Origin of the sequence: Kitasatospora sp. NPDC058063, assembly GCF_042885395.1 — a bacterium.
Classification (GTDB): Bacteria; Actinomycetota; Actinomycetes; order Streptomycetales; family Streptomycetaceae; genus Kitasatospora; species Kitasatospora lactacystinica.
The window spans coordinates 1-49,143 of the sequence record NZ_JBHVSD010000044.1 but is presented as its reverse complement, the minus strand read 5'-3'; the positions used below and the strand labels follow the sequence as shown (position 1 = coordinate 49,143).

The window sequence follows — 49,143 nt, the reverse complement described above, 5'->3', positions numbered from 1 at the left end:
GGGGGGGGGGGGCGCCCGGCCGCCCCCGGCGGGGGGCGACCCCCAGGCGGGGGCATCGCACCCCCCGGGCCCCCCCGGGGGGCGGGGCGGGGCCCCCGCCGCCGCGCGCCGGCCCCGTTCGACCGTTCTCCCATCGGCGAGGAAAGAACCACGATGACGCACCCCGACGAGGTCCTCACCCGGATCGACCTTCGCAGCCCGATCCCCGAAGCGCTGGCCGCCGAGATCGAGCGCCGACTCCTCTTCGTGTCGCCCGAGATCACCGGCTTCGTGGTGCCCGTGGAGGGCGGCGAGGTGCGCTCCGTGACACTCCGCTCCGAGCAACCGCTCCCGCACGACGTCCTGACCGAGAAGGTCAACTCCATGGTGGACAACGACGTCCGGAGGCAGTGGGTGACGCCGGCCAAGGCCGTCTGGACCTCGCCGCACCAGCGCACCCCGCACCAGGATGTCTTCGAACTCCTCTCCGGGACCGGCGCGGTGACTGAGGTCGGTGAGGGTCAGGTCGCCGTCGGCGAGCCGCTGCTCTCCCTCCTCGCCTACTTCGACCGGGCCGTCTGCGACCTGCTGGCCGAGGACCACGAAGTCCGGGAGTACCGTTACCCGACTCTGATCAGAACGAAGGCGCTGGAGACGGCGGGCTACTTCAAGGCCTTCCCGCAGCACCTGATGTTCGTCACCAGGCTGCGCAACGACCTGGACGTCTACCGCGCCTTCCAGGAGCGGCAGGCCGTCACCGGCATCGACTCCGCGGTGCTGGACTCCTGCGGCAACGTCGACTACTGCCTGCCGCCCACGATGTGCTACCACACCTTCAGCCAGTACAGCGGCCGCACACTGGAGACGGGCCGGCTCCACGTGGTCACCTCGCGCGGCAAGTCGTTCCGCTTCGAGGCGGCATACGCCACCAGCCTGGAGCGGCTCTGGGACTTCACCATCCGGGAGATGGTCTTCCTGGGCTCCCGGGAAGACGTACTGGACTCCCGTGAGCGCTTCATGCGGAAGGTCTTCGCCTTCGTCGAGGAGCTCGGCCTGAGCGGCTTCTGCGAGGTGGGCAACGATCCGTTCTTCTGCGGCGCGGACACCTCCGAGCGGATCTGGTCCCAGCGGCTGATGGAGCTCAAGTACGAGCTGCGGCTCCACGTCGCGCCCGGGAAGACGATCGCCGTCGGCTCCTTCAACTTCCACGACGACCTCTTCGGCAAGGCTTTCGGCATCGACCACGGTGCGAACGGCCCGGCCCGGAGCGGCTGTGTCGGATTCGGCCTGGAGCGGCTCGTCTACGCCTTCCTCTGCCAGTACGGCCTCGACACCGCGGCGTGGCCCGCCCGGGTCCGCGCCGCCGTCGGCGGGAGCCGACCATGAGCGAGAGGAAGGGCCGCGCCCCGCGAGGCCAACGGGAGGAGATCCTCTGCGCGGTGTTCGCCCAGGTGCTCGGGCTCGACCGGATCACCATCGACGACTCCTTCTTCGAGTCGGGCGGCCACTCCCTGCTGGCCACCCGGCTCGCCAGTCGCATCCGGGCCGCCCTGGACGTGGAGGTCCCGGTCCGGACGATCTTCGAGGCCCCGACCGTCGCCCAACTCGCCGAGCACCTGGAGCAGGGCTCCGGCAGCCGGCGCCCGCCACTGCGCCCCCGGGGCCGTCCGGCGGAGATCCCGCTCTCGCAGACCCAGCGGCGCCTCTGGTTCCTGAACCGCCTGCACGGCGCGGCCGGACACTACAACATGCCGATGGCCTACCGGCTGCGCGGCGACCTCGACCTGTCCGCCCTGCGACTCGCCCTCGACGACCTGGTCACCTGGCACGAGAGTCTGCGCACCGCCTACCCCGACTGGGACGGCCGGCCCCAGCAGGTCGTCCTGGACCCGGACGAGGCTCCGGTCGAGCTGCCGGTCGACGGCGTCACCGAGGCAGGCCTGTCCGAAGCGCTGAGCGCTGCGGCCGCTCACGCCTTCGACCTCACCGCCGAGACGGCACTGCGGGCCCAGCTGTTCCGGCTCTCCGCGGACGAACACGTCCTGCTCCTGACCATTCACCACATCGCCTGCGACGGATGGTCACTGCTCCCCCTGAACCGCGATCTGGCACTCGCATACGCCGCTCGCCGCCTCGGGCAGGAGCCGGCCCGGCCCGAACTACCGGTCCAGTACGTCGACTACACGCTCTGGCAGGACGATCTCCTGGGCTCCCCGGAGGACCCCAACAGCCTGGCCAATCGCCAGCTCTCCTTCTGGGAGGGCGAGTTGGCGGGAATGCCCGACCGCCTGCGGATCGACGTGGCGGCCCCGCGTCCGGACACCCCCTCGCACCGGGGCGGCCGAGTCCCCTTCCACGTCACGCGGGCGACCCACCGGGCACTGCACCAGCTGGCGCGGGAGACCGGCACCAGCGTCTTCATGGTCGTGCAGGCCGCCCTCGCGACCCTGCTCACCAGGCGCGGAGCCGGCACCGACATCGCCATCGGCATCCCCACCGCCGGGCGCGCCGACGAGGGCCTCGACGACCTGATCGGATTCTTCGTCAATACGCTGGTGCTGCGCACCAGGACCGACGGCGACCCGACCTTCCGGGAGCTGCTGTTCCGGGTGCGCAGCACGGACCTGGCGGCCTTCGCCCACCAGGAGGTGCCGTTCGACCACGTGGTCCAGACCATCAACCCGCCGCGCTCCCCCGCGTGGCACCCGCTCATCCAGGTGATGCTCGCGTTCCAGAACAACGCGAGCGCCGAACTCCGCCTTCCCGGCCTGGAGGTCCGGACCGAGCCGGTGACGGAGGGGATCACCCGCTTCGACCTCCGCTTCGAGCTGTTCGAGGGCTTCACCGAACAGCGGAGACCGGACGGCATCGACGGCAGCCTCACCTACGCCCTCGACCTGTTCGTCCCCGCGGAGGCCGAGCGGCTGGCCCGGGAGTTCACCGAGCTGCTCGACGCCGTGGCCGCCGCTCCGGGTCTGCGGCTGAGCGAACTCGGCGGGGCAGCCGTCCATGAGCCGACCGGCGGCCCGTCCGCCGGGCCGGAGCTCGCCGCCGCGGACGGCCCCCGGATCGCCTTCGTCTGCTCCCCCTACGGCCAGCAGTGGGTCGGCATGGGGCGGACCCTGTTCCGCACCGAACCCGCCTTCCGCTCGGCCCTGGAGGAGTGCGACGGCGAGCTGGCCCGGCACACCGGCTGGTCCCTCGTCCACGAGCTCTTCCTCGACGAACCCGAAGCCAGGACGAACGACGTCGGCGTCATGCAACCCATCGTCTTCGCCGTCCAAGTGGGCATCGCCCGCTGGCTGGAGGAGGCGGGCGTCCGGCCGGCCGCTGTCACGGGTCACAGCGTCGGCGAGATCGCCGCCGGCGTCATCGCGGGCATCCTCGACCTGCCGGACGCGGTCCGGCTCGTCCACCACTACAGCGATCAGCAACGCCGCGTGGCCGGCCCCCACAGCGGCATGGCCGTGGTGGAACTCTCGGCCGTCGACCTCTCGAAGCACCTGCGAGGGCTTGAGGGGCGCGTGTCCGTCGCCGCGCGGAACGGCCCGCGGACCACCGTGCTGGCCGGTGACCGGTCCGAGCTGGAGGCCGTCGTCGCCGAGCTCCAGGCCGCGGACGTGCTGTGCGCGATGGTCCGAGTCGACCTGCCGGCCCACAGCCCGGCGATCGATCCGATCCTGGCGGACCTCGAACGGGCCGTGGGCGAGCTCACCCCCAGGCCCGGCCGGATCCCGATGATCTCCTCGGTCACGGGGCAGGCGCTCGACTGGCAGCAGGCCACCGCGGGCTACTTCGCCCAGAACCTGCGGCAGCCCGTCCTGCTGGCCGACTCCACCGCCGAGCTGCTGACGGGCCATGACGTACTGGTCGAGGTCAGCGCTCACCCGGTGCTCGCCCCGGCACTGTGGCAGAGCGTCGAGGAGTCCGGTACCGCCGCGACCGTCCTGACCACCATGCGCCGCGGCCAGGACGACCGGACGGGCCTCATCGAGGTACTCGACGCCCTCGAACAGCTAGGCCTGAAGGTGGACTCCCCGGGCCGGCGGACTCGGTCGGCGTAGATCCGATGAGCCGCGCGGCTGCCGGCCGCCGTCCGGCGCGGCACAGGGCGCTGCCGCGGTCCGCAGCGGGACCCCGAGGTGGACCCAGTGCGCGAAGGCCCTGGTGAGAGCCGTTTCGGAGCCGGCCTGGCGCTGGTCGTATGCGTCCCATCGGGGGCCGGCGCATCGCGTTTGTGCCGGGCGCGGTGTCCCGGCCATGATGTGCCCTCGCAAACAAAGGAACGAACGTGAACGTCCAGGTGGAGTACGACGCAGCACCTGAGGAGCTCGCCACCGCGGTGAGAGCCAACCTTCCCGCACCGGCAGTGCGCTGGGCGGTCGCCGGCGCCTGGTTGCTGCTCTCACTGCTCTGCCTCGCAGCGGGCGGTGTCCTCTTCGCGATCGCCGCGCTCATCGCCTGCCTGCTCCAGGTCCAGAACATCACCGTGGTCGCCAAGAAGGTCGCTTCTCGTGCCGCCCAGCGCCAGGCGGGTCCCACATCGGTCGCGTTGACCGATCAGGAGGCCGTCATCCGTACGGCGTCCGGGGAACTGAGGTTCCCGTGGACGTCGGTCACCCGAGCCACGGACACTCCCCTGGCCTGGTCGATCCTGGTGAAGAGGCCGGGCGGAGCGCCCGTGGCCGCGACCATCCTCAAGACGGCCTTCACCGACGCTCAGGCCGCCGACGTCACGGCCGCGCTCGCGCGGCTGACCAGGACCAAGGTCAAGGTACGCGGGTCGAATGCCCCCGGCGTCGTCTCCGGAGCCCCGGCCCGGTAGCGGGAGGGGCGGGCGGCACCGGCCCACGCGGAGCCGGCCGGGCGGACCCTTCCGGGTCCGCCCGCCGGTTCTTCCTACGGGCGGGGTGACGGGCAGTCGGCGTCGTGGGCGGGGAGGACGCCGTCGAGGAGGTAGCGGTCGACGGCGGCGTCCACGCAGGTGTCGCGGGGGGCGAACAGGCCCGCGTAGACGGTGTGGCGGAAGGCCCCGCGCAGGGTCACGAGCCGGGAGCCGGTCAGGGCGCGGTGGGCGGAGAGCTGGCCGGGGTAGGTGGCGGCCGGGTCGCCGTCGGCGCCGACCAGCAGGACCGGGACGGCGTTGCGCACCCGGGTGGGCGGTTCCGCGGGCTCGGCGGGCCAGAAGGTGCAGGGGGTGAGGTTGCGGGTGAGCGGGCCGAACAGCGGCTCGTCGGCGCGGTGGGCCTGGATGTCGCGGTAGTAGGCGAGCGGGTCGCGCGAGGCGGCGCGGTCCGCGCACATGATCGCGGTCTGCGCGGCGGCGTAGCCTCCCGTGTCGGGGGACGCCAGGCCGGTCAGCACCGCCTCCAGCAGCGCGGTCGGCCGGGCCGGCCGGCCCTCGGCGGCGTCGAGCAGCACGCGCGCCAGGGCGGAGAACTCCTCGTAGGCAGCGTCGTCGTCGCCGGCCGACACCGTCCACAGCACCTGCGGCAGCGCCCGGGCGTCGACCCGGTGGGTGCCGACCGCCAGCGGGGCGCGTTCGGCGGCCAGGCGCACCCGCTCGACCGAGGCCAGCACCTCGGCGGTGGTCGCGCCCAGGTGGTGGCGGTCGTCGTGGCCGGCCGCCCAGGCGGCCCAGGCGGTGAGCGCGGCCCCCATCGCGGGGCCCTGGGTGGCGGTCAGGTCGGGACCGAAGCGGTCCGGGTCCATGGCGGCGTCGAGCACCGCCCGCCCCACCCGGTCGGGGAACAGTTGGAGGTAGACCTCGCCGAGGTAGCTCCCGTAGGACGAGCCAAGGTAGGCGATCGTCGGCTCGCCGAGGACGGCGCGCACCAGGTCCAGGTCCCGGGCGGTGTTGCGGGTGGAGGCGTGCGGCAGCAGGGCGCGGTACGGGGCGCAGCGGGCCGCGAGGTCCTTGGCGAGCTCGGCGGCCCGGTCGAAGCCCAGCCGGTCGGGGCCGGCCGCGCCGGGGCCGGCCGTCGGCCAGCCGCAGTCGAGGGGGGTGCTGGCGCCGACGAAGCGCGGGTCCATGCCGACGATGTCGTAGCGGGCGCCGAGGGCGGGGGCGGCCTGCCGCAGGGCGAGGGCGAGCCCGCGGGCGGGGACGCCGGGGCCGCCGGGGTTGTAGAACAGGGTGCCCAGCCGGTGGGCGGGGTCGGTGGCGGGCAGCCGGGAGAGGGCGATGCTGAGCGTCCGTCCGTCGGGGCGGTGGTAGTCGAGGGGGACGGTGACCTCGGTGCAGCGGGCGCCGGCGGCGTCCAGGTCGGCGCCGGCGGCGTCGTCCGGGCCGCTCGCGCAGGGGTGCCAGAGCGGCTGCTGGCCGCGCAGCGCGGCGAGCGGGTCGGCGGTGGCGGCCGGCGCAGTGGCGCCGAGTGCCGGTGCGGCCGACGCGGTGAGGAGGGTCATGGCCAGCGCCGCCACAGCGGCGGCCGTCTTGGCGGCGCGGATCACGGTGTCTCTCCTGGGGTGCCTCGGCGGGCCGTCGGGGCGACCGTAGGCGCCCGCGACGGCCGGGCGCGTCCACCGCCGGTACCGGCCTCCCCCGCCGAAGTACCCCTCCGGATCTGCTACTTCAGGACCATCCGCGGCCGCGGATACGGTCGCGGTCACCGGCACCGGCACCGGCACCAGCACCAGCACCAGCACCAGCACCAGCACCAGCACCAGCACCAGCACCAGCGGATCCGACATCACCCGGGACCTCACGTCCGCGCGGTACCTCGCCGCCGACGGCGGGGCGACGGCGCGTTCCACGAGCTGCCCACGGCTGAACCGGCCGAAACCGGAAGGTGGCCGTGGCATCCGGCCACGGCCACCCCATCACTCGTGATCCGGAGCTGCGGTCAGGCCTGTACGGCGGTGAGCTGGAACTTCTCGTTCGGATCGCCGTTGCAGTCCCACAGGATGATCGGGGTGTTGTTGTTCCAGACCGGGCCGCCGCCGGCGACGTTCAGGCAGCGGTTGCTGGCGGGGTTGCGCAGCTGGCCCTCGGCGGTCCACTCGAACTTCTCGTTGCCGGAGGAGGCGCTGCAGTCGAAGAGGATGATCGAGTTGCCGTTGTTCCACGGCCCGGCACCGGCGACGTTCAGGCAGCGGTCGCTGGCGTAGTTGTAGAGCAGCCCGTCGGCGGTGAGCTGGAACAGCTCGTTGTTCTGGCCGTTGCAGTCGAACAGGACGATCGGCGTGCTGTTCGGCCAGGTCGGGCCGGCGCCCGAGATGTTGAGGCAACGGTCGCTGGCAGGGTTCTTGATCCGACCGACCGGGTGGGGGATCTCGTTGTCGGCGACGAGCTGGAACTTCTCGTTCGGGTCGCCGTTGCAGTCGAACAGGACGATCGGTGTGCCGTTGGCCCACGGGCCGGCGCCGAAGACGTTGAGGCAGCGGTTGCTGGCGGGGTTGCGCAGCTGGCCCTCGGCGGTCCACTCGAACTTCTCGTTGCCGGAGGAGGCGCTGCAGTCGAAGAGGATGATCGGGTTGCCGTTGTTCCACGGCCCGGCACCGGCGACGTTGAGGCAGCGTCCGCTGGCGGGGTTGCGCAGCAGCCCGTCCGGGGTGAGCTGGAACTTCTCGTTGCTGGCGCCGAGGGTGCAGTCAAAGGCGATGATCTCGGTGCTGTTCGGCCAGGTCGGCCCGGCGCCCTTGAGGTTGAGGCAGCGTCCGCTGGCGGGGTTGAGGATCTCGTACGACCGGCTCGTCCGCTCCGACACCCACGCGGCGAGGTCGTCGACGCGGGCGGCGTAGGCGCCGGTGCGGGTCTCGGTGGCGGGGGTGTCGAGGCAGCCGCCGCGCCAGGAACGGGAGGCGACGGCGACCAGCTCGGCCTTGCCGTTGACCTCGCGGACCACCGGGGCGCCGGTGTCGCCCTTGCAGACCGCCGCGCCGCCCGTACCCGTGATGCCTATGCCGGTCGGGTTAACGGTGTCGAGGCTGAACGAGCCGGTGTGGGCCTTGTCCGGGACCCACTCGGACTTGGTGCGCCCGAACCCGGTGACCGTCAGCGACTGCCCGGCGACCGGCGCCGAGGTGCCGACCGTCAGCGGCGTGACACCCTGGACGGGCGTGGCCAGGCGGGCCATCACCAGGTCGCGGCCCTGACCCGGCACCAGCTCGACGACCTGGGTCGACTTCGCTCCGACCGTGGCGGTGGTCTTCCACTTCGGCGCGCCGGCGGCCAGCGCCTGTGGCTGCGCCGGGTCGTCGGAGAAGCAGGACGCGGCGCTGATCACCCAGAATTGGTCGATCAGCGCGCCGGTGCAGCCGCGCAGGCTGTCACCGATCACCAGTCGCGCGGTGGTGGCGGAGGCGCCGGCCGCGGCCGCGTCGCCGACCACGGCGCCGGCCGGGGTCGTGCCGAGGGTGGACAGTGCACCGGCGGCGAGAACGGCAGTCAGCACACCCGCCCGTCGGGAACGAAACTGGGACTTGCGGGACATGGGACTTCCTGTCGTGGATCCACCGGAGCTGCGGGAGAGGCCGGACGCACGTCGACGCGTCTCCGCGAGGAAGCGCGCCTGCAGTGGAGCCTTCGTGGACCCTTCCGGTGGCGCGGGGTCGGCGGTCGGGACGGCGTCGGCCGAGGCGGTGAGGGCGGCCCCCGGTCCGGTGACGGCGATGGCCCTGCCCCCTGCGACGGGCCGGCGATGTTTCTCTGTGCGCATTTCCTTTTCCTGGGTAAGTTTGCGTCAAAGATGGCGCAAACTGGGACAGTCCATGGGTGATCGATATGAATTGACGTGATATCGGCGTCGATTCGACCTCGACCCGTCTGCCGAGCCCCCTCCATTTTCTGAGTGTCAGTCATGTATGGCGGCGAAGACTCTACATGACGCCATGACGGTTCTGTAGGTCACAAATGAGCCGCGCACCAGCAGATGGGTGGTACCTGATCCGATCGACAATTGGGGGTCGAAGCGGTGAAAAACGAAATACCGAAGGCGAACCGCAAGGGATATGCGCCTTGCCTCCCCGCGACGATTCTCGCGACACTCACTCGAAGGGCCCGCCCCCCGTTCGCGGGAGGCGGGCCCTGAACGCGTCAGACGGCCGGATGTACTGGCAGCAGTGGCAGGCGGTGTACCCAACGTTCATCAGCACCGGCGCCCCCACCGCTCCGCCTCCGCGAGCCCTCTTCACCCACAGGTCCCGTTCGGGGCGCACCGCGGTGGCGTGGTGGTCGCGGGCCGGTGGAGGCGAACCCGGGGTTGCTCGGCCTACCAGTACTCGTTGCTGTCGCAGTGCATGTCGTACTTGTCGTGCGCGTCGTGCTTGTGGTGCTTGATCCTGGTGGGATCGGTGGCGGTGTGGGGGGTGGTGTCGCCGCCCCCGGTGACAACCGCGACGTTGGTGACCTTGTCGTCGGCCCCGCAGGAGACGTCGACCTGCAGCGTGATGGGCGGGTAGCTGGTCCCGGCGGGAAGGACGTCGCTACGGGTGCAGGTGAGCGTGCCCTGGTCGCAGGTCCAGCCCGCACCGCTGATGCTGTCGGCCGTGAGCCCCGCGGGGAGGGTGTCCTGCATGGTGACCGTGGTGCCGTCGGTCGGGGCGGCCCCGGCGGCGTTGCCCACGGTGATGGTGTAGGTCCCGTCCCGCCCCTGGGTGAAGTGCCCGGTGTGGGTCTTGGTGATGGTCAAGGACGGGACCGTGTAGGAGATGATCACCTGGCCGTTGTGGTTCGCCGTCCCGATCGTCGACAGCGCATAGCTCGTGCCGGTACCCGTGGGAGTGGCGAAGCTGCTGCCCCCGCCACCACCGCCACCACCCGCCGAGGTGCCCGAGCCGTTGACGGAGCCGCTGCCGCCGCCCCCGCCGCCGAAGTACCCGCCCCCACCGCCGCCACCAGTGGCGATGCGACTGGCGGCGCAGCCGCCGTCGAAAGTTCCCCCGGTGCCGCCGGTACCGACCGCGGCGCCGAGGAACCCGCTCCCCGGAGCGCCGCTCATGGCCGCACAGGGTGGAGCGGTGCCGGCGCTCCCGCCGGTGCCCCCGGTGCTGGTGCTGGTGCTGCCACCGCCCGCGCCCTGCCCCGGCGAAGCCCCGGGGCCGGTGGCAGTTCCCGCGGTACCGCCGGTGGCATCCGGCGTTGTCCCGCCGTTGCCCCCGTTGCCTCCCGTGGAGCCCGCTCCGGTGCCGCCGGAGGCACCGCCGCCGCCGGCGACCAGCAGCAGGGAGGCGCCCGTGCTGACGCTGGAGGCCCCGCCCCCGCCCGGGCCTTCGAACTGGAAGCCAGTGAGCGGGAAGCTCCCCCCGGGGGCACCGCCGTTGAACCCTCCGGCCCCCGACGTCCCGGTGCCGTTGCAGCCCTTGCCTCCGGTGCCGCCGACGTTGACGGTGAAGGTCGTCGGTGCGACGGTCTGCGGCAGCGTGGTCACCACCCGCGCCCCTGTCCCGCCGGCCCCCGTGACGGAACAGGAGGTGCCGGTGTTGTCGGCGCCACCCGCGCCGTCCGCGATGATCGTCACCACCGCCGCCGCCGGAACCGTCAAGGTCTGCGAAGCGCCGGTGAAGGTGAAGGTCTGCGACGGATCAGCCTGCTGCGCGCGCACCGGCACGGCCCCGACCGGCGCGGCGGAAACCGGTGGAGCCGTGGCCGCCAGCAGCGCCATACCGGACAGCAGCGCGCCCCCCGCCGACACCACCCCCACACCGCGCCCCCCACGCCGTCCACCCGAGCCGACCGGGTCGGACGCACCGACGGCACCGACCGGGGTCACCCCACCGGCCGGGGCCCTGTTGAACACGGCCACGGGCCGCTGACGGCCGACCCGGTACCACGGCAGGTCGCCCTGTCCACGCGTACGAGCACTCATCCGCGGGTTCACCTCTCCTCACAACAAAGCGCCCCGCACCCCCAAGCGACAAGTCACAGGCATGACAGGACACCTGACGGAAAAAATCATGACAAACCACAATTAGATACCCCGATCAGATCACTTCGAGGTAGCGAGGCCAGGAGAAATCTCGCGTGTCGCAACACCCCGCGCGAGCCGGCGAGGAACCGGCATCCGACCAGGTCACTGGCCAGGACGGCGATGGCCAGCACCATGCCGGTGGAACTGGCCGACGACACCCTCGACACCCTCGGCGCCCCCACCGAGGCCGAACTGCGAGTGAGTCCGGCCGTCGAGCAGGTACGCGGCCGCCCGCCGCGCCCCTTCGCCGACTGGGCCACCCGCAACGCCGCCGCCTTCCGCTGAGCACGGCGCGCAGGGGTCCTCGCGCGGTGGGCCGGTGAGACGGGGATGCAGGGACGCCTGAACGGCGGTGTGCCGTTGGGCCGGGCTTCGCGCCGGCGCGCGGTGTCGCCGGGGCCGGCTGCCCGAGCGGCCCCGGCGACACCTGCGCGGGTGACCGGCGTCCGGGGCCGTGGCCCGGCTGCCGGTGGGGGTTCCGTCCGGTCCTGGCCGGTCGCGGGGCCGGTGCGGCGGTGCCCGGGCAGGGGGTGGTCGCCGGGCACCGCCGTCCTGCGACCGGCAGGTACCCGGGCAAACGAGCGTGCACCCGATCCGTCACCCTGGCGTCGTGGCCAGGAGGGAGGGCAGCCGGGCAGCCGGGGTGGTTCGGCCCCGGTCAGCCCGTCGCGCCGGCTGCCGCCCGGGCCCGGAGGGCGTCGACGGCGAGGCGGGCGGTGGTTCCGATGACGGCGTCGGCGGCGGGCAGGGTGATGGTGGTGGCGGCGGCGCGGGTGAAGACGGCGAGGGCGTAGCGGCCGCCGTCGGGGTATTCGACGACGCCGACCTCGTGGCGCAGCGTGGGGAGGGTGCCGGTCTTGCCGTGGACGCGGACGTCGTCGTAGGGGAAGCCGGAGGCCAGGCGGTGCGGCCAGACCTGGAGGCCGAGGAGGCGTCGCAGGGCGGCGCCGTGGTCGCCGGGGCAGGCGTCGCCGTGCCAGAGGGCGGCGAGCAGGGTGGTCATGTCGCGGGGGGTGCTGTGGTTGGTGAACGCGGGGTCGAGGACCCTGAGGCGGGCGACGACGGCGGGGTCGACCGGGGAGTCGGGGCCGGTGTCCTCGGCGAGGGCGGCGATGAGGTCGCGGAGCTTGTGGACGGCGACGGTGCGGCTCAGGCCGAGGTCGGCCATGGTGCGGTTGACGGTGTCGAGGCCGATCTGGTCCCACAGGGTGTCGGCGGCGGTGTTGTCGCTGACGGCCGCGGTGAGGTAGGCGAGGTCGCGCAGGGAGAGGCGGGCGGTGTCGAGCATGGCGGCGAGGCCGGTCGGCCCGGGGGTGCGGCCGGCGGCGGGGATCTCGACCTGCCGGGTCAGGTCGATCCGTCCGGCGGCGGCCTCGCGGTACAGCGTCACGAGCAGGCAGACCTTGTGGACGCTGGCGGTGCTGACGGCGGTGTCGGCGCCGAGGCCGATCTCGGCGCCGGTGTCGAGGTCGCGCGCGTGCAGCCGGCCGGTGACGCCCGCGTCGGCGAAGGCCGCGGCGATGCGGGTGCGCGCGGCCCGGCTGTGCGGGGTGCGGTCGGCTGTGGTGCGGTCGGCTGTGGTGCGGTCGGCAGCCGTGCGGTCGGCTGTGGTGCGGTCGGCAGCCGTCCGGTCGGCTGTGGTGCGGTCGCTGGTCACAGCGGGAACTCCATTGCGGGCCGGGGGTGGAGCGGGCGGTTGGGCGGCTGGGGCAGCAGGCCGCCGGGTCCGGTCAGCGCCTCGTGGGCGGTCCGGGCGAACAGCCGGACGGCGGGCCCGCCCCGCCCGGCCGGCCAGGCCGTGGAGGTCCGCCAGGCCAGCGGGGTGCCGGTGAGCGGGCGCCAGACCGTACCCGGTGGGGGTGTGGTGCGCGGCACCAGGGCGATGGCACTGCCGGTGAGCACGAGCGCGCCCGCGACGTCCGGTCCCGGCGGGTCGACGACGGCCTCGGGGGTGCAGCCGTGCCTGGTCAGCGTGGTGAGGACCTCGTCGTACAGGGCCGGGGCCCTGGCGCGCGGGAAGAGGACCAGGCGCAGGCCGGTCAGTTCGGCCACCGCGAGCTCCGGGCGGTCGGCGTACGGACCGCGGGCGGCGAGCAGGGCGCCGAGCGGCTGGTGCAGGACGGGGCCGAAGGCCAGCCCGTCGGCCGGGCAGGGGTGACGGACGACGGCGACGTCGACGGTGTGCTGGGCGAGTTCGCGCACCACGGCCGCGACCGGCAGTTCCCGCAGTTCGAGCCGGGTGCCCGGGGAGGCGGTCTCGAAGCCGGTGAGCAGCGCGGCCAGGGCGGCCGGCCCGAGTTCGGGCGGGACGGCCGCGCGCAGGGTGCCGGCCCGTCCGCTGCGCAGGTCGGCGGCGGTGGCGAGGAGGCGGGCGGCGCTGTCCAGCGTCTCCTCGGCCTCGGCGAGCAGCAGCCGGCCCGCCGGGGTGAGGTCGACGCCGCGCGGGCCGCGGTCGAACAGGGTCACGCCGAGTTCGCGTTCGAGGCGCTGGATCCGCTGGGAGAGCGAGGGCTGGGCGATCCGCAGGCGCTCGGCGGCGCGGCCGAAGTGCCGTTCCTCGGCGACGGCGCGGAAGTGGCGGAGGTGCCCCAGCAGGTCCATGGCCAGTAATCATAGGTGTTTTCTTATCGTCCACTTCATGATTGCGGTCTTGGACTGGGTGGTCGGCGGCCTGTTTAGCTGAGCGTGATCGCGCGGATCGCGGCGGTGTGGACCACTACCGCGGGGCGCGACCGCGACCGTGACCGTGACGGCACGAACCACCTGGGGAGACCACCGATGACGCCCGACCTCCGCCGTACCCGCCCCCGCACCGCGCTGCCCGCGGTGGCCCTGCTCGTGGCCGCGCTGATCGGCGGGTGCGGCCAAGCGGGCGGCGCCTCGACGGCGGCGGCCCCCGGCGCGGTGGCCACTGGCGCGACCGCGACCGCGACGGCGGCGGGGGCGGGGGCGGCCTCGGCCGATGCGGCGGACGCCTCCTTCACGGCGCTCGAGCAGCAGTTCGGCGCCCGGCTCGGCGTGTTCGCCGTGGACACCGGCAGCGGGCGGGAGGTCACCCACCGGGCCGACGAGCGGTTCGCGTTCGCGTCCACGATCAAGTCGCTCGCCGCCGGGGCCCTGCTGCGGAAGGCGTCCGACGCGGACCTGGACAAGGTCGTCCCCTACCGCCAGGAGGACGTGCTGGAGTGGGCACCGATCACCTCGCAGCACGTGGCGACCGGCATGAAGCTGCGCGACCTGGCCGCCGCCTCCATCCAGTACAGCGACAACACCGCGGCCAACCTGGTCATCGCCGAGCTCGGCGGCCCGGCGGCCGTCCAGCGGTCCCTGCGCGACCTGGGCGACTCGACCACCAGCGTCGACCGCACCGAACCCACCCTCAACGAGGCGACCCCGGGCGACACCCGCGACACCAGCACGCCGCACGCCCTCGCCGCCGACCTGCGCCGCTACGTGCTCGGCGACGTCCTCACGGAGGGCCGGCGCGGGCTGCTGACGGACTGGCTGGTCGGCAACACGACCGGCGGCCCGTACGTCCGCGCTGGGGTGCCCGCCGACTGGAGGATCGGCGACAAGACCGGCAACGCGGGCTACGGCACCCGCAACGACGTCGCCGTGGCGTGGCCGTCGGGCGGGCGCAGCCCGATCGTGATCGTCGTCCTGTCCGATCGCGGCAAGGCGGGCGCCACCTCCGACGACGCCCTGATCGCCCAGGCGACGAAGACCGTCGTCAGCACCCTCGGCTGACCCTCCCCGACCGATCCGCTGCTCGGCAGGTTCGGCGGCGATGGGTTCGGCCGCGGCGGGTTCAGCGGCGGTGGGATCAGCGGCGGTGGGTGGCTGCCGCGATGCGGACGAACGAAGGGATCAGCGGGTTCGGGTCGCCCTCGTTCCACGCCACCACCACGCGGCTGGGCGCCATGTCGGCCAGCGGTACCGCGGTCAGTCCCTCGGGCATGCCGTGTCCGAGGGGGGTGATGCCGACCGTGCCGTTCCAGAGCACGGCCTGCCGGCATTCCTGGACGGCCCTCACCGCCGGTCCCCCGCGCGGCCGGCCGCCGGTCCAGTACGCCCCCCACAGCGGGTCGGTGCCGTCCGGGAACCGGAACCAGCACCGGTCGGCCAGGTCGGCCAGCTCCAGGTGCGTGCGGCCGGCCAGGGGGTCGTCGGTGCGCAGCACCGCGCCGACCGGGTCGGTGCGCAGCTCGTGCACGGTCAGGCCGGTCTCGTCGAAGGGGGCGCGGGTGAGGGCGATGTCGACCCGTCCGGTGCGCAGTCCGCAGGTGGGGTCGGTCAGGTCGGTCTCGCGGATGCGGACCTCGATGTCCGGGTGTCGCTTGCGGTAGGCGTTGGCCAGGCGCAGGGCGCCGAGGTCGGTGCCGTCGCCGAGCAGGCCGACGGTGATGGCCGTGGGGCCGGCTTCGGCGGCGACGCGTGCGCGGATCCGGTCGGCGCGGTCGAGGAGGGTGCGGGCCTCGTCGAGCAGGACGGTTCCGGCCGGGGTGAGGGCGACGCCCTGGGAGGAGCGGTGCAGCAGGGTGGCGCCGAGGTCGGTTTCCAGCTGCTTGATCGCCCGGCTGAGCGGGGGCTGGCTCATGTGCAGCCGAGCGGCGGCCCTGCCGAAGTGGAGTTCCTCGGCGACCGCGACGAAATAGCGCAACGTCCGCAGCTCCATGCTGCGACGATACCCGTGCGGTATCGGGCACGTGCGAATCGGTCTTGGACGGCCCGGGTGCCGGGGCGGTGGAATCGAGGCATGAACGACGCATCGCTTTCCGACCCCGCCGTCCACGTGGCCGGCGTCCAGGAGATCGCCCCCGAGCTGCTGGTGGTCCCGGACCGCGGGATCCCGCTGGTTCCCAACATCGGCATCATCGGCGGCACCGAGGCCGTCCTCGTCGTCGACACCGGCATGGGCACCGCCAACGCCGAACAGGTCCTCTCCCTGGCGTCCGAGGTGGCCGAGGGGCGCCGCCTGTACCTGACCACCACGCACTTCCACCCCGAGCACGCCTTCGGCGCGCACGTCTTCCACGGCCGGGCCACCTACCTCGCCAACCGCGCCCAGGCCGAGGACCTGGAGGTGAGGGGAGCGGGCTACCTGGAGATGTTCCGCGGGTTCGGCCCGCCGGTCGCCGACCGCCTCGACGGCGACGTCCACGTGGTCGCCCCCGACGTGGTCTACGACGACGGGTACGACCTGGACCTCGGCGGCCGCCGCGTACGGCTGCGGGCCACCGGCCGGGGCCACACCAAGGGCGACCAGGTGATCGAAGTGCCCGACGCCGGCGTCCTGTTCACCGGCGACCTGGCCGAGACCGGGCAGTTCGCGATCTTTCCCTGGTTCCCGCCGTACGACACCGACGTCTCCGGGATCGGCTGGCTGGCGGTGATGGAGCGGCTGGCGGCCGACGGGCACCGTACGGTCGTCCCCGGCCACGGCGCCGTCGGCGGCCCGCAGGTCCTCGGCGACGTCCGCGACTACCTGCGCGAACTGCGGGACGAGACCTGGCGGCGACGCGACTCCGCCATGGGCGGGAGCGAGATTGTCGCCGAGGTCCGGGCCCTGCTGATCGAACGGCACCCCGAGTGGACCGGACAGGAGTGGATCGAGAAGGGCGTCGGCTGCCTGTGCACCGAACACCCCACCGTCACGGACCTGGGCCCCACGGGCTGAGGCCGGTGGGGCGCAGTCCCGCGGTGCCGGGGCACCGCCCACATCCGCCGGGCGCCCCTGGCCCACCCGACGCCAGCGCCGCGTATCGGCCCTGAGGGTGCGGAAAACCTGTCGTCCGGCAGCCCGACGGGCGGTTGACTGGCACCGGCACACCGACCGACCGTCGAAGGAGCGGCCTGTGGAGGTCCCGGATTTCACCGTCGTGCTGACCGGCGGGCAGGGCGGCGGTGCGGAGGCCCTCAAAGCCGTGCGCGCGGCCACCGGGCTGAGCCTGTGGCGCAGCAGGCAGTTGCTGGACAGCGCGCCCGTCACCGTCGTCTCGGACGTCCCGTTCGACATCGCCGCGCCCATGGCGCGGGACCTGCGAGCGGCCGGCGTGCCGACCGCCCTCCGGTGCGGCTGGTGCCGACGCACCCTGCCCGGCGACGACACCTCCCCTGTCGATCCCGGCCCCTGCGCGTCCCGGTACTGGCCCACCGCCCACTGCGAGGCCAATTCCATGACCAGCTGCGACTGCGGTTTCTGCACCGCCTACGGCCCCCTGCCCGGATACACCACCCCCTGACCCGCCCACCACGGCACGGCCCGCTGCCACCCGACGGCCAACCGGAACGACGGCGCGGCGGCCGAGCCGGCGGCCGCCGTCGCGGTCCGGCTCGGCCCGCTCATGGTGGTGGTTCGGGGCCCTGGGCCGGTCGGTGGTCGAGTCGGGGGCGGGGAGCCGCCTGCGGCGATGCGCGTCCGTTTCTGGTGCCCGGCGGTGTTGTTCGACAGGATGTTCCGGTGGCGAACTTGACCCGGATCTGGACGATGACCCGTACCAACTTCCGCGCGGCCGACCCGGTCGAGCGGTGGACCGCGCGCGCGGCCTGGGTGGTGCTGACCGCGACGGCCTGGCTGGCGGTGATGTTCACGACCGTCTGGGGGGCCATGGTCGCCGGGGTTCCCACCGGTACCGTGGGGTGGTTGGCGGTCGTCCTCTCGCTGGCGGTTCCCGCCGTATCGCTGGTCGCCGTCACCTCCGAGCCCGGCGGGCGCCTCGGTGCGCCGGCGTTGACGGTTGTCCTCCTGCTGGCGGCCGCCGTGCTCGTCGTCGCCTTCGTCTGAGTCGGGGCGCACGGCTCCCGGACGGCCTCTGCGGGTGCTTCCTGTCAGGGAGTTCGCGCCGGGGACGCCCTGAACCCGGTTGCTCGCCCCCGGCCGCCCGGTCGTCGGCGCGAAGGCGGCCTTTGATCAGCATCACGCCGGCGACCGGGCGCAGGTCAGCAGTTCACGATGGTCGAGACGGTCGCGGTCGATTGCGGCCAGCCGGGCTGGTCCACGCTGAACTGGGCGGTCACGGTGCGGCCGCAGGGCACGGTGCCCGTGATGCCGCCGACGTCGCTCCCGCCGGTCGGGATCAGGACGGTCGGGGTGATGGTGCCGAGCGGTGGGCTGGTGACGCCGATGCTGGTCAGCCGGAAGGAGACCTGCTGGTCCTGCCAGGTCGGGCTGGTCGGAGTGGCGCGCCCGAACACGTACACCTGGCCTCCGTTGTTGTTGATGCAGGCCCTGATCGTGAGGTAGTTCGGCGCGCCCGGGTCCCCGCAGACGGTGGTGCCCGTCATGCCGGCGACGGATGCGGTGGCGGCGGAGGCGGTCTGGGTGCCGGTCAGCGCCGCCAGAGCGGCGGTACCGGCGAGAACGGCAGCAAGGCGTTTCAAGGGGCCCTCCTTCGTCCGGTGCTCTCGGCGGGCGCCGACAGCACTGTGACATGTCACATGGCTCTTACGGCATTGTGGCAGCCCCCCGCGAACGGTGCGCCGAGTTCGCTCAAAGACAGCCGTCCTGACGGACCATCGGTCCGAACGGGAAGCTGGGCTGCCGGGCCGGCCTCCGGCCGAGGCGGGCACGCGGATCGGCTGCGTCAGGCGCGGGAGGGATCCGGGGGCTGATCGGATGAGGCGGGCCGGAGGATCCGCGCAGGGCGCGTGGACGGCGGGCGCCGAAGTGATTCTCCGCGACGGGGCGGCCGGGTGACGGCCCGTCGTTGCGTGCTAGAACCATCGACGGCCGTGAACGCCCAGCCGCGATCACCGCCCCCTGCACCGCTGCACTGCCGTACCGCCGTACCGCTGCACCGCCGCACCGCGCACCTTCCGGCCGCATTTCCACCGAAGGAGAAAACATGTCCGTCGCACGAACCATACGGACCGCGCGAACCGCGCTGCTCGCCGCCTTCGCCGCGCTCACCCTGCTGCTCACCGGCGCCGCCACCGCGACGCCGGCCTCCGCCACCGCCACGGGGCTGGACGACACCTGGGCCTGCTCCGTCCCGTCCGGCTACGTCTACGAAGGGGTCGTCTTCAGCCAGACGTGCAGTGGCGGCGGCAGCTGGAAGTCGCCGCAGTACCACCTGCGCACGCCCGTCGACGGCCTCACCTCCTGCTCGACCGCCCCGGGTTTCACCTACGACTCCGCCGGCTCGTCCACCACGTGCAGCCTGACGCAGGGCGTCCCGTCCACCACCTTCCACCTCCGCACGCCGGTCAGCGGCATGTGGGCGTGCAGCGTCCCGAGCGGTTTCACCTACAGCGCCACCACCTCGAACCTGGACTGCGCCACCGTCCGGAACGTGCCGACCACCAAGTTCCTTCTGTCCCGCTGACCGGCTGACCGGCCGAGCCGGAACACGGGAACGAGTGGGCCGCCCCGCAGCGGCCGGGTGGCCCACTCGTCGGCCGTGATCGGGTGGCGGGCTTCTCCGCCGGGCCGGCGATGACGCACGACTCCGCTCTCCGGCCGGAGCCCCACCCCCTGGCAGTCGCCCGGTCGGGGGCGGGGCTCCGAACAACGTACGGTTCGTGGTTATCCGAAGCCGCGGGCGTCCTGCTTCAGCGCGGTGTCCACGGTCAGCGCGGTCGCCACGACCAGGCTGAGCAGCGGGTCGGCGAGCGGGCGGTGGATCTGGAGCACGTAGTTGTCGGCCGTGGTGAACATCGTCTTCGCCAGGCCTTCCCAGGTCTTGGTGATCCGGGCGACCTCGGTGTCCGTCGCGTCGACGATGGAGAAGTTCCAGGCCCGCCAGTTCTCCGCCTTGATGGCGCCGATCTTCTGACCGCCGACCTCCAGCGAGAAATTGATCTTCCCGATGGCGTTCTGCTGGATGATCTGGCCGACCTCCTGGCCGTCCGGACGCTGCACGATCACCCGCGACTTGATGAACTTCGCCGGGCGGGTCAGCAGCAGCACCGGGGTGCCCTGCGCGTCACGGATCTCCAGCTTGTGGGTCAGGTACTGGTCGAGGGAGGAGACCAGCCGCAGCACCTTGCGCAGAGCGCTCTGGCCGACCTGGACCACCGAGCCCAGCGTGGCGCCCTGCTGGTCGAAGACGGAGTACTCGTTGGTCAGCTCGATCAGCTTGGCCTTCTGGTTCACCACCAGGACCGGCTCGGAGAAGAGGGTGCCGCCGCCACCGTAGACCGGTCCGACGCCCGCCTGCTGCTGCACCTGGCGCTGCACCTTGGCGGAGTCGCCGGCCGGAGCGGCCGGCTGCCCGGGGAAACCGGGGGTGTTCGTGTTCTGGGACATGGCGGGCAGGCTAGGCCCATTCCTCTGTGGGGAGCTAGATCGTTTTGAACGGCTCCCGGGCTCGTCGGGGACTTCGCGTTGCGAAGTTGACCTGCGGGTTTGGGTGTTGCGGACGACAGTCGGCCGGCACCCGGCGCAGTGGATGTGTCCGATGTCACATCCTCTGACGGTGTGTGGGCGGCGGTCCGTCCCTCGGTCCCACCGTCTGCACACCGCCCTCACCACCTGGGCACCACCGGCGGCACGACGGCGGCCGGGGTGCGCGGCGCGGTGACGGACCTGCGGCCGGCCGTCGAGGAGGGAGCCCTTGCCTCGGGTCCGATCGGGTCGATGCCGAGTCTTTGCCGAGTCATTGATGGTTGGCGAGGGGCGGGATAGCTTCACTCCTGCACCACCCGTCCTGTTCCTGCCCGGCCGGCGCGCTGTCCTCGGCCGGGTCCTGCACCCGGATGATGTGGAGATCACATGGCTCGACTGCCTTCCTTACCGCGGCTCGGCCTGGCCGTGCCGATCGCGCTGTCACTGACCGCCTCGCTCGGGTTCCTCCCCGCGCCGGCCTCGGCGACGCCCCGGGCGCAGTACGCCGCGCAGGCCGAGGACGCGCACCCCCTGGCGTACGTCGTCAACACCAGGACCGACCGTCGCACGATCGCCGAGGTGCAGCGGGCCGTCGCCGCGGCCGGCGGCACCGTCGTCGTCACGTACGACGGGATCGGCGTCATCGTCGCCCACTCGGCGAACCCCGACTTCGGCAGGCGGATGCGCGCGGTGCGCGGAGTGCAGTCGGCGGGCGCCACGCGGACCGCGCCGCTGAGCGCGGCGGGGGCCACCGACGAGAGTGGGGTGCGGCGCCTCTCCGAGGCCGAGGCGGCGAGGATCGCGAAGGCGTCCGGCAGCGGCACCGAACCCCTCGAAGCCGAGCAGTGGGCCCTGCGGGCGATCGGCGCGGACAAGGCCGCGGAGATCGACCCGGGCAGCAGGGACGTCACGGTCGCCGTCATCGACACCGGCGTCGACGACACCCACCCGGACCTCGCCGCGAACTTCTCCCCCTCGCAGTCCGCGAACTGCGCCAGTGGCAAGGCCGACACCGCGTACGGCTCCTGGCGGCCGGTGGACGCGAACTACTTCCACGGCACGCACGTGGCGGGCACGATAGCCGCGGCCCGCAACGGCGTCGGCGTCGCGGGCGTGGCACCCGGGGTGAAGGTCTCCGGCATAACGGTCTCCCAGCCCACCCCGCGCCAGCTGATCTACGCCGAAAGCGTCGTCTGCGCCTTCGTGTTCGCCGCCGACCACGGTGTGCAGATCACCAACAACAGCTACTACGTGGACCCGTGGCAGTACAACTGCCTGGACGACCCCGACCAGAAGGCCATCGTCGACGCGGTCGACCGCGCCCAGCTCTACGCGCAGCGGAAGGGCACCCTCAACGTCGCCGGGGCCGGCAACGCCAACCACGACCTGGCCTCCGACGGCTTCACCGACGGTGGCAGCCCCAACGACTCCACCCCGGCGAGCCGGACGGTCGACCCGCACAGGTGCTGGGACCTGCCCGCACAACTGCCGGGCGTCGTCACGGTCGGCGCGACCGGCGCCAGGAACGCGAAGGCGTACTACTCCAACTACGGCCTCGGCGTGATCGACGTCGCGGCGCCGGGCGGTGACCGCTACCAGGCCTCGGACACACCGTCCGGGGAAGGCGGCATCCTGTCGACGCTGCCGAACAACCAGTACGGCTACGAGCAGGGCACGTCCATGGCCACGCCCCACGCCTCCGGTGTGGCCGCGCTGCTGAAGTCCGCCCACCCGGAAGCGACCCCGGCCCAGTTGCAGGCACTGCTCAAGGCCCGGGCGGACAACCCGGGATGCCCGGCCGGCCCGGCCGACCCGCACGGCGGGAACGGCGGGAACAGCGGGAACGGCGGCGGTTCCGGGGACGCCGTCTGTACGGGCGGCAAGCGCATCAACGGCTTCTACGGCTTCGGCATCGTCAACGCACTGCGCGCGGTCGAGTAGTCGGCACCGCACCGGCCCCGCCGCCGTGGACGTCCTCGCGCTCGCCGGTTCCGTCCCTGAACCGGCGAGCGCCGGACGTCGCCGCGCTGCCAGCGGCCCTTGGATAGGGTGCCGGGATGGCCCTCGACTCCCCCCGACTGCTGCGTGCCGACGCCGCCCGCAACGCGGAAAAGATCATCCGGGCTGCCCGGGAGGTCTTCGCCGAGCAGGGCCCCGACGCCCACCTCGACGACGTGGCGCGCCGGGCCGGCGTCGGGTCCGCCACGCTCTTCCGCCGCTTTCCCGACAAGGCCGCGCTGCTGCGGGCCGTACTGGACCAGCGTTTCGGCGAGCACGTCCGTCCCGTCATCGAGGCTGCCGCGCACGAGGCCGATCCCGCGTCCGGGCTGGTCCGTGTGCTGGAGGCGGCCCTGGAATCGGTGGCCGGCGACTACAACGTGCTGGCCGCCGCCCGCGCCGCCGGCGTGCTGACCCCGGCGACCGGGGAGGAGTTCTTCGCCGCGCTCGACGCTCTCCTGACGCGCGGTCAGGACGCGGGCGTGATCCGCGCCGACCTCGTGCCCGACGATCTGCACCGCATCGTCGTCATGCTGGTCTCGGTGCTGTGGACGATGGAGGCCCGGGAGGACGGCTGGCGCCGGTACCTGGCCCTGGTCCTCGACGGCCTGTCCCCCGCCGGGGCCCGCCCGCTGCCCTGCCCCGCCCCCGCGCTGCACACCCGTACGCGCTGACGCCCTGACGTCTGACGTCCTGACGTCCTGACGTCCTGACGTCCTGACGTCCTGACGTCCTGACGTCCTGACGTCCTGACGTCCTGACGTCCTGACGTCCTGACGCCTGACGCCTGACGCCTGACGCCGAGGCAGGTGCCGGCCGCCACGCCGGGCGGCCGGCACCCCCGGCACCGCCGTCCGTCAGCGCGCCGGGCGCAGCCGGATCGCCGAGGCCGGGCACATGGCGGCCGCCTCGCGGGCCTGTTCCGCCGCCGGGCCGCCGGGGTCGGCGGCGAGCACGACGACCCGCCCGGCCTCGTCCTGGTCGAACACCGACGGCGCGGTCATCGCGCACTGCCCCGACGACACGCACCGTGAGGTGTCCACCTCCACCCGTACGGTGGGCCGCTCGGGCCGATGGTCCCCGTTCACCACAGGACCGGGACCTCGCCGATGCCGCCCGCCAGCCGTTCGGAGTGGTCGCGCAGGCTGCGCGCGTCCACCGCCAGCCGCAGGCCGGGGAAGCGCCGGAACAGCGCGGTCAGCGCGATCCGCATCTCGGTGCGGGCGAGCGCGTTGCCGATGCAGTAGTGACCGCCGTGTCCGAAGGCCAGGTGCGCGTTGGGGGAACGCGACGGGTCGAAGGCGTCCGGTTCCTCGAAGGCCCGCGCGTCCCGGTTCGCGGCGTTGATGGCCACCAGTACCGCCTCGCCCCGCGCGATCGCCGTCCCGGCGACGGTGACGTCCTCGCGGGCGTAGCGGGTCAGGCCCAGGGCGCCGGGGGCGGCCATCCGCAGGACCTCCTCCACGGTGGCGCGGGCGGACCCCTCGGGGTCGGCGGTGAAGCGGTCGCGCCGGGCGGTGTCGCTCAGCAGGAACAGGACCCCCAGGTCGATCCGGGTCGACGTCGTCTCGTGGCCCGCGAACAGCAGCCCCACCGCCAGGCGGGTCATCTCCTCCTCGGTGAACGAGGGGTCCTGCGCCTGTACGGCCAGGATGTCGCTGATCACGTCCTGCCCCGGCCGCTTGCGCTTCTCCTCGGCGACGGCGGCCACATACGCCTCGAACTCGGCCATGGCCGCGGCCCCGTCGGCGCCGCCGTACAGCGCGGCGATCCGTTCCGACCAGCCGCGCAGCAGGTCCCGGTCCGCGACCGGCACGCCCAGCAGCTCGCAGATCACCATCACCGGCAGCGGGAACGACAGGTGGTCGTGCAGGTTGACGGCACGTCGCGGATCCCGCGAACGGTCCTCGTCCATCGCGTCCAGGCAGGACGCGGCGAGTTCCCCGATCCGCTCGCCCATCCGGCGCATCCGCGGCGCGCTGAACGCGGGCGCCAGCATCCGGCGCATCCGGGTGTGTTCGCGGTCCTCCTCCTCGGGCGTGACGGCGGGGCGTGTGTGCAGCGCCGAGGCCGAGATCCTCGGGGCGTCCTCGGTGTCGGGGCGCAGCCGGGAGAACCGGGTGTCGCTCAGGATCACCCGGGTTTCCTCGTAGCGGGTGACCAGCCAGGCCGGGTCGCCGGCGGGTGTCGTCACCCGGGTGATCGGGCCTTCCTCGCGCAGGCGTGCGAGCAGTGGCGCCAGGTCCAGGGCGTTGGGGCGTTCGAAGGGTAACTGCGGTGCGGGCGCGGTCATGGTCTCTCCTCACCGGCCGAAGGGCCACAAGAGCAGGGAACGCTCGGCGGAGCCGCTCTCTCCCGCACGGCCGGGCCAGGACCGACGAGTGGCCTTCCGGGCCGGCAAGTGAGAGTCAGCTCTCTCTTCTCTCGGGAGAGTAACACCGTCGGCACGCACAGTCAGCCACTGCTGGAGCGCACGCGGTGAAAGGGCGGCAGGCCCCGGAAGCCCGGGCGGTGGGATCACATGCCGGGGGTACGGGCGAGGAGCTGGTGGTGGAGGTCGTCGAGGCGGCCAGCAGGGTGGTGCCGTCGTCGCGGTCGAGTCCGCCGATCGCCACGTCCGCCAGGAACTCGAAGACCGTGGTGTCGTCGCCGCGCTCGATGGCGGCCCGCAGGGGGTGCAGGTCCACCGGCCGATCATGCCCGCCGCCCGAAGGCCGGGGCGAAACGGTTTTCCGTCCCACGCCCCCGGCCCCACGCCCCCGGCCCCACGACCCCTTTGAGCCGGGGGTTGCCTTCCCGGATCACGGTGCCGTGGTCGGGGACGTGCGCGGCCCCGGGTGCGCTCCGGGTCGTGGGTGACGAGGGCCGCCCGCCCCGGGCCCACGGGGAGTCCGCGCGGCGCCGGTCAGCCCGTCGCCGCGGATGTGACGAGTCGGTGGATCTGGGTGGTCACCAGGTCGGTGCGCAGGGCGGGATCGTGCGCGGTGTCGTCGCCGGTGAGGAACAGGACGCGGTTGTCCCCGACGGCGGCGTAGAGGTAGACGCGGGTGAAGCCGCCCTGCGAGGTCACCGCTCCGGTCGGCGAGACGACGCGGAAGCCGACCGCCGGTGCCTCCGGCACAGCGGAGGGCACCGGCTCGACCCTCAGGTCCGCCCCACTGCCGCCGTTGTCCAGACGGAACCCGGTGCAGCCGCCCCCGTGCACAGCGGCCTCCAGCGCGTCGAAGCGCTCCTTCGACCGTCCGTCCGTGAAGCTGCCGACATCCACCAGCGTGCGGTTGCCGAGGACGTTGTTCCCGGTGACGTACCAGCGCCGGGCGGAGGCCGCGGGCCGCTCGGACATGACGGTGAGAACCGGTGCGCACGCCGGATACCGCTGCGCCGCCACAGCCGTCGGGTCCGACCCGGCGGCGGGCGCGTCCTTGGCGGGCTCGGTGGTACTGCCGGGCGGCAGGTCCGCGACCGACAGCAGAACGTCCGTCAACTGCTCCCCGGACAGCGGCCCGAGGGCACGCCACGCGGGTGCGGGCCCGGCCGGCGCGGCAGTGGACGGCGGCGCGGCGGGGACGCCGGTGGGACTGCTGCCGCCGGCGCCTGCCGGACCGGGTGGCGCGGCCGAACAGCCGGCCATGAGGGCGATCAGCGCCGGTATCAGCGATGCCATTCGTATGACGGGCCGTGCCAAGGTCTCTCCTGCTTTCTCTTCCCGCTCGACCGCACCATCTGCGGTGCGGGCCCATTCTGCCCGCGGGACGGCGCCCGGCCGGCCCGCCTCGTCGGACGGGTGGTGCGCCAGGGGTGAACACCCGCCCCCACGTGCGACGTCCGAGTGCCGGGCACGGCGGGTGCGGAAACCGGGTAGCGGGAATCGGGCACCGGCGCGGCGATGAGTCTTCCGGCCCCGGAAGGTCTACATCTCGACGGGGACGACCAACTCATCGGGAGTGCAGACATGGGCCTCATCCACATCGAACTGTTCGCGACCCTCGACCTCGTCGGTCAGGCGCCCGGCGGCCCCGACGAGGACCCGGTGGGGTTCCCGTTCGGCGGCTGGCAGGCGCCCCTGATCGACGAGGGCACCGGGGCGCAAATCCTCGCCGCGTACGAGGGCACGGACGCCCTGCTGCTCGGCCGGCGGACGTACGACATCTTCGCCGCCTACTGGCCGCACCAGAAGGACGGCGAGATCGCCGAGCTCTTCAACCGCGTCCCGAAGTACGTGGCCTCGCGCGGCACGCCCGGCCTCCCGTGGGCCGGATCCACGCTGCTGGGCCCGGACCTGGCCGGCGCGGTGCGCGAGGTCCGTGACCGGCACGGGCACGTGAAGGTCGTCGGGAGCCTGGACCTGGTGCAGACCCTCCTGCGCGAGAAGCTCTTCGACCGTCTCGACCTGTGGGTGCACCCGATCGTGCTCGGCGTCGGGAAGAAGGTGTTCGACGGTGGCGCGGTGCCCACGAACCTGACGCTCCTCGAACCGCCGGCGGCCGGTGCGCAGGGCACGGTGTTCCTGCGCTACGGGCTCGCCGACGGCACGCCCCGGACGGGCGACATGAGCGCGCCCGACCGCGGTCTCGGGCACGACGACGTCCGGTGATCCGGAAGGCCGGGCGGCCCGGCGGGCACACCGCCCGGCGGCGGCTCACCGCCGGGGCCGGCCACCGATGACCGGCCCGTCGCTGCCGGCCGGCAGCCGGGCCAGTTCCTCCATCGCCTCGCGCTCGATCCGCGCCAGCTCGCCCAGCAGCCCGCCGGCCCGCTCCAGCGGCGCCGCGTCCCCCGACTCCCCGGCCGCGCCGACCAGTCGGGCCACCTCGCTCCAGCCCGCCGCGGCCTCGGCGTAGCGGTCGCGGGCGGTGCGCACCCGGGGGTCGTCGAGCAGCTCGGCGCACTCGGCGAGGAAGTCCCGGTAGAGGTTGCGGAACAGTGCGCCGCCCGTCCCGGCCAGCTCCATCATCCGTGCGGCCTGCGGCAGTCGGAGCTCCGGCCGGTCGGCCCTGGCCTGCCAGCCCGGCACCAGGGCGGCGGCCCTGGCGATGCCGCGGTGGCCGAGGTTGGCGATCGGCGGGTGCAGGAAGGCCGCCGCGCAGTCGGCCATCGCCGGAGCCAGCAGGTCACGCACGTCCGGCGGTTCGCCGTGCAGGGCGAGCGTGAAGGAGCGGTGGCGGGCGGTCATCGGGCCGCGTTCGGCGCGCGCCGCCGCCAGCGAGGCCAGGCTGGTGGTGACCGCGCCGCCCTGCTGCGCGGTGTCCACCAGGTGGGCGTCGGTCGCGTCGTAGCCGCGCATCGCGACCACGTGCCCGCCAAAGTGCACCCGCGAGGTGAAGTACTCCAGGTGGTAGCAGTCCAGTTGGAGCCCGACCGGGCGTCCGGCGTCCAGCTCGGCGGCCACGTTGCGCCAGGCCCGGCCGGCGGAGGCGGTCTCCCGGACGTCCAGCTCCAGACCGAGCCGGGCGGCCAGGGCGCGGGTCAGCTCGAAGGGCTTGACCCGGCCGCCGAGGAACGGGAAGTCCATCCCCTTGCCGTCCCAGTAGACGAACGACAGCCCGGCCCCGAGCCCGAACAGCATCGGCTCGGACAGCACGACGCCCTCGTGGCGCAGCAGCACGTCCAGCGCCGTCGTCTCGCAGTGCTTCCCGCCGAGCGGCTCCGTCATGCCGCTTCCTCCGTCCGCTCCTCGACCCGGACCACCAGGCGGGTCGTCCACTCCTGCTCCGGGGCCTCCTCCGGTCCGACCAGGTACGCCTCCCGCACCGGTGCCAGCGGCCGCAGTCCGCGCTCGTGCACGGCGGCCAGCAACGCGTGGTAGGCGAGCGGCAGTTGGGAGTACGGGCCGTGGTGGACCGTCTCCACCACCGGGCCGCCGGGCAGCAGCTCGCGCTCCAGACCGGCGGGCAGCCTGCGGGGTCCGCCCGCCTCGACCGCCGTGTCCACCGCATCCGCCTCCACCGGCACCACCGGCTCGACCTCCTCGAGCTCCTCGACCGGCTCGGCGCCGACCGCGATGCGCATGCCCTCGGCGAGGTCCAGCGGGAACAGCCCCCACAGCGGGAGCCGCCAGGGCGTGCCCTGCAGTCCCGCCAGCAGCCGGCGGACGCACCCGCCGGTCCGCTCCGCCAACTCGCCCGGCCCGGCCACCGCCCGTACGACGACGAGCCGCCGCTCCGGCTCCCGCCCGAGGACGATCTCGTACCCGGGCAGTCCGCCGCCGGCCGCGAGTCGCTCCAGCAGCTCCAGGCGGGCCCGGTCGCGGGTGATCCGCTCCGCGACCCGGTCGCGTTCGGCGCGCAGCAGGCCGGCCCGCTCCGGCTCGGCGGCCGCCAGGGTCGCGGCGATCACCGCGAGCGGCACGTCGAGGTCGCGCAGCAGCGCGACGGTGAGCGCGTCGCGGGCCTGCCCGGGGGCGTAGTAGCGGTACCCGGTGGCGGGGTCGACCCTGGCCGGGGGCAGCAGGCCGGTGTCGTCGTAGTGGCGGAGCTGTTTCACGCTCAGCCGGCAGAGGCGGGCGAAGCGCCCGATGGTGAGGAAGTCGTCCTGGTCTCGCACGGGCCCATCGTGGACCCTCCCGCTGTGGGAGGGTCCATCCCGCGCGCCCGGCCGGACCGCCGGCGGGAGGCCGCCGTCGGTCCTGCGGCGAGCACGGAAGCCGCCGCCGGGATCCCGGCTCTCCGGCGGCCGCACGTACCGCTGCCCCGTACGGACGGCAGGGCGGGTCGTCCACTGCGTGATCGCGAGCGCGGCGGAAAACGGTGCGACACCGAACGAATCCGCCCCTACACTCCCGGCATGATCCGTTCTGCAGTGCTGGAGGACGCGTCGACGCTCGGCGATCTGAAGGTGAGGTCGTGGCGGGCGGCGTACGCGGGATTCATGAGCGCCGTACACCTCGACGGGCTGGACCCGGTCGAGGAGTCCGCGGAGTGGGCCGAGTACCTGGCCGATCTCCCGGACCGTCACCGGCTGTGGGTCGCGGAGCGGGACGGCGCCGTGATCGGCTTCTGCCGTACCGGGCCCGCCGACGGGGACCCGGACCTCGGCGGCGACGCGGCGGAGGTCTACGGCCTGTACATCGAGCCGGGCCTCATCGGCACGGGGCTGGGCGCGAGCCTGTTCGGCCGTGCCGTGGCCGACCTCGAAGCGCGGGCCCACCGGCCGCTGTGCGTGTACGCCTACGTGCCCAACACCTCCGCCATCCGCTTCTACGAGCGGGCCGGGTTCGTGCGGGACGGCACCGTCCGGCTCGACGAGGAGGAGGACGGGACGGCGATCGCCGAGGCACGACTGGTCAAGCACCCGTAGGGCGGGAACAGGCCGGGGGCGGTGTGAGGAGGCCGCGCCGCGGGGACAGCACCAACGTGGCGGGCAGCGCGGAGACGGTGTTGGTGGTGGTGCGGGGGCCCAGTGGCGCCGGGAAGTCGAGCGTCGCCGCGCGGCTGCGCGCCGCCTACGGCCGGGGCATCGCCGTCGTCGCGCAGGACGTGCTGCGGCGCGACGTGCTGCGCGAGCGGGACGTCCCGGGCGGGGCGAACATCGGCCTGATCGACCTGGTGGCCCGGCACGCCCTGGATCACGGCTTCCACGTCGTCGTCGAGGGCATCCTCGCCGCGGACCGCTACGGACCGATGCTGGCCCGGCTCGCCGCCGACCACCGGGGGCGCAGCTTCCTGTACTACCTGGACGTCGACTTCGACGAGACCGTGCGCCGGCACGCCACCCGCCCGCTGGCCGCCGAGGTCTCCCCGGAGCAGATGGCCGGCTGGTACCAGGCGCACGACGTCCTGCCCGACGGCCTCGAACACGTCGTCGGCCGGCACAGCACCCTCGACAGCACCGTGACGAGGATCCTCACCGACACCGCCCTCACCCCACCCGGCTGGACGCCGAGGCCCTGAACCCGGAGGCCTCGGCGCGCGGTTCCCGGTCCGCGCGGCGGGCCGCAACCGGAGGCCGCGCGGCAGCGTCCACCCGGATACGAACGGTCGTCCGACCGCCGTACTCCTGGGGGGATTTCCGCACATGCCGATCAACGACGCCGTCCCTGCGCCACCACCGCACGGCTCCCTGACGCCCTGCCCGGGCTGCGCGCTGACCGACCAGGTCCGCAGTGTGCCGGCGGTCCACCTGGGCGAGCGGCGGAACGTCACCGTGCGCTCCTCCGGCGGCGACGGCCGCACCGAGACCCGCGAGGAGGTGTCCGCCCTCGGCCGGGCCCTGGCACCCGCGCCGCCCACGACCAGCACGGCGGTCCAGACGCTGGCGGCCCTGGGCTTCGTGACGCTGATCGGGGCGGTCTTCACCCTCGTCCAGGGCACCATGGCGCGCGACGCGCCCGTCGGCCGGAAGCTCGACCTCTCGCCGCCGGACTGGGTGACCAAGCACCCGGGGTTCCCCAACGACTTCCCCACCGACCTCCTCCCGGGCGGCCTTCCGAAGGCCGCTCCGGCCTCCCCGGCCGCGCAGGCGGCGGCCCCGCTCGCCGACGCGGACGACGCGCTGGTCCCGCTCTGGGGGTCGTATCTGATCCTGGCCGTCGCGATCGCCCTGCTGGCGGGCGCGACCGCGCTGTTCCTCGCCAGGCGGCGGCGCCTGGCGGGCCGGCCCCGGGCCGAACGGCTCTGGAACCAGGCCTGGTACTGCGCCCGTTGCGGCACCGCGCACTTCCCGCCCACCGCCGGACAGGGCAGCGGGTCGCTCGGCCTCGCGGAGTTCCGCAAGGCGGTCTGGACGGCGGGCGGCTACGGCGACCTCGCCGAGCGGTACCGGCCGTAGGCGCGGGACGGGTCCCGCCGGGTCGAGGACCGCCTTCGTTCGCATCGGCCGCGGCCGCTGACGGGTGAGATCCGTGAGACGGCGAGTGGAGCGCGGAGGGGCTGAGCCGCGCCGCCCCGGCAAGCCCCGGCGCAGCCGACATCCGGCGGGCGGCGGCCCGGACGGGGGCCACGACGGGGCGCCGGGGCAGCCGTAGCGGGCGCGCCGGACGGGCCCCGCGCAGGTGGATACGCTGGCGGAATGACCGGAGTACTGGAATTCGGCGCGCTGCTGGCGCACCTGATGGACCGTCGGGTGCTCGACAGCGCTGCGCTCTCGGCGGCGGCCGGCGCCGACCCGACGGAGTTGCGGGCCGTACTGGACGGGCGGGTGCCGACCGGACAGCTGCTCAGGGGCCTGGCGCCGGTGCTCGGGCTGCACGCCGCCGACCTGTTCGTCCTTGCCCGGCAGCCGGTGCCCGACGACCTGACGCCGGTCACCCGCAATCCGCACTGGTCGGTCAGCCCCGTCGTCCACAACACGATGGTCATGCCCGCCGAGAACCGGCGTCCGCTGCTGGACGCGATCGGGGCGCAGCCCCTGGTGCGGCGGGAGGGACGGGGCGGGATCGACCGGCCGCACCACCGGTACGAACCGGGATTCGGGGCAGTGCTCCTGGAGCTCGCACACAGTCGGAACCTCAGGTGGACGTGCACGGCGAAGGCCCTGTACGCGGTGACCGACGGGCGGGTCTACCGGGCGGCGTCCATGATCGGCGGGGTGGGCCGCGGCGCCGTCGAAGCCACCCCGGAGCTGGTGGCCGGCTTCGCGGGAGTGCTCGGCATCCCCGCGCCCGACCTGGCGGCGGTCGGCGGCATGCGCCTGCCGGACGACCTGCCGCCGCTCCACTCCCGGGCCGCGGACGTGGCCGCGGTCATCTGGGAAGCCCGGCGCCTGACCACCGCCCAACTGGAGGAGGTCGATCTCACCTCCCAGCACCTGGCAGGCCGCTGACCCGCACTCCCCCGCTGCTCATCGCAGGAGCCGGCCGGCCGGGGCTGCGGCGACGCAGAACTCGTTGCCCTCCGGGTCGGCCATCACGACGTGGTGCCCGTCGAACTCCTGCAGGACGGACCCGCCCGCCTTCACCAGCCGCTCGGACTCCGCCTTGATCCGCGCCCACCGCTCACCGGGGCTGCCGTGTCCGGGCACCCGGACGTCGAGGTGGAGCCGGTTCTTCGCCGTCTTCGGTTCGGGGACCTTGAGGATGGAGAGGCGGGGGCCGGTGCCGTCGGGATCGCAGAGCCACGCCCCGTCGTCCGCGGAGTCGTCCTCCGGCAGGTCGAACTGCGCGAGCCACTCCTCGCGGGTTGTGAAGGGTGCGGGCGGCGGCTCGTCGACATAGCCCAGTGCCGTCTTCCAGAACGCGGCGAGGAGCGGTGCGTTCGCGCAGTCGAGGGTCAGATCGATTCTGGCTGCCATGACAGGACCGTACTGCGCACCTCCGACAGCCGCGCCACGAGTCGCGGGCCTGCGGGCCTGCTGGCCCGCGGGCTACGGCTCGGTGAGGGAGCCGCCGTCGAGGGCCTGGACGGCGGCGCCCAACCGCCACGCCTCGATGTCGCGGTAGTGGATCGGCCCGGGGCCGCGGCCGATGTTGCTGCCGACGAGGTGGAGGCATTCGGTCCGCCACGGCCGGCCCACGAACCCCGCGAGCCCGGCCGCGGCCTGCGGCACGCTGACGGGGTCGTCACGGCGGGCGCGTGCCAGGGTCAGGTGGGGGCGCAGCGGCCGGTCCCTGAATTCGATTCCGCAGGACCCGACCAGGTCCCGGACGTCGGTGGCGAGCCGGTGCAGTCCTTCCAGGTCCCCGTCGATGCCGGTCCACAGGAGTCGCTGGTCGAAGTGGCCGCCACCGCGCAGGCCCAGGTGCAGGGCGGGGTGCGACGCGGCCGCGTCGGCCAGTGCCGATCGCAGCAGCGGCACCGCCGTGGACGGCTGTTCGCCGAGGAAGGCCAGGGTGATGTGCCAGTCCTCGATCCGGTTCCACCGCAGCCGCGGGTACCCGGCATATGCGGGTCGCAGGGCCCGGGCCAGTTCGTCCTTGGCGTCGTCGGGCGGGGCGAGCGCCACGAAGACGCGCAGGGTCGGGGGTGCGGGGTGATCGTCCACGAGGGGGGAGGGTAGCCGAGGGTCGGCGGCGCCCTCGACTCCACCGTACGAAACCGTACGGAACCGTGCTGAGACGTGCTGAACCACACAGAACCGCGCCGAGCCGGCCGCTCGACGAGCGGCCGGCTCCACTACCGCGCTGCCGGTCCGGTCAGGACGGCAGCGTCTTGCTCGCCAGTACCTTCCCCTGGGCGTCGTACGCGGCGAGCCTGATGCCCTCCAGCGGGTGTGCCCCCGGGCCGTCGGCGGCCTTCTGGCTGGGCCCCCAGACGTAGCCGGTGGCGTAGCCCGGGTCGCCGGGGAGCGAGGCGACGGTGGCCCAGTACGCCTGGCCGTCCACCTCGATGGCCATCCGGGCGACCTGCCCGGGACCGTGGTAGACGAGGTTGTACAGGCCCTCCTGGTGCTGCGGGGGGTTCCCGTAGTACTGCATGGTGATCTCGGTCGTGCCCCCCGCCCAGGAGTATCCGGCGCATCCCGGGCCGCTCTTGTAAGCAGGAGCGTCGTGGATGCAGATCTCCTGGTCCTTCAGCTGCATCCACCAGTCCGGGCGGCCCAGCGCCAGCTGCTGGCCGGGTTCCACCACCAGGGCCTCGGGAGCCGGCCCCGCCGGTGCCGGCGGGGCCTGCGAGGCGGGCCCGACGGCCCGGCTCCCGCCCTGCGCGGACAGGACGGCACCCGTACCGGCCACCAGCGCGAGCGCGGCCACCGCGGCCGACGCGCCCACCGCCATCCGGCGCCCCCGCCGCTGCCGGCGCACGTGGACCTGCACGGGCCCGGCGGACCAGTCCGCCACCGCGACCCGGGCCGCCTCGTCCCGCAGGGCGCCGCGCACCATGTCCTCGGTGTCCATCACCTGTTGCCTCCGTCCGTGCCGTCGATCGTCGAAGCGGTGCCCGCCGCGTACGGGGCCAGCACCGGGTGGTTGCGCAGTTTCGCCAGGCCTCGGCTGGCCTGGCTCTTCACGTTGCCGAGCGAGCAGCCGAGCACTTCGGCGACCTGGTACTCGCTCATGTCCTCCCAGTAGCGCAGGACGACCACGGCCCGCTGGCGCTGCGGCAGCTCGGCCAGTGCCTGGAGGAGCACGGAGCGCTCCTCGACGTCGCGGTGGCCGCCGCCGGCGGTGTGCGCCCGATCGGGGAGGACGGGCACGAGCAGCTGCCTGACCCGGCGCCGCCGGTGGCGGCTCAGGTTGTTGTTCACCAGGGCCCGGTGGACGTAGGCGTCCGGCTCCTCCAGGCGGCTGATCCGGGACCAGTTCCTGAAGACCTTCGCGAACGTCGCCTGCACCACGTCCTCGGCCTCGTGGTAGTCGCCCGTGAGCAGGTAGGCGGTGCGTACCAGGCGCCGCCAGCGGGTGGCGGCGAACCCCTCGAAGTCGAGCTCCCGCGGGCCGGGGCCGCCCGCGGAAGCCGGTGCCGTGCCGGGCCTGGGCCGGTCCTCCACCGGGATGTGCAATGCGCTCGCGGTCATCCGATTCCTCTTCGTCCACGCGACGACCCGACCGGACCGTCGCTCTGCCCTACTCACCGCCGCGCCGCCGCAAGGGTTGCACGCCGGCGCCGAATCATCCGGGCGTCGAGCACGGCAGGGGGCTCACGAAGGGTCGGGCCGGTCGGGTTGCCGGCGCCGACGACGACCGACAGCCGATGATCGACGGCCGACGGCAGGGCACCGACGGCAGGACGCCCCGGTGCGGCGGCCTCGTCCGGCCGCCGCACCGGGGCGCCGTCGGGTCAGAGCACGACCTCCTTGAGGAGGCCGGTCGCGACGTCGAGGACGAAGCCGCGCACGGCGCCCGTGTGCGGGACGAAGGGGCTGGTGCGGATCCGGGCGGCCGACTGGCGGACGTCCGTCTCCAGGTCGGCGAAGGCCTCGGCGGCCCACGGGGGCTTGACGCCGGTCTCCTCCCGGATCGACTCGCGGAAGGCGTCGTCGCCGAAGGTGAGCATGCCGCAGTCGGTGTGGTGGATGAGGATGATCTCCCGCGTCCCGAGCAGCCGCTGGCTGATCGCCAGCGAGCGGATGGCGTCGTCGGTCGCCACCCCGCCGGCGTTGCGGATCACGTGCGAGTCGCCCTCGGCGAGGCCGAGCGCGCCGTAGACGTTGAGCCGGGCGTCCATGCAGGCCAGGACGGCCGTGCGGCGGGCCGGCGGGAGCGGGAGCGGCCCGTCGAAGGCCGCGGCGTAGTCGGCGTTGTTGCGCAGGTAGTGGTCGGTGACGGTTTCGGTCATGGTGGACGGCTGTCCCTTCGGTGCGGTCGGATCGTGGTCGGCCGGGACGTGCGGGGCCCTCCGTCCTGCACGCGCGGGTGCGGGCCGCGTACGCCGAGGGGCGGGCAGCGGGCGGCAGGCAGCGGGCAGCACGGAGCGGCGGCGGTGCCGTTCGAAACGGAACGGAACGGAGCGGAACGGCGCGGCCGGGTGGAGCGGGCGATCAGACGATGACCGGACAGCCTGTGGAGTGGATGCGGCCGAAGTCGATGTGACGACGGCGGACGAGCACGGTCATGCGGGCACCGTACTGCCCGGCGGAGCGACCCCGCCCGGGATTCGCCCGTTCTCCACTCCCCCGGGTGACCGCCCCCGTGGACGCCGGCACCCCGGGCCGGGTGGCCGTCCGGCCGTCCGGCCCGGTGGATGACGGGGCATGGGCCTCCGGCCCTACGTCGGCGCGGCGGCGTACGCCGCAGGTTGGATCATGAACCCATCCTCGCGCCGTACGGGGTGCGGGGCGGCGGAACGGAGACTGGAAGCAATTCCGAGGCACCGATTCTGCACAGAGGACTGGCATGGTTCTGCGAGACGGACGGACGATTTCCGCGCTGACGGTCGGCGCGGTGACGACCGCGCTGGCGGCGCTCACCCCCGTGACGGCGTTCGCGGCGGGCGATCCGCTCCAGCGGTACGCGCAGCAGCAACTCCGTTGGGAGCGTTGCGATGCGGACCGCCCGGCGGCTTTCGAGTGCGCGAAGGTCGAGGTGCCGCTGGACTACGCCGACCCCGGCGGCCGGACGATCGACATCGCGATATCGCGGGTCAGGGCGGGCAGCGCGAAGCAGCGGCACGGCGTGCTGCTGATGAATCCCGGGGGCCCAGGCGGCCCGGGGCTGACCATGCCCGTGGAGATGGAGCCGCTGCTGCCGACGGAGGTACGGGACCGGTTCGACCTGATCGGGTTCGACCCGCGCGGTGCCGGGCAGAGCTCGCCGATCGGCTGCGACCTGAAGGCCGACGAGCGGACCTTCCAACACCCGTACTCGGCAGGGACGTTCGCGAAGGACGTGGCCTGGGCCCGGACGGTGGCCGACAAGTGCTGGGCCAAGGCGGGGGACGTGCTGCCGCACATCACCACCCGCAACACGGCACGGGACATGGACGTCGTCCGGGCGGCACTGGGCGAGCGGAGGATCTCCTACTTCGGGCATTCGTACGGCACCTACCTGGGCGCCGTCTACACCCAGATGTTCCCCCAGCGCTCGGACCGCTTCGTGCTCGACAGCGCGCTCGACCCGGCGCTCGTGTGGCGCGAGGGGTTCCGGGAGGCGTCCGCGGGGGCCGAACTCGCCTTCACCCGCTGGACCGAGTGGGCCGCCGCCCGCAACGCGGCGTACGGACTGGGTGCGACGGCGGCGGAGGTCCGCAGGACGTACTGGGACCTGGTCGCCCACGCCGACCGCACGCCCGTCCCGACCGAGGACGGGTCGCTCGACGGCGACGCCATCCGGTCCGGCTACGCGGCGTTCGTCCACGTCGGGGCCGTCACCCCCTGGATCGTCGCGCTGAAGGCCGCCGCCGCGGGCGGGCCGGCCGCACCGGCGGTGCCGTCGGTCGTTCCGGCGGACAACACGGTCTCCGTCGCGTGGGCCGTCCTCTGCGGCGACACCCGCAGCTGGCCGCGCGACCCCGAGCAGTACCGCCGGGACGCGGTCCGCGACCGGGCCCGGTACCCGCTGGCCGGCGACCTGGGGGCCAACATCCTGCCGTGCGCGTTCTGGAAGCCGGCGGGCGGCGAGCCGGCCACCGTGGCGAACAACGACGTCAAGGCGCTGATCGTGCAGAACCAGTGGGATCCGCAGGCGACACCGGCCATGGCCCAGGGCATGCGGCGGGCGCTGCACGGTGCCCGGATGGTCACGGTGGCCGGCGGCGAGGGCCACGGCGTGGTGGTGGCCGGCCCCTCCTGCGCGGACGGCGGCGTCACCCGCTACCTGACCACGGGCCGGCTGCCCGCGAAGGACCTGACCTGCGGCGGTTAGGGCGTTCCTCCGCCTCCGGGCGCGACCCCCGGGCGCGGCACCGGCTAGGACAGCAGCTGCGCGGGGACGTCGGTGGCCCGGGTGAACACCGAGACCGGGTACTGGGTGTCGCAGTACTTGTTGCCGGTGGAGACCACGCCGATCACCACGCCGCCTGCCACCAGCGGCCCGCCCGAGTCCCCCTTGCAGACGCTGTCCGTCGTGCCGGCCCGCGGCAGGCCGCAGACCTTGAGCAGCGGCGAATCGCCGGGCGAGGTGTACGGGTCGCAGGAGGCCGGCGGAGCCAGCGTCAGCTCCGCCTGCTTGAGGTGGGTGCCGGGCCGCCCGTCCGAGCCGGTGCGCCCGAACCCCAGCAGCGTGGCCGGGCGGCCGTACCGGTACAGCGCCTCGTCCCCCTGCCGCGCCACCCGGACCGGTGCCTGCGGCAGCGGACGGTCCAGGGTGAGGACGGCGGAGTCGTGGTCCAGGCCGGGGGTGTAGCGCGGGTCCACCCGGTAGCCCTTCACCCGGCGGACCTGGCCGCCGGAGCCGGTCAGGTCGGTCCGCCCGGCGATCACCCGCAGTGAGGTCGGGTCGGCCGCCTCGGCGACGCAGTGGCCCGCGGTGAGCACCTTGGTCGGCGCGATCAGCGCGCCGGTGCACCACTGCTCGCCCGTGGCGGTCTCCAGGGCCACGACGAACGGGTGGGACCTGGTCGTGGTGTCCGATCCGCCGTGGACGGCGGCGGCCGGGACGGCCCCGGCGGCCAGCAGCCCGGCGGTGGCCAGCAGGACGGCGATCGGGCGGCGGTTCGAGGTGCGCATGGCAGGGCTTCCTTCTGGGTCGGGTGGTGCGTGGCGGGAGGCGTTCGGCGTGCTGGGGGCGTTCGGCCCGGCGGCGGGCGGACGGCGCAGGCCGTCGTGGCCGTCGCCTCCGCGGAGGCCCGGCGGGTCGGGCGGGTCGGGCGGCCCCTCGGGCTCGGTGCCGGTCGCCGCCGGACCACAGACTGCCCCGGGATCCGTCCCGCCCGCCACCACCGCCCGGCGGTTCGGGACGCTGGAACGGTGGAACCCCCCGTGACCTGCGCTTTTGTCGCCCCCTGGAACGCCGCGGCGGGACGAGGGAGCCCCCTGGAACAGGCCTGGGGAACGGCGAGGCGCACCGGCGCCGGTTCGCCGTCCCTCCGTCACCGCGGCCGGGTGGCCACCCAAGTGACGGGACGGGACGACCCGGGCTTCGATCCGGCTGAAATGTGGTCATTCCGGTGGCGGAGTGCGGCCGTCGTCGGCTTGCGCGAAGGGGCCGCGCCGGTTTGTCTGACATCACGTCACCCGGCATGTCCATCCACGGACGGCTACTTCAGGAGTTGTTGTACGCATGCGAATCCTGCCCGCCGCGGCCGCGTCCGTCGCCCTCGTTCTGGTCCAGCCGGGTCTCGCCGGCGCGGCGGCCGACCCCAGCACCACGGTCACGTTCACCGTCACGTCCGGCGCCCTGTCGATGTCGGTGCCGGCCAGCACCGCCCTCGGCTCGGGAGCGCCCGGCACTCAGATCAGCTCCCCGATCGGCCCCGTGACCGTCACCGACGACCGCGCCCTCCTCTCGGCCTCCTGGACGGTGACCGCGTCGGAGACGGACTTCACCAACGGTTCGTCGACGGTGCCCGCCACCAGAGCCACCTACACGGTCGGGACGGTGACGACGACCGGCACCATCACCGTCACTCCGACGAACGTGACGCTGAGCAACTCCCCGCAGGTGGTGGTCACCGGGAGCGCCGGTGTCGGGGACAACACCGCGAGCTGGGACCCGACGGTCGGCGTCTCCGTGCCGGCCTCCGCCATCGGCGGGACCTACACCGGAACGCTGACCCACTCCGTTGCCTGAGCGCATGAGGCGCGCGCGCCGCTACTGGGTCCTGCTGGCGCTGCTGGCCGTCGTCCAGGCGATCGGTATGCTGCCGGCGACGGCGGACGGGATGCCCGGGCCCGAGGTCACCGGGGCGTCCGGGCGGCCCGGGGTCGCCGAGTCGTCCGGGATGCCCGAGGCCACCGGGACGTCCGGGCAGCCCTCCCACCAGCCGACCCCCGCGAAGAAGACCATCGGCATCAGGCTGCTCGACGCCCCGGAGAACCGCCGTGACGACCCCCGGGCGCAGGCCTACATCGTCGACCACGTCGCCCCGGGCACGACCATCGAGCGGCGGGTGGAGGTCACCAACGAGTCGTCCACGCCGATGCACGTCAGCGTGTACGCCGCGGCGGCCACCGTCACGAGGGGACAGTTCGTCTTCGCGGCGGACCGCACACCCAACGAGCTGACCGGCTGGACGTCGCTGGACACGACCGAGCTCGACCTCGCGCCCTCCGGGACGGCGCAGGTGCGCACCACCGTCCGAGTGCCCGGGAACGCCTCCGCCGGCGAGCGCTACGGCGTCGTCTGGGCCCAGACGGGCAACCCGGCGGACCGCTCGCACAACCTGGCGTTCCTGGGCCGGGTCGGGGTCCGGATGTACATCGACGTCGGCCCCGGCGGTGAGCCGCCCTCCGACTTCACGATCGAACAGGTCACTCCGACCAAAGCCCGCGACGGGCGGAAGGAGGTGCACGCCCGGATCCGCAACACGGGCGGCCGCGCCCTGGACATCGGCGGGTCGCTCTCCCTCACCGACGGACCCGGCGGGCTGCGCGCCGGCCCCTTCCCGGCCAGGTCGGGCACCACCGTGGCTCCGGGAAGCCTCGCGGAGGCGGTCGTCCCGCTCGACGGACAGCTGCCGGACGGCCGGTGGAACGCGGAGCTCACGCTCAGGAGCGGCCTGGTCGAGCGCGGCACGCGCGTCACCGTCACCTTCCCGACGACTCCCGGCAGCGCCGGGGCGGCCGAGGCGTCGACCGTCCAGCCGGGGTACTTCCCCACCCCCGTGGTCGCCGTGCTGTCGACCCTCGCCTTCGCCGTCCTGGGCCTGCTGCTCCCCCGGTTCCGCCGGCGCCGCCGGTGACCGCCCCCGCGGCGGGAACCGCGGCCCGGTGAGGGGCCGGGGACGGTGCGGGAGCCGTCCCCGGCCCCTCGCGTTCGGGTTCCGCGTTCAGCGCAGGACGGCGAGTTCGGCCACCACGGCGCGGTGGTCGCTGCGCGGCAGGGAGTGCTCGGAGACGTCGACGGCGGTCAGCGCGGGCCCGTGCAGGACGTGGTCGATCTGGATCGCGGCCGGGACCGGGTAGTCGGGATGGTCCTGGGGCCAGGTCGGGAGGAGGCCCGCGCCGAGTTCCTCGTGGGTGTCGGTCAGGCCGGTGCCGATCAGGTCGCGCATCGGCTTGTGGTCGAGGGTGGCGTTGAAGTCGCCCAGCAGGACCGCGTTGCGGGTGCGTCCGGGCGCGGCGGCGCGCAGGTCGTGCAGTCCCTCGGCCCAGCGGCGGGCGTCGCCGAGCGGGTAGTAGGTGTGCACGGCGACCAGCTGCACCGGACGGCCGCCGACGTCGACGGTCAGGTTGGTGGTCGGCCAGGCCGGGTCGGCGGCGGAGCCGACGGGCAGCCGGGTGTAGAGCGCGGTGTCGGTGCCAGCCGGCCGCTCGCGGTGCGGCAGCAGGGCGCGGATGCCGGCCGCGTCCAGCGCGTCGGCGGCGGAGTCGCTCTGCTCCTCGACCGCGAGCACGTCGATCCGCTGGTCGCGCACCAGGTCGACCAGGGACTTCGGCGAGACCTGCCCCATGAAGTTGTTACTGGTCGCCACCCGCAGCCGGGGCGCGTCGGCCGGCGCGTCGGCCCCGCCCGGGACGAGCCGGGGTATCAGCCACCACAGTTGCAGCACCACCAGCGCCGCCGCGACCCCGGTCAGCCACCGCCCGCGCAGCACCGCCACCGCCACCAGCAGCAGCACACTGAGCAGCGCCGCGTACGGCAGCCCGGCCATCGGCAGGGCCCACACCGTGCCGTCGTCCCACCCGAGGACCCGCACCGCCGCGAGCACGGCCGGGCCCAGCAGCAGCACCCCGCACCCGACCAGCGCGGCGCGACGCCAAGGGCCCCTGCCGGCGGGCGACGCGCTCTTCCGCGTGCCCTTCGCCGCGCCCTTCCCTGCGCTCTTCGTCGCGCTCTTCGCCGCGCTCTTCCGCGTGCTCTTCGCCGTACGGTCCGTCACGGTGCTCCTTCCGGGGGACGGCCGACAGCCTTGATCATCGGCCACCGTCGAGAAGGACGGACGCCCGCGCCCGGGGCCCGGTTCCGCGCCACCGGCCGGGGCCGGGAGCGGGACGTCGGTGCCCGGCGGGGGCCGCGTCCTCTTCCTCACGGGACGGAACGCCTAGCTCATCCGGAAGACCGGCCCGCGCGGGGTGAACGGGAGTGCGGCGCCGCGCGGGACGAGGAAGGCGTGCTCGCGGCGCAGCCGCAGGACGTCGCACTCGCCGTCGGTGATGACCAGGACGGGTGCCCCGGGCGGGAAGTCCTCGGCCCGTTCCAGCAGGTCGACGCCCGGCTGGAGGACGGTGCCGCCGCGCCCGTGCACCCGCAGGCGCCCGGCGATCTCCTCGACCGGGAGGTACCCGGCGTCGTGCGGGGCGGCGTCGCAGTGCACCACCCGGGCGGCCGGGACGTCCCGGGCGGCGGCGTAGGAGGCGATCGCGCCGAGCGCCTTGCCGAGCAGCGCCCGGTCCATCGAGCCGGAGGTGTCCAGGACGACTCCGAAGGTGCAGCGCGGCACCTCCTCCTCGGGGCGGTAGCGGCCGGCCCGGGGGATGTCCGGGGTGGCGGACTGCCGGCGGGCGGGGCGGGAGTAGCTGCGCACCGGTTCCGGGCTCGGCACGAACTCGTCGAACCAGCGGGCCAGTCGGGCGTCCCAGGGCAGTGGGGGGTGGGCGAGTGCGCGGATCTCCTCGACCAGCCCGGCCGGGAGCAGGCCGCGTTCGCGCCGGTGCAGTTCGAGGCCCTGCTGGAGTCCGCGGCGGTAGAAGTCGTCGAGGTCGACGTAGTCCCGGGGCGTTCCCAGCGGTTCGCCGAGGACGTCCGGGCGGTTCTTCCCGGCCAGGGTGGCGAGGCGGCGGATGCGGCGCTGGTCGCGGGCGATCCGGTCGTACACCTCCTCGGCCGACAGGCCGTTCAGCTGCGGATCGTGCAGCAGCCCGTCGGGCATCTCGCCGACGCCCATCTCCAGCAGCCAGCCGTTGATGACGTAGTCCGCGGCGACGTTGAACAGGAACGGGTCGCGTCCGCCGCGGCGCTCGCCGTGCCGCAGGGCGGCGTGCAGGATCTCGTGGCCGAGGATGAACCGCCATTCCTCGTCGCTGTGGTGGCGCAGCGGGTTGACGTAGATCTCGCCGGCCTCGGCGTTGACGGCGGCGACGGCGATGTCGTGGGCGCGGGCGAGTTCGGCGTCGGCCACGACGGTGAGGCCGGCCGCGATGCCGCCGAGCAGGGGGTAGGAGGAGACGAACCAGTTGAGTGCCCTGTTCCAGGGCCGTTCGGGCAGGCGTTCGCCGGTCTCGGTGTCGATCCGGCCGCCGGCCCGGTCCATCGCGGCGGACATGGTGCGGGTGAGGGCGGCGGCGAAGGCCGTGGGCCAGTCCTCGCGGGCCCGGCCGTGGCCGCGCCATTCGACCAGCAGTTGGTCGCGTTCGGCGGTGCCGGCCATCCCGGCGGTGTCGGGCGCGGGCAGGCCGTCGCGGCGCCAGCGGTCGGCCAGTTCCTCCTCGTCGCCGCCCGGGTACTCCTGCGGGAGGACGACCGGGGCGCGGCCGACCGGGAAGGTGGCGAGGAAGCGGTTGACCACCGCGCAGCGGGCGGCGGCCTGGTGGGTGTCGGGCTGGGTCCGGGTGCCGCGGGCGCCCGGGAGGTGGCCGAAGCCGAGGTGCAGCAGGCAGTGCGCCAGCACCCAGGCCCATTCCTCGGGTTCGGCCCGGCGGCGCGGGTTGACGTGCAGGGTGCCGTTGGAGTCGGCCACTGCCCAGCCGTTCGGCGGCGCGGTGGTGCAGGTGTCGGTGCGGCAGACGTCGGCGCGCAGGGCGGCGAGGGCCGGGTTGCGGCGGAGCAGTTGGAGGCCCTCGGCGAAGGCCTCGGCGCCCGGGTCCGGCTTCTTCCGGTCGGCCGGGGCGTGCTTCACCGGCGGGCCTCGACCAGGCGGGGCATGTCCCGGGCGGCCTCGATCAGGAACCAGGCGGGCAGCACCGGGTTGCCGTCCGAGCCGTCGGCGATCACCGTCTGGGCGACCTCCACCGAGATCTCGGCCAATTGCACCAGCAGCGACTTGGCCCGGAAGGCGGTCTGCCGTTGCGCCCCGGAGGCGTGCTCCTTGCGGGCGGGCAGTTCCTTGACCAGCCGGCCGCGGAAGGCGTCGGCCAGGTAGTAGAGCAGGTCGCGGTCCTCCAGCCGGTGCGGCCAGCGGGCGTCGCCCTTGAGGATCGCCTCCAGGCCGTAGGAGTTGCGGACGATCTTCGCGTAGCCGCAGAAGGCGACCGCGTGCTGCGCGGTGAGCAGCCCGTGGGCGACGACCTTGAGGGTCGTCTCGTCCAGGGTGGGGCCGAAGGAGTGCAGCGCGTCGGAGAGCATGTGCCAGGCGCGCGGGGTGGAGAACGGCTCCTCGGTCTTGGGCGGGGCGGACCACAGGTGGTCGGGCCGGTCGGTGAGGTGGTCGACGATCCAGGGGTGGATGCCGGCGCCGGCCGCCCAGCGCAGCCAGTCCTCGGCGCTGGCCCGCAGATGGACGTGGACCATGCGGTTGACCAGCGCGGATGCCATCGGGCGGGCGAGCGCGCCGTCGGTGGCGCGGTTCCCGGCGCCGATCACGATCGAGCCGGGCGGCAGCTCGTACGAGCCGATCCTGCGGTCCAGGATCAGCGAGTAGAAGGCCTTCTGGACGTCCGGCGAGGCCGCGTTGAGTTCGTCCAGGAACAGGCAGTACGGCTGGTCGCGGGCGATCTGCTCGGGCGGGCAGAACCGGGAGCGGCCCTCGGGGGTGAGCTGCGGGACGCCGATCAGGTCCTCCGGGGCGAGCTGGGTGCCGACCAGGCTCACGCACTCCAGGCCGAGCGACTCGGCGAACGCCCTGACCAGGGAGGACTTTCCGATCCCGGGGGCGCCCCAGAGGAACACCGGGCGGACGGTGGCCAGGCCGAGCAGCAGCTCGGGGATCTGGGCGGGCGAGACGCTGACTGCTCCCTGCACGGGGCTCCTTCGCGACAACGGTGCGTGACCGGCCCAGTGTGCGGGGGGAGTCGGCCGGGCGCACCTGGATTTTCGGCGGGCCCGGGCGGACCGTACGGGCCGCGGGCCGTACGGCCCGGGGCGTGGACGCGGGGTGCGCGGTGGGTGACCGGTGCCGGGCCCGGTCGTTGCACACCCGGGGTCGTCCTCGCCGCTCGGGCGACCAGGAGGGTGGAGGTGTGCGCGTCGTGGGGTTGGGCGAGGGTTCGCGGGAGGGTGCGATGGAAGGGCGGACGAGGCGTCAGTTCCTGGCCGGTGCGGCCTCGTTGGGCGGTTCTCTGGCCGTCGGGCCGGTGGCGGGCGCGGCCGCGCTCCCGCGGGGCGCGGGCGCCGGTGCCCGCGGTGGCCCGGGGCGGACCGTGGCGGTCCTCGGCGGCGGGGTCTCCGGGCTGAGCGCGGCGCACGAACTGGCCGAGCGCGGCTACCGGGTGACGGTGTACGAGTACTACGACGCGCTCGGCGGCAAGGCCCGCAGCATGGACGTGCCGGGCAGCGCGGCCGGTGGCCGTCGGGCGCTGCCGGGCGAGCACGGCTTCCGGTTCTTCCCCGGCTTCTACCGCAACCTGCCGGACACCCTGCGCCGCATCCCGTACGCCGGCAACCCCGGTGGCGTCCACGACAACCTGCGCGACGCCACCCAGGCGCTGCTGGCCTTCGACGCCCCGCGCCCGGGACTGCTCCTCCCGTTCCGGTCCGTCACCCGCCCGCTCGACCTGGGCGACCTCGCCCCGGACGCCCTGCGGCGGACCCTGGCCGGCGCGCTGGACGAGGTGCTGCACCTGCCCGCGGGCGAGCTCGCCTACTTCGTGGACCGGCTCCTGGTCCACCTGACCAGCTGCGACGTGCGCCGCGAGGAGCAGTGGGAGCGGGTGCCGTGGTGGGATTTCATCAGGGCGGGGCGGATGTCCCACGACTACCAGCGCCTCCTCGGGGTCGGCCTGACCCGGGACCTGGTCGCGACCCGGGCCGAGCGGGCCAGCACCCGTACGGTGGCCCGCACGGTCGTCGAGGCCTTCCTGCTGAACGGGCTGCTCGGGCGCGGCGGCGACGGGCAGCCCGACCGGGTGCTCAACGGCCCCACCAGCGAGGCCTGGATCGACCCGTGGACGGCCCATCTGGCCTCGCTGGGCGTCGAGTTCCGCACCGGGACCGAGGTCCGGGAGGTGCTGTACGCCGAGGGCCGGATCACCGGGGTCCGGGTGGCGCCGGCCGGCGGCGGCGCCGCCGGGACGGTGCGGGCGGACTACTACCTGAGCGCGCTGCCGGTCGAGCACGCCCGCGCCACCTGGGGCCCGGGGCTGCGCGCCGCCGATCCCCGGCTGGCGCGCTGCGACGCGATCGGCACGGACTGGATGACGGGCATCCAGTTCTACCTGCGCCGCCCGGTGCGGCTGGTGCACGGCCACGCCGTCTGCCTGGACTCCCCGTGGTCGCTCACCGCGGTCGGCCAGGCGCAGTTCTGGGACCGGGACTTCGCGGCCGCGTACGGCGACGGTACGGTGCGCGACTGCCTCTCGGTCTGCGTCTCGGAGTGGGACCGGCCCGGGATCCTGTACGGCCGGACGGCCAAGGAGTGCACCCGCGAGGAGGTGGCCCGCGAGGTCTGGGCGCAGTGCCGGCGGGCCTTCGAGCGGCCGGGCGGCGGGTGGCCGGCGGACGCGGACGTGCACGGGTGGTTCCTCGACCCGGCCGTCACCGGTCTGGGCGGGCCGGCGCCGGCCAACCGCGAGCAGCTGCTGGTCCACCCGGCCGGAACGCTCTACGACCGGCCCTCCGCCGCGACCGCGGTGGGCAACTTCTTCCTGGCCGGCGACTACGTCCGCACCGACGTCGACCTGGCGACCATGGAGGGCGCCAACGAGTCCGCGCGGCGCGCCGTCAACGCCCTGCTGGACGCGGACGGTTCGAGCGCCGGTCGCTGCCGGGTCCGGGGGCTCTTCCGGCCCCCGGAGCTGGAGCCGCTCAAGCTGGTCGACGAGGCCCGCTACCGCCTCGGCCTGCCGAACACCTTCGACCTCGGGTGACCCGCCGCACTCCCCCGGCGACACGACCCCGCCGCCTCGGGTCGCATGCGAACTCACGGAGCGGTATCAGAACTTGATGCGATTTCCGGCCCGTTCCGCGTCACACGCACCGGTGAACGCGCCCCGAAACGGGGACGTACACGACCGGTTGCGGCTCTCCTGGGGGCCCTGTCGGGATCGGGCGTCTGCCCGCCGATCATGAGAGTGGGGCCCAGGTGGGGACGAGAGGACGAAGGACGTGGGTCGCGCGGGCCGCGGTGCTCGCCGTCGCGCTGACCGGCAGCGGGCTGCTGACGGCACCGCCGGCGTTCCCGCAGGGCGCGGACGGGGCGGTGACGGTCCGGGTGGTCCGGGCCGTGGACGCCTCGGGCGCGTGGACGCCCGCGCTGGAGCCGGGGCTGGCGGGCGTGCGGGTGACGCTCACCGGCGGGGACCGGGTTCGTGTCGAGGGCACCACGGCGGCCGACGGGACGGTGACGCTGGCACCGCCGCCGCGCCGGGACCACGGTGGCAAGTACCGGGTGCGGGTGGTGAATCCGAAGCCGGGCGTGCTGTTCCCCGCCTTCGCCTCGCGGCAGGGGCTGGACGGCGCGCCGAACCTGCTGAGCTCCAACGAGGAGTTCGTCGACCTCTCCGACGGCGGGAACGTCTCGTACACCACCGGGCTGTGGAGCCCCGGCGACTACTGCCAGAGGAACGCCCCCCTGGTGACGACCTGCCAGAACACCACGTGGGGAGGCGGTGCGCAGCGCACGCTGGTGTCGTTCCCGTACGGTGCGCGCGGCCAGGACGGCGTGGACGTGAACGTCACGGACATCGCCACCGACGCGCAGACCGGCACCCTGTTCGGCATCGCGTGGAACCGGGCCGACCGGCGGGTGTTCTCCTCGGCGGCGGCCAAGCGCACCACGGGCTACGGCCGGGGCGGCCCCGGCGGGATCTACGTGACCGACCTGGCGCGGAACAGCACCACGCTGTTCACCACCGTCCCGGACGCCGGGGGCACCGCGCACGGGCCGGACGCGGACGACGCGTTCCTGGCGGTGCCGGGCAAGGAGAGCCTCGGCGGGCTCAAGGTGACGGACGACGGCAGGGATCTGTTCGTCGTCAACCTCAACGACCGTCGGCTGTACCGCTACGACGCCACCTCGGCGACCGCGGCGGCGCCGAAGGCCGTCTACCCCGTCCCGGAACCGGGCTGTGCCTCGGCGGCGGACTGGCGCCCCTTCGGTCTGGGCCTGCAGGACGGGACCGGCTACCTCGGCGGCGTCTGCTCGGGCGAGTCGACGGGCGCGGTGTCGGACCTGCGGGCGGTCGTGCTGCCCTTCGACCCGGCCACCGGCCGGTTCGGGCCGGCCGTGCTGGACCAGCCGCTGGACTACCCGCGCCAGTCGACCGTCGGCGCGGGCCCGTGCGACGGCGCGGGCTGGTTCCCGTGGACGGACACCTACCCGACCACGCAGAACGGCCAGGCCTGCTCCGGCTACCGCGCCCAGCCGGAGCCGGAGCTGGGCGAGGTCGGCTTCGAGGCGGACGGCTCGATGCTGCTGGCCTTTCGCGACCGCCTCGCCGACCGGGCGACGGGCCAGGCGGCGGCGGGCGCCGCCGTCGGCGAGGTGCTGTCGGGCGGCGACCTGAACAAGGCCTGCCCGGCGAACGGCACCTACGTGCTGGACACCAACAACGGCTGCGGTCTCTCACCCCGGGGCACCCGCTTCTTCGACACCAGCCGGATGGGCTTCCACCACAACGCGGCCTACGCCGGCATGGCGCTGTCCAAGGTCGAGACCACCATCGGGACCTCCGGGTTCGACCCCAACGACACGGCCTTCGGCTACGGCACGGCCTTCGTCCAGCGGGCGGACGGCCGGCAGGACCCGAGGGTCGGGCTGCGGCTCAACCCGGCGAACGTCCCCGCACCGTTCGGCAAGGGCGCCTCGATGGGCGACCTGGAGGTGCTCTGCGACCGGGCACCGCTGCAGATCGGCAACCGGGTCTGGTACGACCCCGAGCGCACGGGCCTCCAGGAACCGGGCCGGCTCCCCGCGGCGGGCGTCACCGTCCACCTGTACGACGGGGCGGACCGGCTGGTCGGCACGGCGGGGACGACGGCGCGCGGCGAGTACTACTTCGACGACTCGAACGTGGACGGCGGCCTCCGGCCGCACACCAGGTACACGATCCGGCTGGACAACCCGTCCGACTACGCCGAGGGCGGTCCGCTGCACCGGTGGGTGCCCACCAGGCACGACGTCGGCGAGGACCCCTTCGTCAACTCCAAGGGCGTCGTCCCGCCAGGGGGAAGGTATCCCGAGCGGGCGCTGACCACCGGCGGGCCGGGCGAGAACGACCACACCCTCGACTTCGGTTTCCGGCGCTGCGGGTGCGGCCACTGACGCGGGTCGGGCACGACCGGGGCAGTTGGGGGCCGGTTCTTCCGGTCGGTGTGTGCGGGGGGTCGTGAAACGGGCACGAGGGCCTGCGTCCGCGCGGGAGGCGCGGGCGCAGGCCCTCGTGGGTCACTCCGGTGGTCCCTGTCCGGCCCCCGGGGTGAGGGGG

At 74.0% G+C, this 49,143-nt stretch carries 44 protein-coding genes; 21 read left to right on the top strand and 23 right to left on the bottom strand.

Annotated elements, in window-relative coordinates; all coding sequences use genetic code 11:
- The first annotated feature begins 153 nt into the window (after positions 1-153).
- The 3 genes from ACFVUY_RS41340 to ACFVUY_RS41330 all read left to right on the top strand — a co-directional run bounded on the left by ACFVUY_RS41340 (position 154) and on the right by ACFVUY_RS41330 (position 4,804).
- Positions 154-1,365, top strand: a complete 1,212-nt coding sequence (locus ACFVUY_RS41340; RefSeq protein ID WP_387737128.1) for a hypothetical protein — start codon at positions 154-156, stop codon at positions 1,363-1,365.
- Positions 1,362-4,043 carry a condensation domain-containing protein gene (locus ACFVUY_RS41335; protein WP_387737127.1) on the top strand — a complete coding sequence of 894 codons (2,682 nt, stop codon included), beginning with the start codon at positions 1,362-1,364 and terminating at the stop codon, positions 4,041-4,043. Before ACFVUY_RS41340 ends, ACFVUY_RS41335 begins: the two co-directional genes overlap by 4 nt.
- Positions 4,044-4,270: 227 nt before the next feature.
- Complete coding sequence (locus ACFVUY_RS41330; protein ID WP_387737126.1) at positions 4,271-4,804, top strand: hypothetical protein; 534 nt, start codon at positions 4,271-4,273, stop codon at positions 4,802-4,804.
- A gap of 74 nt (positions 4,805-4,878) precedes the next feature.
- Here ACFVUY_RS41330 and ACFVUY_RS41325 read toward each other — a convergent pair whose 3' ends face one another.
- The 3 genes from ACFVUY_RS41325 to ACFVUY_RS41315 all read right to left on the bottom strand — a co-directional run bounded on the left by ACFVUY_RS41325 (position 4,879) and on the right by ACFVUY_RS41315 (position 10,787).
- The gene (locus ACFVUY_RS41325; protein WP_387737125.1) at positions 4,879-6,672 is read right to left on the bottom strand and encodes an alpha/beta hydrolase; all 1,794 of its coding nucleotides are present in this window, start codon (positions 6,670-6,672) and stop codon (positions 4,879-4,881) included.
- Positions 6,673-6,824: 152 nt separating this feature from the next.
- Entirely contained in the window at positions 6,825-8,375 is a 1,551-nt protein-coding gene (locus ACFVUY_RS41320; protein ID WP_387737124.1) for a ricin-type beta-trefoil lectin domain protein, read from the bottom strand.
- 816 nt (positions 8,376-9,191) lie between these two features.
- A complete protein-coding gene (locus ACFVUY_RS41315; protein WP_387737123.1) occupies positions 9,192-10,787 on the bottom strand; it encodes a hypothetical protein in 1,596 nt (531 codons plus the stop codon).
- A gap of 222 nt (positions 10,788-11,009) precedes the next feature.
- On the opposite strand from ACFVUY_RS41315, the gene ACFVUY_RS41310 reads away from it, so the two are divergent.
- Positions 11,010-11,174: a hypothetical protein gene (locus tag ACFVUY_RS41310; RefSeq protein WP_387737122.1), complete on the top strand. Its 165-nt coding sequence runs from the start codon at positions 11,010-11,012 to the stop codon at positions 11,172-11,174.
- A gap of 373 nt (positions 11,175-11,547) precedes the next feature.
- Here ACFVUY_RS41310 and ACFVUY_RS41305 read toward each other — a convergent pair whose 3' ends face one another.
- Together ACFVUY_RS41305 and ACFVUY_RS41300 are read right to left on the bottom strand one after the other, a co-directional pair.
- Entirely contained in the window at positions 11,548-12,411 is an 864-nt protein-coding gene (locus ACFVUY_RS41305; protein ID WP_380549120.1) for a serine hydrolase, read from the bottom strand.
- A gap of 131 nt (positions 12,412-12,542) precedes the next feature.
- Positions 12,543-13,490 carry a LysR family transcriptional regulator gene (locus tag ACFVUY_RS41300; RefSeq protein ID WP_387737121.1) on the bottom strand — a complete coding sequence of 316 codons (948 nt, stop codon included), beginning with the start codon at positions 13,488-13,490 and terminating at the stop codon, positions 12,543-12,545.
- Between the two features lie 177 nt (positions 13,491-13,667).
- Here ACFVUY_RS41300 and bla point away from each other — a divergent pair, with 177 nt between their 5' ends.
- The gene (gene bla / locus ACFVUY_RS41295) at positions 13,668-14,636 is read left to right on the top strand and encodes a class A beta-lactamase (protein WP_387737120.1); all 969 of its coding nucleotides are present in this window, start codon (positions 13,668-13,670) and stop codon (positions 14,634-14,636) included.
- 76 nt (positions 14,637-14,712) lie between these two features.
- On the opposite strand, the gene ACFVUY_RS41290 is transcribed toward bla, so the two are convergent.
- Positions 14,713-15,564 carry a LysR substrate-binding domain-containing protein gene (locus ACFVUY_RS41290; protein ID WP_387737119.1) on the bottom strand — a complete coding sequence of 284 codons (852 nt, stop codon included), beginning with the start codon at positions 15,562-15,564 and terminating at the stop codon, positions 14,713-14,715.
- An 81-nt stretch (positions 15,565-15,645) separates the two neighbouring features.
- Between ACFVUY_RS41290 and ACFVUY_RS41285 the strand changes: the two genes are divergently transcribed.
- The 3 genes from ACFVUY_RS41285 to ACFVUY_RS41275 all read left to right on the top strand — a co-directional run bounded on the left by ACFVUY_RS41285 (position 15,646) and on the right by ACFVUY_RS41275 (position 17,673).
- Complete coding sequence (locus ACFVUY_RS41285) at positions 15,646-16,566, top strand: MBL fold metallo-hydrolase (RefSeq protein WP_387737118.1); 921 nt, start codon at positions 15,646-15,648, stop codon at positions 16,564-16,566.
- Between the two features lie 178 nt (positions 16,567-16,744).
- On the top strand, positions 16,745-17,131 hold the full coding sequence (locus ACFVUY_RS41280) for a ribosomal protein L7/L12 (protein WP_387737117.1): 387 nt from the start codon (positions 16,745-16,747) through the stop codon (positions 17,129-17,131).
- 218 nt (positions 17,132-17,349) lie between these two features.
- Positions 17,350-17,673, top strand: a complete 324-nt coding sequence (locus ACFVUY_RS41275) for a hypothetical protein (RefSeq protein ID WP_359899118.1) — start codon at positions 17,350-17,352, stop codon at positions 17,671-17,673.
- 155 nt (positions 17,674-17,828) lie between these two features.
- Here the strand turns inward: ACFVUY_RS41275 and ACFVUY_RS41270 are convergent, their stop codons facing one another.
- Positions 17,829-18,269 carry a hypothetical protein gene (locus ACFVUY_RS41270; protein ID WP_387694300.1) on the bottom strand — a complete coding sequence of 147 codons (441 nt, stop codon included), beginning with the start codon at positions 18,267-18,269 and terminating at the stop codon, positions 17,829-17,831.
- Between the two features lie 464 nt (positions 18,270-18,733).
- Between ACFVUY_RS41270 and ACFVUY_RS41265 the strand changes: the two genes are divergently transcribed.
- Positions 18,734-19,213 carry a hypothetical protein gene (locus tag ACFVUY_RS41265; RefSeq protein WP_387694302.1) on the top strand — a complete coding sequence of 160 codons (480 nt, stop codon included), beginning with the start codon at positions 18,734-18,736 and terminating at the stop codon, positions 19,211-19,213.
- A gap of 200 nt (positions 19,214-19,413) precedes the next feature.
- Here ACFVUY_RS41265 and ACFVUY_RS41260 read toward each other — a convergent pair whose 3' ends face one another.
- The gene (locus tag ACFVUY_RS41260) at positions 19,414-20,136 is read right to left on the bottom strand and encodes a phospholipid scramblase-related protein (RefSeq protein WP_387694303.1); all 723 of its coding nucleotides are present in this window, start codon (positions 20,134-20,136) and stop codon (positions 19,414-19,416) included.
- 465 nt (positions 20,137-20,601) lie between these two features.
- Between ACFVUY_RS41260 and ACFVUY_RS41255 the strand changes: the two genes are divergently transcribed.
- Together ACFVUY_RS41255 and ACFVUY_RS41250 are read left to right on the top strand one after the other, a co-directional pair.
- A complete protein-coding gene (locus ACFVUY_RS41255; protein ID WP_387737116.1) occupies positions 20,602-22,155 on the top strand; it encodes a S8 family serine peptidase in 1,554 nt (517 codons plus the stop codon).
- Positions 22,156-22,271: 116 nt separating this feature from the next.
- Positions 22,272-22,886, top strand: a complete 615-nt coding sequence (locus ACFVUY_RS41250) for a TetR/AcrR family transcriptional regulator (protein ID WP_387737115.1) — start codon at positions 22,272-22,274, stop codon at positions 22,884-22,886.
- A gap of 183 nt (positions 22,887-23,069) precedes the next feature.
- Here the strand turns inward: ACFVUY_RS41250 and ACFVUY_RS41245 are convergent, their stop codons facing one another.
- The 4 genes from ACFVUY_RS41245 to ACFVUY_RS41230 form a co-directional block, all read right to left on the bottom strand.
- Positions 23,070-23,261 (bottom strand): ferredoxin, encoded by a 192-nt coding sequence (locus tag ACFVUY_RS41245; protein ID WP_387737129.1) that lies wholly within the window; start codon positions 23,259-23,261, stop codon positions 23,070-23,072.
- A 35-nt stretch (positions 23,262-23,296) separates the two neighbouring features.
- Positions 23,297-24,505 (bottom strand): cytochrome P450, encoded by a 1,209-nt coding sequence (locus tag ACFVUY_RS41240; RefSeq protein ID WP_387694308.1) that lies wholly within the window; start codon positions 24,503-24,505, stop codon positions 23,297-23,299.
- 115 nt (positions 24,506-24,620) lie between these two features.
- Positions 24,621-24,899, bottom strand: a complete 279-nt coding sequence (locus ACFVUY_RS41235) for a hypothetical protein (protein ID WP_387737114.1) — start codon at positions 24,897-24,899, stop codon at positions 24,621-24,623.
- A 218-nt stretch (positions 24,900-25,117) separates the two neighbouring features.
- Complete coding sequence (locus ACFVUY_RS41230; protein WP_387737113.1) at positions 25,118-25,876, bottom strand: hypothetical protein; 759 nt, start codon at positions 25,874-25,876, stop codon at positions 25,118-25,120.
- A gap of 288 nt (positions 25,877-26,164) precedes the next feature.
- On the opposite strand from ACFVUY_RS41230, the gene ACFVUY_RS41225 reads away from it, so the two are divergent.
- Complete coding sequence (locus ACFVUY_RS41225; RefSeq protein ID WP_387737112.1) at positions 26,165-26,806, top strand: dihydrofolate reductase family protein; 642 nt, start codon at positions 26,165-26,167, stop codon at positions 26,804-26,806.
- A 45-nt stretch (positions 26,807-26,851) separates the two neighbouring features.
- Here ACFVUY_RS41225 and ACFVUY_RS41220 read toward each other — a convergent pair whose 3' ends face one another.
- Positions 26,852-27,865 (bottom strand): BtrH N-terminal domain-containing protein, encoded by a 1,014-nt coding sequence (locus ACFVUY_RS41220; protein ID WP_387737111.1) that lies wholly within the window; start codon positions 27,863-27,865, stop codon positions 26,852-26,854.
- Complete coding sequence (locus tag ACFVUY_RS41215; RefSeq protein WP_387737110.1) at positions 27,862-28,755, bottom strand: MerR family DNA-binding transcriptional regulator; 894 nt, start codon at positions 28,753-28,755, stop codon at positions 27,862-27,864. The genes ACFVUY_RS41220 and ACFVUY_RS41215 overlap by 4 nt, the downstream gene beginning before the upstream one ends.
- Positions 28,756-28,995: 240 nt before the next feature.
- Between ACFVUY_RS41215 and ACFVUY_RS41210 the strand changes: the two genes are divergently transcribed.
- The 4 genes from ACFVUY_RS41210 to ACFVUY_RS41195 all read left to right on the top strand — a co-directional run bounded on the left by ACFVUY_RS41210 (position 28,996) and on the right by ACFVUY_RS41195 (position 31,971).
- Positions 28,996-29,508, top strand: coding sequence for a GNAT family N-acetyltransferase (locus ACFVUY_RS41210; protein ID WP_387694314.1), 513 nt, complete (start codon positions 28,996-28,998; stop codon positions 29,506-29,508).
- Between the two features lie 56 nt (positions 29,509-29,564).
- Entirely contained in the window at positions 29,565-30,101 is a 537-nt protein-coding gene (locus ACFVUY_RS41205; RefSeq protein ID WP_387737109.1) for an AAA family ATPase, read from the top strand.
- Positions 30,102-30,225: 124 nt separating this feature from the next.
- Complete coding sequence (locus tag ACFVUY_RS41200; protein ID WP_387737108.1) at positions 30,226-30,978, top strand: hypothetical protein; 753 nt, start codon at positions 30,226-30,228, stop codon at positions 30,976-30,978.
- A 240-nt stretch (positions 30,979-31,218) separates the two neighbouring features.
- Complete coding sequence (locus tag ACFVUY_RS41195) at positions 31,219-31,971, top strand: hypothetical protein (protein ID WP_387737107.1); 753 nt, start codon at positions 31,219-31,221, stop codon at positions 31,969-31,971.
- Positions 31,972-31,989: 18 nt separating this feature from the next.
- Here ACFVUY_RS41195 and ACFVUY_RS41190 read toward each other — a convergent pair whose 3' ends face one another.
- The 5 genes from ACFVUY_RS41190 to ACFVUY_RS41170 all read right to left on the bottom strand — a co-directional run bounded on the left by ACFVUY_RS41190 (position 31,990) and on the right by ACFVUY_RS41170 (position 35,363).
- On the bottom strand, positions 31,990-32,439 hold the full coding sequence (locus tag ACFVUY_RS41190) for a VOC family protein (RefSeq protein WP_387694317.1): 450 nt from the start codon (positions 32,437-32,439) through the stop codon (positions 31,990-31,992).
- Positions 32,440-32,511: 72 nt separating this feature from the next.
- Positions 32,512-33,129: an RNA 2',3'-cyclic phosphodiesterase gene (thpR, locus tag ACFVUY_RS41185; RefSeq protein WP_387737106.1), complete on the bottom strand. Its 618-nt coding sequence runs from the start codon at positions 33,127-33,129 to the stop codon at positions 32,512-32,514.
- Positions 33,130-33,280: 151 nt separating this feature from the next.
- A complete protein-coding gene (locus ACFVUY_RS41180; RefSeq protein ID WP_387737105.1) occupies positions 33,281-33,985 on the bottom strand; it encodes a hypothetical protein in 705 nt (234 codons plus the stop codon).
- Positions 33,982-34,602, bottom strand: a complete 621-nt coding sequence (locus ACFVUY_RS41175) for a SigE family RNA polymerase sigma factor (protein WP_387737104.1) — start codon at positions 34,600-34,602, stop codon at positions 33,982-33,984. The genes ACFVUY_RS41180 and ACFVUY_RS41175 overlap by 4 nt, the downstream gene beginning before the upstream one ends.
- 263 nt (positions 34,603-34,865) lie before the next feature.
- The gene (locus tag ACFVUY_RS41170; RefSeq protein WP_387695869.1) at positions 34,866-35,363 is read right to left on the bottom strand and encodes a beta-class carbonic anhydrase; all 498 of its coding nucleotides are present in this window, start codon (positions 35,361-35,363) and stop codon (positions 34,866-34,868) included.
- Between the two features lie 557 nt (positions 35,364-35,920).
- Between ACFVUY_RS41170 and ACFVUY_RS41165 the strand changes: the two genes are divergently transcribed.
- The gene (locus ACFVUY_RS41165; protein ID WP_387737103.1) at positions 35,921-37,387 is read left to right on the top strand and encodes an alpha/beta hydrolase; all 1,467 of its coding nucleotides are present in this window, start codon (positions 35,921-35,923) and stop codon (positions 37,385-37,387) included.
- 44 nt (positions 37,388-37,431) lie between these two features.
- On the opposite strand, the gene ACFVUY_RS41160 is transcribed toward ACFVUY_RS41165, so the two are convergent.
- Positions 37,432-38,190, bottom strand: coding sequence for a S1 family peptidase (locus tag ACFVUY_RS41160; protein ID WP_387695867.1), 759 nt, complete (start codon positions 38,188-38,190; stop codon positions 37,432-37,434).
- Between the two features lie 553 nt (positions 38,191-38,743).
- Here ACFVUY_RS41160 and ACFVUY_RS41155 point away from each other — a divergent pair.
- On the top strand, positions 38,744-39,253 hold the full coding sequence (locus tag ACFVUY_RS41155; RefSeq protein WP_387695865.1) for a hypothetical protein: 510 nt from the start codon (positions 38,744-38,746) through the stop codon (positions 39,251-39,253).
- A gap of 4 nt (positions 39,254-39,257) precedes the next feature.
- Entirely contained in the window at positions 39,258-40,364 is a 1,107-nt protein-coding gene (locus ACFVUY_RS41150; RefSeq protein ID WP_387737102.1) for a peptidase, read from the top strand.
- Between the two features lie 87 nt (positions 40,365-40,451).
- Here ACFVUY_RS41150 and ACFVUY_RS41145 read toward each other — a convergent pair whose 3' ends face one another.
- The 3 genes from ACFVUY_RS41145 to ACFVUY_RS41135 all read right to left on the bottom strand — a co-directional run bounded on the left by ACFVUY_RS41145 (position 40,452) and on the right by ACFVUY_RS41135 (position 44,521).
- Positions 40,452-41,504: an endonuclease/exonuclease/phosphatase family protein gene (locus ACFVUY_RS41145; protein ID WP_387737101.1), complete on the bottom strand. Its 1,053-nt coding sequence runs from the start codon at positions 41,502-41,504 to the stop codon at positions 40,452-40,454.
- Positions 41,505-41,666: 162 nt separating this feature from the next.
- The gene (locus tag ACFVUY_RS41140) at positions 41,667-43,460 is read right to left on the bottom strand and encodes a hypothetical protein (RefSeq protein WP_387737100.1); all 1,794 of its coding nucleotides are present in this window, start codon (positions 43,458-43,460) and stop codon (positions 41,667-41,669) included.
- Positions 43,457-44,521 carry a MoxR family ATPase gene (locus tag ACFVUY_RS41135; RefSeq protein WP_359899165.1) on the bottom strand — a complete coding sequence of 355 codons (1,065 nt, stop codon included), beginning with the start codon at positions 44,519-44,521 and terminating at the stop codon, positions 43,457-43,459. The genes ACFVUY_RS41140 and ACFVUY_RS41135 overlap by 4 nt, the downstream gene beginning before the upstream one ends.
- Before the next feature lie 260 nt (positions 44,522-44,781).
- Between ACFVUY_RS41135 and ACFVUY_RS41130 the strand changes: the two genes are divergently transcribed.
- Together ACFVUY_RS41130 and ACFVUY_RS41125 are read left to right on the top strand one after the other, a co-directional pair.
- Positions 44,782-46,584 carry an FAD-dependent oxidoreductase gene (locus tag ACFVUY_RS41130; protein WP_387737099.1) on the top strand — a complete coding sequence of 601 codons (1,803 nt, stop codon included), beginning with the start codon at positions 44,782-44,784 and terminating at the stop codon, positions 46,582-46,584.
- A 215-nt stretch (positions 46,585-46,799) separates the two neighbouring features.
- Positions 46,800-48,980: an SdrD B-like domain-containing protein gene (locus tag ACFVUY_RS41125; RefSeq protein WP_387737098.1), complete on the top strand. Its 2,181-nt coding sequence runs from the start codon at positions 46,800-46,802 to the stop codon at positions 48,978-48,980.
- The last annotated feature ends 163 nt before the right edge of the window (positions 48,981-49,143 follow it).

Excerpts from the sequence above, each read along its gene's own strand:
- ACFVUY_RS41340 (WP_387737128.1), top strand. The coding sequence starts at position 154 with ATGACGCACCCCGACGAGGTCCTCACCCGGATCGACCTTCGCAGCCCG.
- ACFVUY_RS41335 (WP_387737127.1), top strand. The coding sequence starts at position 1,362 with ATGAGCGAGAGGAAGGGCCGCGCCCCGCGAGGCCAACGGGAGGAGATC.
- ACFVUY_RS41325 (WP_387737125.1), bottom strand. The coding sequence starts at position 6,672 with ATGTCGGATCCGCTGGTGCTGGTGCTGGTGCTGGTGCTGGTGCTGGTG.
- ACFVUY_RS41315 (WP_387737123.1), bottom strand. The coding sequence starts at position 10,787 with ATGAGTGCTCGTACGCGTGGACAGGGCGACCTGCCGTGGTACCGGGTC.
- ACFVUY_RS41310 (WP_387737122.1), top strand. The coding sequence starts at position 11,010 with ATGGCCAGCACCATGCCGGTGGAACTGGCCGACGACACCCTCGACACC.
- ACFVUY_RS41300 (WP_387737121.1), bottom strand. The coding sequence starts at position 13,490 with ATGGACCTGCTGGGGCACCTCCGCCACTTCCGCGCCGTCGCCGAGGAA.
- bla (WP_387737120.1), top strand. The coding sequence starts at position 13,668 with ATGACGCCCGACCTCCGCCGTACCCGCCCCCGCACCGCGCTGCCCGCG.
- ACFVUY_RS41290 (WP_387737119.1), bottom strand. The coding sequence starts at position 15,564 with ATGGAGCTGCGGACGTTGCGCTATTTCGTCGCGGTCGCCGAGGAACTC.
- ACFVUY_RS41285 (WP_387737118.1), top strand. The coding sequence starts at position 15,646 with ATGAACGACGCATCGCTTTCCGACCCCGCCGTCCACGTGGCCGGCGTC.
- ACFVUY_RS41265 (WP_387694302.1), top strand. The coding sequence starts at position 18,734 with ATGTCCGTCGCACGAACCATACGGACCGCGCGAACCGCGCTGCTCGCC.
- ACFVUY_RS41260 (WP_387694303.1), bottom strand. The coding sequence starts at position 20,136 with ATGTCCCAGAACACGAACACCCCCGGTTTCCCCGGGCAGCCGGCCGCT.
- ACFVUY_RS41255 (WP_387737116.1), top strand. The coding sequence starts at position 20,602 with ATGGCTCGACTGCCTTCCTTACCGCGGCTCGGCCTGGCCGTGCCGATC.
- ACFVUY_RS41250 (WP_387737115.1), top strand. The coding sequence starts at position 22,272 with ATGGCCCTCGACTCCCCCCGACTGCTGCGTGCCGACGCCGCCCGCAAC.
- ACFVUY_RS41240 (WP_387694308.1), bottom strand. The coding sequence starts at position 24,505 with ATGACCGCGCCCGCACCGCAGTTACCCTTCGAACGCCCCAACGCCCTG.
- ACFVUY_RS41230 (WP_387737113.1), bottom strand. The coding sequence starts at position 25,876 with ATGGCATCGCTGATACCGGCGCTGATCGCCCTCATGGCCGGCTGTTCG.
- ACFVUY_RS41225 (WP_387737112.1), top strand. The coding sequence starts at position 26,165 with ATGGGCCTCATCCACATCGAACTGTTCGCGACCCTCGACCTCGTCGGT.
- ACFVUY_RS41220 (WP_387737111.1), bottom strand. The coding sequence starts at position 27,865 with ATGACGGAGCCGCTCGGCGGGAAGCACTGCGAGACGACGGCGCTGGAC.
- ACFVUY_RS41210 (WP_387694314.1), top strand. The coding sequence starts at position 28,996 with ATGATCCGTTCTGCAGTGCTGGAGGACGCGTCGACGCTCGGCGATCTG.
- ACFVUY_RS41200 (WP_387737108.1), top strand. The coding sequence starts at position 30,226 with ATGCCGATCAACGACGCCGTCCCTGCGCCACCACCGCACGGCTCCCTG.
- ACFVUY_RS41195 (WP_387737107.1), top strand. The coding sequence starts at position 31,219 with ATGACCGGAGTACTGGAATTCGGCGCGCTGCTGGCGCACCTGATGGAC.
- ACFVUY_RS41190 (WP_387694317.1), bottom strand. The coding sequence starts at position 32,439 with ATGGCAGCCAGAATCGATCTGACCCTCGACTGCGCGAACGCACCGCTC.
- ACFVUY_RS41175 (WP_387737104.1), bottom strand. The coding sequence starts at position 34,602 with ATGACCGCGAGCGCATTGCACATCCCGGTGGAGGACCGGCCCAGGCCC.
- ACFVUY_RS41170 (WP_387695869.1), bottom strand. The coding sequence starts at position 35,363 with ATGACCGAAACCGTCACCGACCACTACCTGCGCAACAACGCCGACTAC.
- ACFVUY_RS41165 (WP_387737103.1), top strand. The coding sequence starts at position 35,921 with ATGGTTCTGCGAGACGGACGGACGATTTCCGCGCTGACGGTCGGCGCG.
- ACFVUY_RS41160 (WP_387695867.1), bottom strand. The coding sequence starts at position 38,190 with ATGCGCACCTCGAACCGCCGCCCGATCGCCGTCCTGCTGGCCACCGCC.
- ACFVUY_RS41155 (WP_387695865.1), top strand. The coding sequence starts at position 38,744 with ATGCGAATCCTGCCCGCCGCGGCCGCGTCCGTCGCCCTCGTTCTGGTC.
- ACFVUY_RS41150 (WP_387737102.1), top strand. The coding sequence starts at position 39,258 with ATGAGGCGCGCGCGCCGCTACTGGGTCCTGCTGGCGCTGCTGGCCGTC.
- ACFVUY_RS41130 (WP_387737099.1), top strand. The coding sequence starts at position 44,782 with ATGGAAGGGCGGACGAGGCGTCAGTTCCTGGCCGGTGCGGCCTCGTTG.